General features: G+C 55.6%; 36 protein-coding genes, 1 tRNA gene and 2 pseudogenes. 20 read left to right on the top strand and 19 right to left on the bottom strand.

The features are described 5' to 3' along the window. Positions 1-207 precede the first annotated feature (207 nt). The 6 genes and pseudogenes from PFRI_RS10295 to PFRI_RS10315 form a co-directional block, all read right to left on the bottom strand. The gene (locus PFRI_RS10295; protein WP_072630656.1) at positions 208-2364 is read right to left on the bottom strand and encodes a DNA topoisomerase; all 2157 of its coding nucleotides are present in this window, start codon (positions 2362-2364) and stop codon (positions 208-210) included. Between the two features lie 334 nt (positions 2365-2698). Then, positions 2699-3697 carry a TrbL/VirB6 family protein gene (locus tag PFRI_RS10300; protein ID WP_072630625.1) on the bottom strand — a complete coding sequence of 333 codons (999 nt, stop codon included), beginning with the start codon at positions 3695-3697 and terminating at the stop codon, positions 2699-2701. Positions 3698-3724: 27 nt separating this feature from the next. Further along, on the bottom strand, positions 3725-3901 hold the full coding sequence (gene sp36 / locus PFRI_RS21125) for a Sp36 family protein (RefSeq protein ID WP_139292113.1): 177 nt from the start codon (positions 3899-3901) through the stop codon (positions 3725-3727). Continuing rightward, a pseudogene (locus PFRI_RS10305) lies at positions 3894-4885 on the bottom strand (ATPase, T2SS/T4P/T4SS family). The gene sp36 and the pseudogene PFRI_RS10305 overlap by 8 nt, the downstream one beginning before the upstream one ends. A gap of 3 nt (positions 4886-4888) precedes the next feature. Next, positions 4889-5779, bottom strand: a pseudogene (locus PFRI_RS10310) (TraB/TrbI/VirB10 family type IV secretion system protein); the annotation flags it as partial. A gap of 155 nt (positions 5780-5934) precedes the next feature. Beyond that, a complete protein-coding gene (locus PFRI_RS10315; RefSeq protein WP_072630626.1) occupies positions 5935-6258 on the bottom strand; it encodes a hypothetical protein in 324 nt (107 codons plus the stop codon). Positions 6259-6431: 173 nt separating this feature from the next. On the opposite strand from PFRI_RS10315, the gene PFRI_RS10320 reads away from it, so the two are divergent. After that, a complete protein-coding gene (locus PFRI_RS10320; RefSeq protein WP_072630657.1) occupies positions 6432-6701 on the top strand; it encodes a hypothetical protein in 270 nt (89 codons plus the stop codon). Between the two features lie 13 nt (positions 6702-6714). Here PFRI_RS10320 and PFRI_RS10325 read toward each other — a convergent pair whose 3' ends face one another. Next, positions 6715-7098: a type II toxin-antitoxin system RelB family anti-toxin gene (locus PFRI_RS10325; protein ID WP_072630627.1), complete on the bottom strand. Its 384-nt coding sequence runs from the start codon at positions 7096-7098 to the stop codon at positions 6715-6717. A gap of 380 nt (positions 7099-7478) precedes the next feature. Here PFRI_RS10325 and PFRI_RS21665 point away from each other — a divergent pair, with 380 nt between their 5' ends. Then, a complete protein-coding gene (locus tag PFRI_RS21665; protein WP_245812340.1) occupies positions 7479-7895 on the top strand; it encodes a hypothetical protein in 417 nt (138 codons plus the stop codon). A 2-nt stretch (positions 7896-7897) separates the two neighbouring features. Here PFRI_RS21665 and PFRI_RS10335 read toward each other — a convergent pair whose 3' ends face one another. Continuing rightward, positions 7898-8245, bottom strand: a complete 348-nt coding sequence (locus tag PFRI_RS10335) for a hypothetical protein (RefSeq protein WP_146251918.1) — start codon at positions 8243-8245, stop codon at positions 7898-7900. Between the two features lie 465 nt (positions 8246-8710). On the opposite strand from PFRI_RS10335, the gene PFRI_RS10345 reads away from it, so the two are divergent. Continuing rightward, on the top strand, positions 8711-9751 hold the full coding sequence (locus tag PFRI_RS10345; protein WP_245812342.1) for a tyrosine-type recombinase/integrase: 1041 nt from the start codon (positions 8711-8713) through the stop codon (positions 9749-9751). Positions 9752-9813: 62 nt separating this feature from the next. Here PFRI_RS10345 and PFRI_RS10350 read toward each other — a convergent pair. Next, positions 9814-9887, bottom strand: a tRNA-Cys gene (locus tag PFRI_RS10350). Positions 9888-10051: 164 nt separating this feature from the next. Between PFRI_RS10350 and PFRI_RS10355 the strand changes: the two genes are divergently transcribed. The 3 genes from PFRI_RS10355 to PFRI_RS10365 all read left to right on the top strand — a co-directional run bounded on the left by PFRI_RS10355 (position 10052) and on the right by PFRI_RS10365 (position 13399). Next, positions 10052-10705: a protein-L-isoaspartate O-methyltransferase family protein gene (locus PFRI_RS10355; RefSeq protein ID WP_072630631.1), complete on the top strand. Its 654-nt coding sequence runs from the start codon at positions 10052-10054 to the stop codon at positions 10703-10705. Positions 10706-10801: 96 nt separating this feature from the next. Beyond that, complete coding sequence (locus PFRI_RS10360) at positions 10802-12211, top strand: TolC family outer membrane protein (RefSeq protein WP_072630659.1); 1410 nt, start codon at positions 10802-10804, stop codon at positions 12209-12211. Between the two features lie 123 nt (positions 12212-12334). Next, positions 12335-13399 carry a hypothetical protein gene (locus PFRI_RS10365; protein WP_072630632.1) on the top strand — a complete coding sequence of 355 codons (1065 nt, stop codon included), beginning with the start codon at positions 12335-12337 and terminating at the stop codon, positions 13397-13399. Here the strand turns inward: PFRI_RS10365 and PFRI_RS10370 are convergent. After that, the gene (locus tag PFRI_RS10370) at positions 13396-14847 is read right to left on the bottom strand and encodes a cobyric acid synthase (protein ID WP_072630633.1); all 1452 of its coding nucleotides are present in this window, start codon (positions 14845-14847) and stop codon (positions 13396-13398) included. The two genes, PFRI_RS10365 and PFRI_RS10370, sit on opposite strands and share 4 nt — an antisense overlap. A gap of 58 nt (positions 14848-14905) precedes the next feature. Between PFRI_RS10370 and PFRI_RS10375 the strand changes: the two genes are divergently transcribed. Further along, a complete protein-coding gene (locus tag PFRI_RS10375; RefSeq protein ID WP_072630634.1) occupies positions 14906-15475 on the top strand; it encodes a cobalamin biosynthesis protein CobQ in 570 nt (189 codons plus the stop codon). Positions 15476-15538: 63 nt separating this feature from the next. On the opposite strand, the gene PFRI_RS10380 is transcribed toward PFRI_RS10375, so the two are convergent. Next, positions 15539-15859, bottom strand: coding sequence for a DUF6280 family protein (locus PFRI_RS10380; protein WP_072630635.1), 321 nt, complete (start codon positions 15857-15859; stop codon positions 15539-15541). 217 nt (positions 15860-16076) lie between these two features. Between PFRI_RS10380 and efp the strand changes: the two genes are divergently transcribed. Further along, positions 16077-16640, top strand: a complete 564-nt coding sequence (gene efp, locus PFRI_RS10385; protein WP_072630660.1) for an elongation factor P — start codon at positions 16077-16079, stop codon at positions 16638-16640. Between the two features lie 63 nt (positions 16641-16703). On the opposite strand, the gene ygfZ is transcribed toward efp, so the two are convergent. Further along, on the bottom strand, positions 16704-17450 hold the full coding sequence (gene ygfZ, locus PFRI_RS10390; protein ID WP_072630636.1) for a CAF17-like 4Fe-4S cluster assembly/insertion protein YgfZ: 747 nt from the start codon (positions 17448-17450) through the stop codon (positions 16704-16706). 67 nt (positions 17451-17517) lie between these two features. On the opposite strand from ygfZ, the gene PFRI_RS10395 reads away from it, so the two are divergent. Beyond that, the gene (locus PFRI_RS10395; protein WP_072630637.1) at positions 17518-18198 is read left to right on the top strand and encodes a TIGR04283 family arsenosugar biosynthesis glycosyltransferase; all 681 of its coding nucleotides are present in this window, start codon (positions 17518-17520) and stop codon (positions 18196-18198) included. A gap of 50 nt (positions 18199-18248) precedes the next feature. Here the strand turns inward: PFRI_RS10395 and PFRI_RS10400 are convergent, their stop codons facing one another. Continuing rightward, complete coding sequence (locus tag PFRI_RS10400; protein ID WP_072630638.1) at positions 18249-20006, bottom strand: ABC transporter ATP-binding protein; 1758 nt, start codon at positions 20004-20006, stop codon at positions 18249-18251. Position 20007: 1 nt separating this feature from the next. Continuing rightward, complete coding sequence (locus PFRI_RS10405) at positions 20008-20703, bottom strand: phosphatase domain-containing putative toxin (RefSeq protein ID WP_072630639.1); 696 nt, start codon at positions 20701-20703, stop codon at positions 20008-20010. A gap of 138 nt (positions 20704-20841) precedes the next feature. Here PFRI_RS10405 and PFRI_RS10410 point away from each other — a divergent pair, with 138 nt between their 5' ends. Next, positions 20842-22032 carry a pyridoxal-phosphate-dependent aminotransferase family protein gene (locus PFRI_RS10410; protein WP_072630640.1) on the top strand — a complete coding sequence of 397 codons (1191 nt, stop codon included), beginning with the start codon at positions 20842-20844 and terminating at the stop codon, positions 22030-22032. On the opposite strand, the gene PFRI_RS10415 is transcribed toward PFRI_RS10410, so the two are convergent. Together PFRI_RS10415 and PFRI_RS10420 are read right to left on the bottom strand one after the other, a co-directional pair. After that, complete coding sequence (locus PFRI_RS10415; protein WP_072630641.1) at positions 22029-22217, bottom strand: hypothetical protein; 189 nt, start codon at positions 22215-22217, stop codon at positions 22029-22031. The genes PFRI_RS10410 and PFRI_RS10415 overlap by 4 nt on opposite strands. Positions 22218-22295: 78 nt before the next feature. Beyond that, the gene (locus tag PFRI_RS10420; protein WP_072630642.1) at positions 22296-23405 is read right to left on the bottom strand and encodes a pyridoxal phosphate-dependent aminotransferase; all 1110 of its coding nucleotides are present in this window, start codon (positions 23403-23405) and stop codon (positions 22296-22298) included. Positions 23406-23502: 97 nt separating this feature from the next. Between PFRI_RS10420 and PFRI_RS10425 the strand changes: the two genes are divergently transcribed. Continuing rightward, entirely contained in the window at positions 23503-23664 is a 162-nt protein-coding gene (locus PFRI_RS10425) for a Tat pathway signal protein (protein WP_072630643.1), read from the top strand. Positions 23665-23777: 113 nt separating this feature from the next. Beyond that, positions 23778-24563, top strand: a complete 786-nt coding sequence (locus PFRI_RS10430; RefSeq protein ID WP_072630644.1) for a crotonase/enoyl-CoA hydratase family protein — start codon at positions 23778-23780, stop codon at positions 24561-24563. 66 nt (positions 24564-24629) lie between these two features. On the opposite strand, the gene PFRI_RS10435 is transcribed toward PFRI_RS10430, so the two are convergent. Further along, positions 24630-27707 carry a valine--tRNA ligase gene (locus tag PFRI_RS10435; protein ID WP_072630645.1) on the bottom strand — a complete coding sequence of 1026 codons (3078 nt, stop codon included), beginning with the start codon at positions 27705-27707 and terminating at the stop codon, positions 24630-24632. A gap of 140 nt (positions 27708-27847) precedes the next feature. Here PFRI_RS10435 and PFRI_RS10440 point away from each other — a divergent pair, with 140 nt between their 5' ends. Together PFRI_RS10440 and PFRI_RS10445 are read left to right on the top strand one after the other, a co-directional pair. Next, positions 27848-30148, top strand: a complete 2301-nt coding sequence (locus PFRI_RS10440) for a xanthine dehydrogenase family protein molybdopterin-binding subunit (RefSeq protein ID WP_072630646.1) — start codon at positions 27848-27850, stop codon at positions 30146-30148. Beyond that, complete coding sequence (locus PFRI_RS10445) at positions 30123-31232, top strand: T6SS phospholipase effector Tle1-like catalytic domain-containing protein (protein ID WP_072630647.1); 1110 nt, start codon at positions 30123-30125, stop codon at positions 31230-31232. The genes PFRI_RS10440 and PFRI_RS10445 overlap by 26 nt, the downstream gene beginning before the upstream one ends. On the opposite strand, the gene PFRI_RS10450 is transcribed toward PFRI_RS10445, so the two are convergent. Both PFRI_RS10450 and metF read right to left on the bottom strand, forming a co-directional pair. After that, positions 31229-31705 (bottom strand): PaaI family thioesterase, encoded by a 477-nt coding sequence (locus PFRI_RS10450; protein ID WP_072630648.1) that lies wholly within the window; start codon positions 31703-31705, stop codon positions 31229-31231. The genes PFRI_RS10445 and PFRI_RS10450 overlap by 4 nt on opposite strands. A 60-nt stretch (positions 31706-31765) precedes the next feature. Then, the gene (gene metF / locus PFRI_RS10455) at positions 31766-32659 is read right to left on the bottom strand and encodes a methylenetetrahydrofolate reductase [NAD(P)H] (protein WP_273511031.1); all 894 of its coding nucleotides are present in this window, start codon (positions 32657-32659) and stop codon (positions 31766-31768) included. Between the two features lie 69 nt (positions 32660-32728). Here metF and PFRI_RS10460 point away from each other — a divergent pair, with 69 nt between their 5' ends. The 6 genes from PFRI_RS10460 to murD all read left to right on the top strand — a co-directional run bounded on the left by PFRI_RS10460 (position 32729) and on the right by murD (position 40357). Then, positions 32729-33634 carry a LysR family transcriptional regulator gene (locus PFRI_RS10460; RefSeq protein ID WP_072630650.1) on the top strand — a complete coding sequence of 302 codons (906 nt, stop codon included), beginning with the start codon at positions 32729-32731 and terminating at the stop codon, positions 33632-33634. A 72-nt stretch (positions 33635-33706) separates the two neighbouring features. Next, complete coding sequence (locus PFRI_RS10465; RefSeq protein WP_072630651.1) at positions 33707-34492, top strand: inositol monophosphatase family protein; 786 nt, start codon at positions 33707-33709, stop codon at positions 34490-34492. A gap of 207 nt (positions 34493-34699) precedes the next feature. Next, a complete protein-coding gene (locus PFRI_RS10470) occupies positions 34700-35923 on the top strand; it encodes an MFS transporter (RefSeq protein ID WP_072630652.1) in 1224 nt (407 codons plus the stop codon). Between the two features lie 89 nt (positions 35924-36012). Continuing rightward, a complete protein-coding gene (locus PFRI_RS10475) occupies positions 36013-37071 on the top strand; it encodes a serine hydrolase domain-containing protein (RefSeq protein ID WP_170124862.1) in 1059 nt (352 codons plus the stop codon). Positions 37072-37160: 89 nt separating this feature from the next. Then, a complete protein-coding gene (gene metG / locus PFRI_RS10480) occupies positions 37161-38879 on the top strand; it encodes a methionine--tRNA ligase (protein ID WP_072630654.1) in 1719 nt (572 codons plus the stop codon). A gap of 80 nt (positions 38880-38959) precedes the next feature. Then, positions 38960-40357 (top strand): UDP-N-acetylmuramoyl-L-alanine--D-glutamate ligase, encoded by a 1398-nt coding sequence (murD, locus tag PFRI_RS10485; protein WP_072630655.1) that lies wholly within the window; start codon positions 38960-38962, stop codon positions 40355-40357. Positions 40358-40535: the final 178 nt, after the last annotated feature.

Raw genomic sequence — 40535 nt, forward strand, 5'->3', positions numbered from 1 at the left:
GTCTTCAAGGTTGGATACATCTTAGCACGCTGTCCAGTTTTGCCGGACCACTTCACTCAAGAAACGGGAATGCATGAAGGACGCGTTTTCTGCATTCAGGCGGTATAGGTCCTGGACCAACCCCAGAAGTTGGGCGGAAGAAAACCCCGACAGCACCGGTTTGACGTCTTTCCATGATTTCTTCGCACTGCTCATCGCTGCTCTCTCTTACCGTCGATCATGCTTATCTTTGATACCCTCAGACTTCGCGCCGCGCTTTGGCAACTTCCCTTTGTTCTTTTTGATAAAGGCAGAAAGGGCTGCGCGATCTCCAAGGATTGCGTCCGGCAAGTCGACGTTCGCGTCATTGGCAATCTTGCGCGCAAAGGCCAGCTGGGCATCACTTGGACCGTTTCCTTGCGGTCGCGGCCCGAGGAATTCCGAACAGATCTTGCGGTCAGTTGTTGCGCCATTGGGCAAGCGTGTCCCCATCCGCTTCGCTTTGGCGCGTGCGGCCTGAAGCATCTTTGGGCTTGGTTTGGCAGTAAAATCAATATCGAGCTTGGTGCCTGACTGGCCGCGCTGCTCCATCTTTGCGGCCAAGGCCGCCGCGCGGGCCACAATTGTGTCGACCACAGTGCGTGGATCCTGCTCCCCTTTGAGAATACCATCAAGAGCCAGCTCCATTTCAGCCGTCGCAGCTGGATCAAGGATTTCGGGGGCCTCTTTCAGCAGAACGTCGTAGATCGCCAGTGCGAGGGTGCTTGGCGCTAGATGCTTATCAATGACCTCAAACAGGTTCTGGGTTTTTAGCCCCTCGAGAATGGAGGCGCGCGTCGCTGGCGTTCCGATCCCGGCAGCCCCTTTTAGGCGCTCCGCTGTTTTTGGATCACGGGCATATTTCCACGCTTCCTGCATTGCTTTGATCAAGGTGCCTTCATTGAACCGTGCTGGTGGCTTGGTCGTCTTTTTATCCGCCCCGGCTTTGACGGCATCGACTATCTGGCGGTCTTTCCAGGGCGGCAGGATGGCCGCAGCCTCGGCGTCGCTCTTCTTGCTGGCATCAGGGTCCGCGCCGAGCGCCTCTCGCCAGCCTGGTTGCCGTTCGACAATACCACTTGCGGCAAACTTGCGCTGTCCAGCCATCAACGAGATTTCTGTGCGGTCATAAAGACGGTCCGGCCCAATGGCTGCGGTATAGCTCAGTGCGATCAGTTCAAAAAGACGACGCTCATCGCCGGCCATTGCCCGGAGCACACGCGCCCATTTATCTCGGGTCTTGAAGTTCGGAATAATCGCATGGTGCGAAGCCCCCGCAAGCCCTTCATCAGAAAAGCAGCCTCGCTTGCCCATGCGATATGTTGGTGTCCGGTAGGCCACTTTGACAAACGGCAGCTCCCGCAGGCCATCGAGCATGGCTTGGGCATTTTGCTTTTCGGCTTCCGGCAAATATTTGGTCTCAGCCCGAGGGTACGTCGTAACCTTGTGGGTCTCATAAAGCTTCTGTGCCACATCAAGCGTTTTTTGTGCCGACCAGCCCCAGCGCGCCGCACGTTGCTGCAAGAGCGGCAAATCCATCAGGCGTGGCGGCGGTTGCTTCTTTTTCTCAAAGGTAACCTGCAAAGGGCCTTTCCAAGGATCAAAGGATGCGATGATCCTTTGCGCCAAATCCTGATCAAAAACCCGGGCTTCGTGCGCAGGGAAGTGCTTGAGGCGCAGGACCTCTTTGCCGTCACTGACATCAACCCAAAGATCAAAATAGGGCCTTGGCTCAAAACCTCTGATCTCGCGCTCCCTTGCGCAGACGATCCCCATGGTTGGGGTTTTGACTCGGCCGATGCCAATGGCCCCCTTCATGCCATGCGGCTTGAGGGCAATCGTCACAGCACGTGTGGCTGTCAGGTTGGCAATCTGATCACTCTGCGCGCGCGCCACGGCAGCAGCGTAAAGCGGTCTGAAGTGCTCATTGGGCTTCAAGGTCTCGAATGATTGTCGCAGGGAGGCTGGGTCTTCCGCAGAAAACATTGCCCGGAGCACCTCACCCTTGAATTTGAAGTAGCGAAGGATGTTTTCACCGATGGCCTGACCCTCGCGGTCACAGTCGGTTGCGATAATCACGCGGTCAGCTTCTTTCAGGGCCGCCTTGATTTCTGCAATCAGCTTGTCTTTGCCATGGCTGTTGTCCGGGCGCAGCGGATAAAATCCAGCTTCAGGGCGCAACACCTCATAAGACCACTTCTTCCAAGCGTCGTTGACTTCAGCGGGCTCTGCCAGTTTGAAGATGTGCCCGCGTGCGGACAATATCCGACCATAGCGGTTTCCCAACGCTTCGCGTAGGTTGCGTGCCTGTGAGGGTTTTTCGGCAATAACAATCGATCCGCCCATATCAGTTCCACCCTGCAGGTAGCCCGGCAGTGGCATTGTAGATATGAGGCGGCTGAGTAATCATGCGTCCACGTCCAGCATTTGGAAATAGCCACAGCGCGATACAGTCGGCAAGAATATATGGCCCATTTGAGTATTCGTCATTTCAAGAACCCAGTTTTCCAAACTTGCAGCCACGCACCGATGTCGTTCAACGCATGTTCGCAAGCTTTTACATCTTATCTCTTGCCAGTTTACATTGCATCAGAACAAAATGCGAACACTTTTCGTAGCTGCGATAACAAGACTGGCTTCAGATGGGGGACAGCCCCAACCCAAGGCGTCGCGGGCCAATTCATTCCAACCTTTTTGACCTCTCCGACACCTTCTGAACCAGTGAAGCGGCAGCACTACCGGCCTGCCGCACACCCGTACCCGCGATTTCCCCAGCTGACTGCGTGCCGAACCGCGCCCGTGCGCGCGATCCTCTGGTTCCAGCCACGCCTTTTGCGAACCCGCTGACGCCGGGCATGCTTGGCGGACCTGCCATCATCAAGTTGCCCGAGATTGCGCGGACGATCAGCGGTGTGGCGACGATCATGCCACCGGCGAGGAACATCATCATGAAGAAGGGGATGAGCGCACCGATGTTACTGGCCCCGTCGGGATCACCAAGCTCGGCCAGCAAGGACTGCGACATGCCGACCACGGTGGAAAAAACACCCGCGATGACCAGCGGGTAGAGCGCGTAGGAGACGGTGGAGGACAGCCAGCGCAGGAAATAATCCTTGGTCACGTCGAAGAGCGATAGCGCGATCATGATTGGCGCGATGCCGATCATGAAGGCCAGCATAATTTTGGCAAAGATCAATACCAGCCCGCAGAGCGCGCCGATGATGCCGAGCAGAAACGCGCCTATGGCACCAATGAGTGCCCCGGCCATCCAGTGCATATTGTCGCCCGCGGTATTGAGGTAGTTTCCGAACTCAGCGATGAGATCATCGAAGGCGGCGGCAAAATAGGCGGATCCTGCACCACCGCCGCCAAGGCCCACGATCATACCGCCAGCCAGCTGATCAAGACCATTTGTGATGGCACCCGCAATGGTGTTGAACTGCACCCAGTTGAGCGCAAAGAGCGTGATCAGCATGAGCTTGATGGCAAACCAGAAAGCGGTGCGGCCATCAACCGACCGCACCTGCAGGACCATGTTTACGAAGAGGCCAATGACGGCGAGGGTTGAGCCCACGGCAATGATACCGCCTACCTGGCTGGCGACGGTGCCAAAGGTCGTCTCGGCCGCCCCGTCAAGATAACCGTCTGTGGTCTCTACCATCCAGGTGACAACGCCCATCGGATCCGCCTCGCTCTTTTGCTTCGATCAGTGCGCGGCCTTCAGCGGCCGCTTCAGAAACGCGGTGAGGATATGCTCGCCGTCAAAATCCGGTGTCACGGCAACAAGCTCCCAGCCCTCGCGCCCGAGGGCATTCAGCTCCTCGGCATAAGTTTGCGGTTTCTTGCGGCCTGTATTGATCTGGCGTGTGAGGTATTCAAACATCTGCGGTCTCAGTTTTTTCTGTTTCAACGCTGGGCAAGTAGAACTCGGTGATCCCGCGCGCGCGTGGCGTCCAGCTTGGATGATCACGTCGATCGAGCGGGTGATGTAATGGATCATATCCTGGTAGGTCATGGGGACATCGGTCTTGAGCGCCGCGATTGCGAGGCGCTGGATTGTGAGCTGTGGGGTCTCGGCATGCAGCGTGGTGAGCGATCCGCCATGGCCGGTGTTGATCGCCTCGAGGAAGGTCATGGCCTCCTTGCCGCGGACCTCGCCCAGAACAATCCGGTCGGGTCGCATGCGCAGGGTCGCGGTCAGCAGCTGATCTGCGCTGCGCTCGCGTGCCTCTCGATCGGCCATCAGCGTCACGGTATTGGGCTGTGTGGGCATCAGCTCGGCCGCGTCCTCAATCGTGATCAGGCGCTCGGCCTCGGGAACAAAGGATAGGATCTTGCGTGCGGTGACGGTCTTGCCGGTGGAGGTGCCACCCGAGACGATCATGTTGAGCTTGTGGCTGACGCAGAAGGCGATGGCGGCCTCGATATCGCCTGTGGCGACGACGGTGCGCAACTCTGTGTTGCGCGCGCGACGCGTGGCTTCGGAACTGCGTTCGGATCCAAAGAGATACGTCAGCTGGATCTTGTCGAGCGGCAGGTCGGCAAAAAACCGCAGTGAAATCGCAAAGCCGCCTTCGACGGCGGGTGGCTGGATCACTTGGGCGCGGATCGGCCTGTCCCGGTAGAGGATACTGACGGACACGATGGGTTTTGCCTGGCTGAGCGTGGTGTTGGCAGCGGAGGCAATTTGCGCGCCGAGATCTTGTGCGGCATGGGGCGTAAGGCGCATATCCAGCGCACGCATGAAATGATCACCCTGCATCTCGCCCCAGACCGTGCCGTCAGGGTTGATACACAGCTCGATGAGCTTGGGATCGCGCGCGGCGGGCAGTTGGTCGAGGGAGCTTTGCAGGTAACTGGCACCCATGTCTCAGAAGATCTCCAGATCGCGGTCGACCGTGACGGTGACGCGCGCGCCTTGGTCGACATAGATGACGGGCGCGAGCGCAAGATACTCGCCAATCACACCTTGAGCGCTGTCCTGCAGGCTTTCGGCAGTGCCTTCGAGGGCTTCAGCCGTGCGCTCATCATCGGTGGACTCGGCTGCCACACTTGGGAGAGTCCCAATCAGCGAAATCAGCGCGGCCGATCCAAAGCGCGTGCCAAACCGGCTGTCAACAAAACCGGTGGTGCCGGAGCGGCCCAGTTCGTCGCCGCCAAAGGCGCTGATCTCGAAGCTCTGGTTGTCTGGCAGGATGATCCGGTCCCAGGCGATTGTGATCCGCTGCTGTGCGATATCCACGCCGGATTGATACCGCCCGATCAGTCGCGATCCTCTCGGGATAAGCACGCGGGATCCGTCATAGGCATGGACGTCTTCGGAGACGAGCGCGCGGACGGGACCAGCAAGCTGGCTGTCGATGGCGGTTTCCAGCGCGGCCTGGATCATCGTGCCCTGCACAACCGTGTTGGACGGGTTCACGATCGTCTGGGCCTGGGTAACGGTTGCTGGCTGCGCGCCATTGCGGACGAATTCCGTCTCACCATCGAGGCGGCGCTGCTCAGCCGCGCTTTCATCAGTACCTCCTCCGCTGGAACCGAAGGCGATGATCGGGCTGGCGATGCGGGCCTCGAGAATGGCGCGCTCGGCTTGCCGCCGCGCCTCCAGCTCTTGCAGGCGCAGGTCTTCGGCCGAGGGTCCGGGTTGGCGCGGGGTGGTTGGGGCTTCGAGTTGCGCGAGTTCCAGATCTGTCTGCAGGCGCTGGATTTGCCGCGCGCGCTCATCAAGATCTGCACGCAGAGCGGCCTCCGCCGCCGCTGATGTTTGCCGGTCGACCCGCGACATAGCTTTGTGCAAACCCTACTTGCGGGGATTGTGCTGCCAGTTGACCATCTGAAGCCATAGCGAGCACAAAGCCCTCTGCATCTGCCGGGGAGGAGATCAGTAGGGCAGTACAAGTTAGAAGTGCGAGGGAATTACTTGTCCTTGGAAAGCGTGTGCGATGCGACTTTGCCTTCGACCATCGGAATCGAGACCAGATCAAAGCCAAGGCTGGCCACGAAGCTTGTGAGCCCGTTGATCGTCTTGAACTCGCGCGCGACCATGTTGTTACGGGCCGTAACCAAGAGGCGGCGTTCGCCATCGGGGGCACCGCAATGCACAGTCCAGACGCCAGACCATTGTGCCGACGTGCGCTCGGGCGTGACCCGGCACAGCACATCGCAGCTGTGGCCCTCACCAAGGAATTTACGCAGTCCGTCTTCGCTGACAACATTTGGGGCGTCTTGCATCCAGTTCATGTGATCCGGGCCTCCATAAATTAACGGAGCGCCCGGCTGTCCCTCATGGACAGGCCAAGCACTACAGTATTATAATCTTGCAATCAAGCGTGATATTGCAGCGCAACACGGCCTTCATGCATTCAAAGAATAATACTGCAGCGGATCCAAAAAACCAAGTCATGACGACAGCAATGAGAACATGGAAATTGGCGGTCTGGATAATGGTATCGATCACGCCGGGATTTGCGCAGGGCTGCGTGGCACCCGCTGTGCCGTTTTTGCCTTTTGATCCGGTTGATACCCGCATTTATGCCGACATTCTGCGCGCAGACTTCGAGACCTACTTCGCGGATGCAAACGCTTACTTCCACTGTCTTGATCAAGAGCGAAACCGCGCGTTCTTCGAGGCGCAGCGGGCCACCGAGGCCTATTCGCGGATGCTGGAATTGCTAGGGGAGTGAGTAGTGCGCAGCCTTACATGCCCTCTTTGGGGAAGAACCGCTCTTCGAACTCAGGGCGGACAGACAACTGATGCTCTCCGTTGTCCCAAACATAAACTTCACCCATCTTGACGCCGGTTTTGGGGCAAATCAGCTTCGCGACGGGCTCTGCCTCGAGCCGCTGTTCATGAGAAATTGGCACGTTTACACCTCGCTCGTGATGAAGCGCTTGGACGCTAACACCGAGCGCCTTTGCGATCTGTTCCAGTTTTTTTGCCGTCGGGGACGACTGCCCGTGTTCGATCAGGCTCACATAGCTTCGATCGATGCCAGCCTCAGCCGCAAGGCGTTCCTGGCTCCACTTGCGCGATTGCCTGAGGTTTTGGATATTTAACCCGATGAGTTCGCTTGCATTCATGCGCCGATTTCGACCGAAACAACCCCTGCACTCTACGGAATATATTCAACAAAATGATGGCACCGCAGTCCAACCTCTTGCTCGAACGGTCCTTAGAAGGAAGGCTGAAGAACAATGACGCAATATTATTGTATTGAGTGCGGGAGGGATTTCTTATGGTGAAGGGCTTGATCCACAAATTACTAAGGGCGGCCACGCTTTCGCTGGCGTCCTTGGTAACCACGCAACCCGCCCAGGCCTATCCGGTCGATTGTGCGATCCTCCTTTGCCTCGCAGGCGGCTGGCCAGCCTCGGCCGAATGCACGTATGCGCGCGCTGTGTTCATCCGGCGGATCACGCCGTGGCCAATTGAGCCGCCGTTACAAATTTGGCGCTGTCCGATGGGGGTGGCCGACCGAGGTCCGTTGCAAAGTACGGCACCCAAAGTTTGGAGCGCCAACGACCAAATTGGCCCACCTCTTGGCCGATTTATCTTGGCGCAAGTGGTGGAAGGCAGCGCCGATATCGACATCAGCGGCCTGGAGTTCGAATTCGTACGCTCGATCCGCGTTTGGGATGTTCGGCATTACAGCCATCGAGAACGTGGCCGCGACGACAATTGCTCAGAACGCCACAATATGCGGCTCGGGACCTATGGCGCGCAGGGTGAATTTGGCTGGCAGCGCACGACACCAGCGGCCGCCCCACAGTGGGTTCTGCCATCGCGTCGTTGCACGTCATCGAATTGGCGGCGCGGGGTTGGCGTGGAATGGGAAGATCACGAAGGCAACCACGGATACGAGTGGGTGGCCTACTAGGGTTATTCCCCGATGTCCTTCATGCGTTCCGCGATATCCCCTGCAATACGCTCGTATAGCGCAGCTTGCTTGTCTCTGGGTGAGCCGGGTTTAGGATTTCTTCGGCGAATCCGTTTGGCAAGCCAGAACAGAAGGCGCGCGGCGGGGTCAGACCTCGCATCGGGTTCTCCGGCAGGATATTTCTCTTCTAGTGCGACAACGATTTCTTGAGACATGCTGCGCCGATTGAGCGCGGCATGCGTTTCCAGCCGCTTTTTGAGCGCGGCGGGAAGCAAGAGTTTGAATTGGAGTAACGCTTCATCTTTCATGATTCCAGTATGGACAATATTTGTCCCCAATGATATGGACATTTAATGTCCAGATTCTGAGGTGTAGATATGAAGACAACCCAGTTCAAGCTTAACCTGCCAGCGGACGTCAAAGCCTGGCTTGAAGAGGAAGCGGTGCGGAACCTGCGTTCGCAGGGAGCGCAAGTTGTGACCTGCCTGCGGGCGGCCATGTTGCGACAGGATTCCTCATGTCCGGGGGCTGAGAAATGAGCCCAAGCCAAATTCAGCTAATTCCAACCCCGAAACTGGCACTTTTGTTCGGATACAGTGAGCCGAGCGCGTCCTTCTACGACTTCTGCCGTAGGACGGGCATCGTTCCAGTGCCAGGGCGACGGGGGTGGTATGATCCAAAACTTATTCGGGCGCGATTGGATGCTGTTCAGGGGATAAGCGAGGCTGAGCGCGAGGAGGCTTTGCAGCCGAGCCTAGTCACACAGCGGAGAGCGCGCCGTGCCCAGAAGTAACTTACCCAAAGGGGTTCATCGCGTGAGGCGTAAAGTCGTATCCGGTGTTCGTTATCACTTCTATGCATGGCGGGGTGGTCCAAAATTCTGGGAAGGAACAGAACCAAACCCCAAAGAGCCTGAATTTTTCCATGCTTTTTCACAGTGTGGCATGCCGATCAGTCCAGCTGAATACCTGACGACCCATTTGGTTGACGACTTTCTCTCCAGCGCATCATTACCCAAGGCGGAGCGTTCCAAAGCAGATATTCGCAAGTGGTTGGAATTCTTTCGCCAGGAGTTTGAAGCGGATCCCGTTGCGATGTTCGAAGAACGCGCCTCAAGAGGCGAGGTCAGCTCTTGGCGCAAGAAATGGCTCCACTCGCCCAAACAGCATGACATGGCGGGCACGCATGCGACCCGCCTTTTGAATTGGGCGGTCGAAGAGGGAAAACTTAAGGAGCACCACTGCCACAAGCTCAAGAAACTCTATCAATCGAACCGCACTGAAATCATCTGGACGAACGGGGATATCGCCCTGTTTAACAAGCATGCGCCAAAGTGGGTCAAGAGGATCTTGGCTGCAGGATGTGAAACTGGCTTGCGCGCAGCGGATCTGGTTCAGGTCAAAATGGACCAATTCGAAGACACACCGCACGGCAAACGCCTTCGCTTTCGCACCAGCAAGCGCGGGCAGATCGCCTATATCCCGGCCACTTCAGCGCTTGAGCAGCTGATCTCGGAGACGCCGGAGGAGCAGGAAGTACTGCTAGTTTCTGAGCTCGGTAGGCCTCTGACAGCTCGTTGGGCGTCAAACCAGATCACAAAGTGGCGGCGTGAGGCACAAATTCCGCCATGGATCGATGGTCGCGAGAAGACTTTGTCCGATACCCGTGGGACAGCTGCGACAAGATTGCTGAATGCAGACTTATCTTTGCGCCAAATCGCGGTCCTAATGGGGTGGTCAGTGCGCTATGCGGCGCAGGTTATCGAACATTATGCGCAGGTTAGCCCGGACGAAAGCGATGCAGTTTTGTGCAAGCTCAATCGGGCAAAATCACTGTCTCAAGACAAGAAAATGTAAACGCCCCTGTAAACGGTGGGCCCCAAGCATGGGAAGGAATACTCTAAGTGGTTGATTTTAAATGGAGGCGAGTACCGGAATCGAACCGGTGTACACGGATTTGCAATCCGCTGCATAACCACTCTACCAACTCGCCAGCCAGTGATATCGGGCAGATAGCCGATCTGACAAATCGCTGCAAGTACCAAGAGATGTGAATTCTCTCTATTTCTCGGAAGGTCTAGGCATATCTGACCGTTGTGGAGAGACACTTGATGTGGCACTAAAGATCAAAGGATTCTGAACGAGCGAGTTTAGCCAATGTCTGATTTTGCAGCACGGCGTATTATGATGGTGGACACACAGGTCCGGCCCTCAGATGTCACCAAATTTCCGATCATCGATGCGATGCTAAACGTGGCGCGCGAAAATTTTGTGCCGCGTGAGCGGCGCGAGGCCGCTTATGTGGATGGCAACATCACACTTGGCGCGAACCGTGTTGTGCTAGAGCCGCGCACACTGGCCAAGATGCTGGATGCATTGGACCTGCAGAACGATGAACTCGTGCTCGAGATCGGTTCTGGCTACGGATATTCTGCAGCCGTGATGGCGCATATTGCGCAAGCGGTTGTCGCGGTGGAAAGCGATGAGGATCTCGCAAAAGACGCGCTAACAGCTCTTAACGATGCGGGGGCAGACAATGTGATTGTACAGACTGCCGCTCTCCATGCGGGTGCGCCCGAGCATGGCCCATACGATGTCATCGTACTGCAAGGTGGCGTAGAAAGTGTGCCTGCCAGCATCACCGATCAGCTCAAAGAGGGCGGGCGCATCGGAGCGCTCTTTATGACAGGTGCATTGGGCGAAGTGCGTGTCGCGCGCAAAATTGATGGTCAGCTAAACTGGAGGCTTGCGTTCAACGCAAGCGCGCCCGTGCTACCTGGCTTTGAAAAGGCTGTAGATTTCGCGCTCTAAGCGCAAGTGAACAAACGCGCGACGGAAGCTGCTCTGACGCGCGTAACAAGACAGACGTATCAAAGAAATTGGTGCGAGAAAGTTTCTGGGGGCACGATGTTCGACCTTAAAGCAAAAACCAAACGCTGGGGCGTGGCGCTTGGTGTAACTTTGATGCTGGCGCAACCAAGCAACGCGGAAACGCTCTCGGATGCTCTGGTTGGTGCGTTCAATCACTCTGGTTTGCTAGAACAAAACCGCGCACTGTTACGCGCCGCTGATGAAGACGTCGCAATCGCCATGGCCTCGCTTCGCCCGATTGTGAATTTCACAGGCTCGCTCGGGCGTAGCTTCTCGCGCACGACAAGTTCTTCATTGGGAACGATCAGCGATACGGGTAACACAGCTGCGACCATCGGGATCGCGATGGAGCTTTTGATCTACGATGGTGGCCAGTCCAAGATCGCGATTGAGGCTGCGAAAGAGAATGTGCTCGCTACACGTGCACGCCTGCTGTCGCTGGAGCAGAACGTGCTGCTGCGCGCGATCCAAGCCTATATGAACGTGCGTCGCACGACAGAAACAGTGGTTTTGCGTCAAAGCAATGTTCGTTTGATTTCGCAAGAACTGCGCGCGGCGCGTGATCGCTTTGAAGTGGGTGAAATCACACGCACGGATGTCGCTCTTGCGGAGGCACGTCTCGCGGCAGCGCGCTCAGCACTCGCTGCTGCCGAGGGCGGTTTGATATCTGCGCAAGAAGAGTATCGTGCCGCGGTGGGTCATAAGCCCGGCAATTTGCGTGCACCACGTAGCTTGCCCAAAACGGCCAACTCCGTCGATAAGGCCAAAGCGATTGCAGTACGCAATCATCCAGACATGCAGGCCGTGAAACACGATGTTTCTGCGGCTGATTTGAATGTGATGCGCGCAGAAGCAGCATCGCGCGGCAATCTCAGACTGCGCGGTGGCGTGAACACGTCGCGCAGCTTGTCCGCTAAGACCAAGACCAACAGTGGCTCTGTTTCGCTCGAAGCGACTGTTCCGATTTATCAAGGTGGCAGACTTCCAGCGTTGATCCGTCAAGCCATGGCGCGTCGCGATGCTGCGCGCTCTGGGTTGCATATCACCAAGCACCAGCTTGAACAGGGCGTCGGCAACGCGTTCGCGCAATTGCGTGTGGCCGCAGCCTCTATCGAAGCAAGTCAACGCCAGATAAGAGCAGCGACAGTTGCCTTCAGAGGTGTGCGCGAAGAGGCGAATGTAGGGTCACGCACGACCCTTGATGTGCTCAACGCGGAGCAAGAGCTGCTCAATGCGCGCTCTGCACTGATCGGAGTTCAAACGGATCAATTTATTGCTGCTTATTCCGCGCTCGCCTCGATGGGTTTGCTCACAGCCAAGCACCTGAACTTGCCTGTGCAGCAGTATGATCCCACCGCTTATTACAATCTTGTCAAAGACGCGCCTGCGCGCAGCAAGCAAGGTGATAAGCTCGATCGTGTGATGCGCTCGCTCGGTAAGAAATAGCATTTGGAGCATCTCAGCGCTTAATTGCCATAGCTGGAGGTAAAACTCCGGCTAATTGGTTCTATCTGTTGTGAGAATCCGCACAGGGCGTTATTCTGCGCGTGAGGCGAGAATGGAATAATTATGTCAGATCCGGTAATCAATATCGAAATTGAGGATGTATTGTCCTCTATTCGCCGACTTGTTTCTGATGAAGCACGCGCAAGCGAAAAACTTGATCGCGAGGTCGGTTTCTCTTCAGATGTTCCGCCGCAACCTGTTGAATTAGAACAGGAAAACAGCTGGTCCGATGCGGATAGCACGACGCCTGCCCCAAAAGTCGCGCCACCGGCTTTGGTGCTGACGCCTGCCTTGCGTATCGAGCCTGAGGTTGATGAAAAAACCGCTCAGAACGATGAGCAAACGACGGATTTGTCCTCTGATGGGCAAGACGCAATGCCTGCTTTGATTCTTACGCAGCATGAAGAAAATGCCCAGTTTGATGAAAATCCTTCTGAAGTAGATGTGTCTGACGGAGATAGTGACACGTTATTGCTGTCGCGTGACATTGAAACACAACAAACATCAGCCGAGCAGGCCACGCCTGATGCTGAGTTTGTGGAAGATCAGCCCGCGGATGATGTGGTTGAGGTTGAAGTCGTCACAGAGCAAGTTTCCGATGAAGTTGCGTTAGATGAACCGGAGCAAGTTGAAGCGATTGAAGCGGCTGAAGAGCCTGTTACGATCGAGGACAAGATCGCTGCCCTCGAAGCTTTGATTTCTCGCTCTGACACAGATTTCGAACCCGACGGGGCCGATGATGGCGCGAATGCGGGCCGCCCCGGCAAGTCGCTCCCTTGGGAAGACAGCCAAGAACAACGTGTGAGTGGTTTGCCAACGGGCGATTTGCCCGACCCGAGCAACCCGTCGCAAACTGCAGCCTTTAATGATGGTGCGGCTGCATTTGAACGCGCGCACGCAGAAGCTGTAGACGCCGCTCAAACAGAGATTGCCGAAAACGCCTCCGAAACGCTACTTGCATCGGGTGATGTGACTGGTGTGCTCGATGAAGACATGTTGCGCGATATGGTCGCTGAAATCGTACGCCAAGAACTGCAAGGCCCGCTGGGTGAGCGGATCACACGCAATGTTCGCAAGCTCGTGCGACGTGAAATCTATAGAGCGTTGGCCGCGAATGAACTCGACTAAAGCGTAACCGGCTGCGCAAGCTCCCAGAGTAAATCAAGATCCATGTGCTCTTCTAAATGAGCAGCAAGCGCATCGAGTGTTTGCTCGACAGTTTCGCCGTATTTCATTTCGCTTTTGGCACCACCTTCAAGAAAATCTGCGCGAAACTCATCTGAGGTGAACAGCCCATGCAAGTAGGTGCCGCGCACGCGCCCATCTGCGCTTGACGCGCCTTCATTGCGACCATCCACCTCGAGCCAAGGGCGCGCGCAATCCGCGCCAGTTGTCACGCCAAGATGAATTTCATAGCCTTCAAGCTCCGCACCCGTTTCGAGGTACCGCGCCTGAGTGCGCGCTAGGGTCTTTTTCGGGATCATCACTGTTTCAACGTTCAAAAATCCGAGGCCATCAACCGTTTGCGGTGCACCCTCAATTCCGTCAGGATCGCCAATGGTTTTTCCAAGCATCTGATATCCTGCACAAATCCCTAAAACCTTGCCGCCGCGCCGAACATGAGCGTGTAGATCAACGTCCCAACCTTGCGCGCGAAAATAGGCAAGATCCGCGATGGTCGCCTTGGAACCAGGTATCAAAATAAGGTCCGCGTCGCCGGGTAGGGGACGTCCTTGCTCGATGATTTCGACGCTTACATTCGGTTCTGCCGACAAGGGATCAAGATCGTCGAAATTCATGATCCGACTCAAACGCGGCACGGCAACTTTATAGCTCCCTCCGGTGTGCGAACGGATGTCCATGACGTCCTCTGCTGGCAACCGCCAAGCGTCCGCAAACCAAGGGATGACGCCAAGCGACGGCCAATCCGTATGATCGGAAATTGCTGTCAGCCCTTCGTCAAAGAGCCGCACATCACCGCGAAACTTGTTGATGCAAAAGCCGCTAATCCGGTCTGCGTCATCCTTTGGCAAGATGGTTTTTGTCCCCACCACCTGCGCGATGACGCCGCCGCGATCAATGTCACCTGTCAAGATCACAGGCACGCCTGCGGCTTGTGCAAAACCCATGTTCGCAATGTCGCCTGCGCGCAGGTTCACTTCTGCAGGGCTACCCGCGCCCTCTACGACAACCAGATCAACATCGCGTGCAAGCCGTTGGAAACTCTCTAGCACACGTGGCATCAGCTTGTGTTTGATCTTGCCGTAATCGCGCGCGCGCAGTGTGTTCCAGCGCTGACCCTGCACCACAATTTGAGCGCCTGTATCGCTCTCGGGCTTCAATAAAACGGGGTTCATATCCGTGTGACTGTCTTTACGACAAGCCAATGCCTGCAAGGCCTGCGCGCGACCAATTTCGCCACCATCCACGGTCACGGCTGCGTTGTTGGACATGTTTTGCGGCTTGAAAGGGGCTACAGAAAGACCGCGCAGCGTGAACGCGCGTGCGATGCCAGCCACCAACATGGATTTGCCCACATTCGAGCCCGCGCCTTGGATCATAATCGCTTTGGTCATGGACAGCCCCCTTATGTCACGTCAGACATAATGCGCAGCATCCGTGAGAGAAAGAGCGATGAATACACCAGCGCATTTGATTTTGGGTTTGGCCGCGTTTTCGCGCCGCGATAGTCGCAAAGTGACCGCGGCTTCGGCCTTTGGGGCACTTCTGCCGGATTTATCGCTTTATGTGATGGCAGGCGTGTCGTTGGTGATTCTACAAATTCCACCGAATGTTGTGTTTGGACAGCTCTACTTTTCTGACGCGTGGCAGACAGTGTTTGCGATCGACAATTCGTTTTTACTCTGGGGATTGGTTCTGGCGTTTGCACTTTGGTGGAAAGCACGCGCAGGTATCGCGTTTGCAGGGGCAGGTCTTTTACATATCGCGCTTGATTTCCCACTTCATCATGCCGACGGTCGCCCGCATTTTTGGCCCGCAAGCAATTGGGTGTTTGAGAGCCCGGTAAGTTATTGGGACCGCGCGCATCACGCAGGATGGGTGCAGCCGCTTGAAGTCGCTCTCGTCTTTATATGCGTGGCTGTTTTGTTTCGCCGCTTTCCTGGCTGGCCAATGCGGGTTTTGGCGTTGGCCTTACTTGCGATGGAATTGATGGTGGCGCGAGTTTGGATGTTTGTCTTTTAGACAAATAAAAACGCCCCCGAAAACAGATCGGAGGCGCTTTTGGCTTTCAGGAGAAAGCGGTGTTTATGCGGCTTCTGCCTGCTGTGCGGCGTTGCGGCGCTCTGACTCTTCGCGAGACAGGGCAACAGATGTACGCACACCCTTAGAGACGAAGTCCATGAGGCCTGTAACAACACGCTCGTTTGGGTCGATACCCGCACAAGAGAGGACTTCACGGCCATCGCGTGAGCGTGCCCAGCGAGCGATTTGCTCATGACCGTTTCCATATTTCTTATCGTCGGCAATTGCATCGTCGAGCGCTGCTAGAACGACTGCTGCGAACAACTTGCGGGCACGATTGCCTTGCTCGGAATTGTATGCAGTACCGTCTACGAAATCTCGCATATATCGATCCTTATTCTTGCTCTTGTGTTTCCGGCGTAGAGGCTCTTATGACTCATCCTCTCCGATTCGGATACCCTCTTATTGCATAGCACTTATGCAAAAATTGCATGGCTTGCTGCAGGTGCAGCACGAGATATAGCGTTCTTGCATGGGTGCTACCTCCCAGATATAGGATGCATCAAGATTTCATCAACCTTCTGACATGGTTTTGACACATATGCCCAAGATTAACGGAAACGAGATTCGCCCTGGAAATGTCCTTGAACACAACGGTGGCCTCTGGGCTGCGGTGAAGGTGGATCATGTGAAGCCCGGAAAGGGTGGCGCATTTGCACAGGTCGAAATGCGCAACCTGCGCAACGGCTCTAAACTCAACGAACGCTTCCGCAGTGCCGACAAGGTGGAGCGCGTGCGTCTTGAGCAAAAAGACCAGCAGTTCTTGTATGAGAGCGACGGCATGCTCGTTTTCATGGATTCAGAGACTTATGAGCAGATTGAATTGCCAGCGGAATTGCTCGGCGATCGCCGTCCTTTCTTGCAAGACGGTATGACGATTGTGGTCGAATTCCATGAAGCGGAAGCACTGCACGCGAAGATCCCACAAAAGGTAATCTGCAAGATTGAAGAGACCGAGCCTGTGGTGAAGGGTCAAACAGCGGCGAACAGCTTTAAGCCCGCGATCCTGGACAATGGGGTGAAGGTCATGGTGCCGCCATTCGTGGGACAGGATGAAAGCATCGTGGTGAACACAGACACTATGGAATACTCCGAGCGCGCCTGATCCTATTGAGCGCTACGCGCGCTTGATGAGCGGCTCTTGCCGCGATTGGCACTTCTTTGCGACTTAAGGCGCGTAGGTAATCTGCGCGTCTTTTGCGTTGAGAGGTCCTGTGGCGCGATCAAAGCGCAGATAGGCAAGCGCGTGTGTCGGCGTCTGGCTGAAAAGCGTGCCAGCGGGCTTGCCATCCTCAGTGGTGATGTCTGTACCGATGGGGGCAGAGCCAGTGATTTCCACCTGAGCGAGACCTTTTTTGAGTTTGGTCTTGTGCTTCATCCGCGCGGTGACTTCTTGGCCGACGTAGCAGCCTTTTTTGAAGTCGACACCATTCAGGCGCTCAAGGCCCATTTCGAGGATGTAGCTGTCGGGCGTAAGCTCGATCCCTGCGCTTGGGACTGCGTACTCGACGTTGAGGGCAAGCCAGTCGACGTCAGCATCGCCCGCCTGTCCGTCGTATGCGCGCCAGCCGAGGGCCTTGTTACGTGGGTCAGTGAACGCGCCATTTGGAGGGTCGCCAAGACCACGTGAAACGGCGCGGGGATCAGTCTCAATCGTGACATCTGCACGCAGCTTATACATCGTGAGACGCTTCGCGAGCATATCGGTTTGCGCGTCATCCGTATCGAGGATCAAAGCGTTCCCCTCTTTGGAAACGAAGAAATCCGCAAGGTACTTGCCCTGTGGCGACAGGATCGCAGCGTAAACGAGCCCGTGATCGATTTTGCGTATATCATTGGTGATAAGACCTTGTAGGAAGTCACTGGCATCCGCACCAGTGAGGCGCAGCAAACGGCGGTTGTGAGCGTTGGGCATTTTCGCCTCCCTTTAAGGTCTATGGCTGATATAGGCAGAGCAAGCCGAAGTGAGAAGGGGCAGAACCATGCGCGCGCCAATTTCTGTTGTGATCCCGACGTTGAATGCTCAGACGAGTTTGGCAGGGTGCGCCGCGGCTTTGGTCGAGGGCGTCGAGGCTGGGCTTATCCGTGAGTTAATTGTCAGCGATGGCGGATCAAACGACGACACGCAACAAATCGCTTTGGGCATTGGGGCGGAATGGGTGTCTGGTGAGGCGTCTCGTGGCGGGCAGTTGAAACGTGGATGTTCAGCAGCACAGGGTGTTTGGCTTTTGGTTTTACACGCGGACACACAGTTGGAAGCCGGCTGGAGCAATTTGGCCGCCGCGCATTTGCAACGCCAAGACGCCGGGTATTTTCGATTGAAGTTCGCCTCAGCTGGTTTGCCTGCACGTCTGGTTGCGGGCTGGGCGAATTTGCGCTCGGAGCTTTTTGGCGTGCCTTACGGCGATCAAGGCCTGTTGATTTCGCGTGCGCTTTATGACGAGGTAGGCGGTTTTAGCGATATGCCGTTGATGGAAGATGTCGCAATGGCGCGCGCACTCAAAGGGCGCTTGAGAGCGCTCGACGGGGTCGCGGTCACGAGTGCAGAAAAATATGAACGTGCCGGTTGGCTGCGCAGAGGCGCGCGCAATTTGTGGACTTTGCTGCGGTATTTTGCAGGTACGCCTGTGGATCGTTTGGCATTGCACTACCGCAAGCCCTAGCGCGGTTGGCAGGAACAGATAAGTTTATTTTGAAAGATGAAGCAGATGCGTCAGCTCTCTGATTGGAGCCGGTGCAGAGAGGCATAGGTTTGTTTGAGCGCGACCAATGCGTCGTGCGTACCGCTTTCAACCACCTTGCCGGCATCCATTACGATGATCTGATCCGCGCCGCGAATAGTGGAGAGGCGGTGTGCGATCACCAGCGTGGTGCGACCGATGGAAAGGCGTTCCAGGGCGGATTGGACGACAGCTTCGGATTGTGCGTCGAGTGCTGATGTCGCTTCATCGAGCAACAAGATTGGCGTGTCACGCAGCAGCGCGCGTGCAATCGCGACGCGTTGGCGTTGGCCACCTGATAGTGCAGAGCCTCGCGGGCCGACAGCTGTGTCGAGACCGTTCGGGAGTTGGGCGAGAAAATCCGAGACATGGGCAGCATCGAGTACGTCTTTGAGGCGGGCGTCAGAGACATCTGTTCGGCCAAGCAGGATGTTTTCACGTAAGCTCTCGTCAAAGAGCAGCGCGTCTTGAGAGACGACCGAGAAGAGGTCGCGCAGATCACTAAGGGCCATGTCTGTGACAGGGACGCCACCGATTTTGGCCGTGCCGTGTTGCGGGTCAGTAAGGCGTGTTAAGACGTTGAATATGGTTGATTTTCCAGCGCCAGAGGAGCCAACGAGCGCTGTTGTTTTGCCGGCAGGGACGTTGAACGTGGTGCCGCGCAGCACAGGCGTGTCGCCGTAGCTTAAATGCACGTCACTAAGCGCAATATCTGGCGTGCCTGTAGGGGCTGCAACAGGATTGGCAGGGGTTTTGTGAACAGGTTCAAGTGCGAGCAGTGCCATGACGCGTTCGATCCCGGCGGCTGCGGCTTCCCAAACGCCTGTGATCGTGCCGAGGCGCCGCAGGGGTTCAAAGGCGAAGCCGAGGGCGGTGAAGAAGGCCATGAATTCGCCAACGGTTTTCTCGCCAGAGATGATTTCGCCACCGCCATAGATCAAAACGCCAAGAAAACCGACGCCAGACATGGCATCGATGAGGCCGGGGATGGAGGCGGTGCCGAGAGAAGTCTTTACTTCAATTTCAACGCGTTCACGGTTGAGTTGGCCGTAGTGGCGTTCTTGGTAGGACTCGAGACGGTTGAGTTTTACGGGAACAATGCCGTGGAACACTTCATCAAGCCGCCCTGATTGGCGCGCTGCAATCTGGTGTGCAGTACGACTGTTGCGGCGCACATAACGCTGCGCAACGAGCGACGGAAGCACGAGCAAAGGCACGCCTACGAGCGCAACGGCGGTCCAGCGCCAATCAACGCTCATCGCAACGCCGAAAAGAACCACCACCGCTACAAGATCGCGACCTGCACCCGTAATAATGGCGTTCCACACTTGGGAAACCGCAGACACGTCGCCGATGACACGCTGCATCAATGTGCCGGGCGCGTTGACTTGGTGAAAACTCACATCAAGGCGCATCAGGTGGCTCAGAAGATCGCCGCGCATGTCCGCTTCGGATTGTTGCGAAATACGGGTGAGGATGACTTTTTGAATGACCGACGCACCAGCGCGCACCAAAAAGATTCCGAGGATCACGAGACCCACCCACCAAAGCGCTGATTGATCCCCTGCGAGGAAGACCTGATCGAACATCGGCTTCATCATCCAACTCAGGAACCCCAGCATCGATCCTTCGAGCGCCATGAAGAATGTGGCGATGAGCAACATCACCCAATGACGGTTCAAATAGCTGCGCCAAAGCCAACTTAGAAGAGTGCGGCTGGTTTGGTTTGGTGTTGTGTCGGGCTCTGCCATTTCAGGCAATCTGCACGGGTGGCGTCTTGCTGTCAAAGCCGTTCTGGATCACGTCGTTATCATATTCGGTGCGGATCCAAGTCTCGAAATCAATGTCGGACTTGGCTTGGCGTGCTTCGAACACGTCCAAAATGTAGTCCTGCACGCCTGTTTTGCCCCATTTCAGGTGAATGAACTTCAGCGACAGTTGTTCGCGCGCTTTTTGCACAGGGACGCCGTCAAAAATCATTTGATACATCGCAGCACAAAAGCCAGCACGGTCCGCACCGGATTTGCAGTGGAACATCATCGGCTTTTTCACGGTACGCATCAGGTCAATCACCGCGACGATATTCTCGCGGTTGGCAGCAGAGCGCGCCCAAAGCACTGTGCTGTGCAGCTCGATCCCGAGCATATCGCAGCTCTCTTTCTCGAAAAGATAGTGGCATTGCAAATCAACGCCGCGCAGGTTGATCACAGAGCGAATGCCCATGTCGCGATACTTCATAAACCGCTTGTGCGTAGGTTGGTTCGAGCGCCAAACATCCTTGGAAACGGGATAGAAGTTCGTCCAAACCGCGCGCAAGAACGCGTGATCAAACATGTTATAGTGCCAAACGGATTTGCGCCGCTCAACTGGGTCAGTGATGTTGCGCCCAAAAGAATAGCGCCACTGGCGTTCTTTTTCGTCCAGTGTTTTCGCAAGTTTCTTAAGCATCACGTGGCCTCGTCGCTCTGGTATCTGTGGGCATGTAGCCTTAGGGGGCTGCCCGTGCAAGGTTTGAGCGCTTAGCACTTGGTTGACGGCAGAGGACGTGGGGCTAATGTCACGCGTAACCCTTATCGGAGCTAACTTATGTCCCTTGCACATGGCCGTCCTTATCTTGCTATTCCCGGCCCTTCTGTGGTGCCTGATGCGGTTTTGCGCGCGATGCACCGTGCGTCGCCCAATATCTATGAGGGTGAGCTGATCGAGATGACCGCAGGGATCATCCCTGATTTGCGCCGTGTCGCTCGCACAGAACATCATGTGGCGATCTATATGGGCAATGGTCATGCAGCGTGGGAAGCCGCGTTGAGCAATGTAATTGCGCCGGATGATCTTGTTTTGGTGCCATCAACGGGGCGGTTTTGCGTCGGTTGGGGGGAAATGGCGACAGGGCTTGGCGCAGAAGTTGAGCTGCTCGATTTCGGTATGAAAACCCCGATGGACGCGGATCAGATCGAGGCGCGGTTGCGCGCTGATAAAGAGCACAAGATCAAAGCAGTGCTGGCTGTGCATGTGGACACATCGACGTCTATCAAGAATGATGTTGCCTCCTTGCGTGCCGCTCTGGATGCGGCAGGTCATCCCGCACTGTTGATGGCGGATTGCATTGCCTCTTTGGGGTGTGATCGCTTTGAGATGGACGCGTGGGGCGTCGATATAATGGTCACGGCCAGTCAAAAAGGGCTGATGGTGACCCCGGGTTTGGCGTTCGTATTTTTCAATGACAAAGCAGCGGCAGTGCGGGACGCGATGTCGCGCGTAAGCCGCTATTGGAACTGGGTGCCGCGCGCCAATCCTGCGCATTTCTTTGAATATTTTGGCGGTACGGCACCGACACATCTTCTGTATGGTCTACGCGCTGCTCTCGATATGATCCACGATGAAGGGATGGAAGCGGTTTGGCTGCGCCACGAAACCCTCGCTTTGGCCATTTGGGCTGCATGCGAAGCTTGGGGGCAGGGCGGACCGCTTACACTAAACGTCGCAGAGCGCGCGCATCGTTCGCACGCGGTGACGGCGTTGCGACTAGGGGCACCAGCGGGCAAGGATTTGCGGCGTTGGACAGAACATCAGGCAGGGCTGACGCTTGGCATCGGGCTTGGCATGTCGGAAGAGAGCGACCCTTTGGGGGATGGGTTCTTGCGCATCGGTCATATGGGGCATGTGAATGCGCATATGGTGCTGGGTGGTCTTGCAACAATGCAAGCAGGGTTCGAAGCGCTCGATATTGCGTACGGTGCAGGCGCGCTTGATGCTGCGGCAAAGGCTCTGTCCTAAAGTCGCGTGCGTGCGAGTCGAAGATCGAGCCATTTGATGGCATGATAAACTGTCGCGCTTAACAACAGCGCGGCGACAAATCCTTTCCAAGCCCAAATAGCGATCATAATCCAAAGCAAGTTTACAAACCCCATCACCAAACAGGTATTTGTATAATTCTCAACGGCTTGAGGGTAATGTTGCACGGCTTTGTCCTTTCTGTGGCTCGCTCTCTTTAAAGAAGATACCGCAGAAATTCTAAAAGTCAGATAACTTTTGAGGGATTATGCGCCTCGTGCAGCTTTCAGTGCTACCGGAAGGGCGTGCGCAACCAGATCCATTTCTCGCTCTGGCCCACAACTAATGCGAATACAGCGGTCTTGTGGTGCAACGAACGGCATCCGAACGAAGATGCCTTGGTCAATCATGCTTGCCAATACTGCGCGGGCAAACTCTCCATCCGCGCCGCAATCAATCGCCACAAAATTGGTCGCGGACGGCAAGCCGTGCAAGGAATTGTCAGCCGCAATCTGTGCAAGTCTTTGTTTTGATGTCTCAACCTGTTTCTGGATTTCGCGCAACCCGGCTTGATCTTTGAGCGCTGCCAAAGCGGCGATCTGCGCCAAACGGTTCATGCCGAAATGATTGCGGATTTTCTCGAATGCCGTGATCAATTCAGGCGCACCAAGTGCGTAGCCAACGCGCATTCCCGCAAGACCGTACCCTTTGGAAAAGGTGCGCATACGAATGACGCCGGGATGCTCGATCGCCAAATCAGGGATCGCATCGGCAGGCGCAAGGTCGATGTAGGCTTCATCGAGCAGCAAAAGGCAACCATCAGGGAGCTTTGCGGCCATCTCTTCGAGGGTAGTGCCTTTGTGCCACGTTCCCATAGGGTTATCAGGGTTTGCGAGGTAAATCAGCTTTGCGCCCACTTCGCGCGCTTTAGCGAGCAATGCTTCAGGGTCTTCATGATCCGCGTTGTAGGGCACCTTGTGCAAGGTGCCGCCGAAACCTGCCACATGGTAGTTGAATGTCGGATACGCTCCATCGGAGGTCACAACGTGATCGCCTTGTGTCACCAACAAGCGCACCAGATAGCTGAGCAACCCGTCGATGCCTTCGCCGACGACAATATTGCTTAACGCAATGCCATGATGTGCCGCGATGGCGCTGCGCAGATCATGACTTTCGGGTTCGCCGTACATCCAAGCTTGATCCGCGTTGGTTTTGATTGCTTCTAGAACGCTGGCCGCAGGGCCAAAGCCGTTCTCATTCGCGCCAAGTCGTGCATCGAATACGGCACCGCGCGCGCGTTCTTGCGCTTCGGGGCCAACGAAAGGAACGGAAGCAGGCAAAGTCTGCGCGAGGGCGGTGTATCTGGGATGGCTCATTCTGAAATGGGTAAATCGCACGGCTTAAAGTGGCAAGGTTGAATCTACCGCGATACGTACTTACTTGAGAATTATTCGCAACTACGGAGGGCAGGATATGAAGCTGAGCCGAAGAGGATTCATTGTCAGCGCAGTCGCTGCTGGCGCTGTGCGTACAGTTCCGCAGATTGCGGCTAAAACAGGTGGGCGTCGGATCTTAACGCTGGTTTACGACAAATCGCTTGGCATGATGCGCGCGGTTGAGCGGCTTGTGCCGTAGGCGCGGTGCTGGGCCTGTGCCGTAGGAGTAGCACTGAACCTGTGCCCTAACGTTCCGCTTTTCTTTGGCCTGCGCTTGCGGCTAGCTGGTTCTAGCTAAAAAGGGAGCCAGCCATGTCACGCGTCACAACCACCATCACAGATCATGTCGCTCACGTAGAGCTTTCGCGTCCAGACAAGATGAACGCGGTTGACCCAGCCATGATGGAGGGGGTTATCGCGGCTGGCGAAGCTTTGCGCGGCAACACAGATGTGCGCGCTGTGGTTTTGTCCGGGCAGGGCAATGCGTTCTGCGCTGGACTTGATGTTGCGAGCTTTGCGGCCCTGGCAGGCGGTGATCCGGCCGAAATAATGATGCCGCGCACGCACGGTCCTTCGAACGACTATCAACATGTCTCGCTTGTCTGGAAGCAACTCGAAGTACCTGTGATTGCTGCGCTTCAAGGCGTGTGTTTCGGGGCGGGTATGCAGATCGCGTCTGGCGCAGATATGCGGATCGCAGCACCTGATACGCGGATGTCGATCTTGGAAATGAAGTGGGGTTTGGTGCCCGATATGGGCGGGATGGTGCTTTGGCCTGCATTGATGCGCGCGGATGTGTTGCGTCGTTTGACCTATACGGGCGAAGAGTTTTCGGGCCTCGATGGCAAAGAGTATGGGCTCGTGACAGAGATTAACGACGATCCGGTCGCGCGTGCATTGGAATTGGCGCAGTTGATTGCGTCGAAAAGCCCGTCAGCGGTGCGTGCCGGGAAGGCGTTGGTCTCTTACGCGTATGAGAATGATGCGGAGGCGGTCTTGCTCGAAGAATCGCGTGCGCAGTCTTCGCTGGTAGGGACCCCGCATCAAATGGAAGCGGTGATAGCGAATATGCAAAAACGAGCGCCGGTTTTTAAGTAAAAAAGTGCTTTTGCAAAAGCACTTGCCAAGCCTTTTCGCAAAAAGGCTTGGTCTAAGCGTTTTGAGTTAGCCGAGTTCTGCCAAACGCGCGAAAGCGTCTTTCAGTTTAGCTTCTTCCGCTTCGCGCAGGCTCAAGTTCTTCTTCGTTTCTTCCAAAACTTCAGCAGGCGCGCTTTCAGCGAATTTGGGATTGTTCAAGCGACCCTTTAGGCCACCCAACTCTTTCGCAAGCTTGCCGAGCGTTTTCTCAAGCCGCGCCTTTTCGGCGGCCACATCAATGACGCCTTCCAAAGGCAGACCAAACGTGCCGCCAGAGATTGCCAAAGCTACGGTGCCTTTGGGGAGGTCGTCCACATGCGCAATGCTCTCGATCCGCGCAAACCGCATGATCAACGCTTCGTTCTGATCCCAAGCCGCCTTGGCTGCCGCGTCCATGTCTTTGACGACCAATGGAATAAACGCCCCCGCAGGAACATTCATTTGCGCACGCGCTGAACGGATGGCTTCAATCATCGTGACTGTCCAACTCAGGTCAGCGTCGGCTTGCGTGTCCACCAAGTCATTCGCCGTGTAGGTCGGCCAATGAGCGTGGACCAACAAAGAGGGCCGTGCTTTTTGGCCCCAGATTTCCTCGGTCACGAACGGCATGATCGGATGGAGCATGATCAGGATTTGATCCAGCGCCCATGCGTAGGTTGCCTTGGTCTCGGACGCTTCTTCGGCTCTGCCTTCGTCCATGACGGGCTTTGTAAACTCAAGGTACTGCGAGCAGAAGGTATTCCATGTGAACGCATAGAGCGCATTGGCCGCATCGTTGAAGCGATAGCTCTCAAGGGCGGCGTCCACGGTTTCGCGGGTCTTGGCGATTTCGCCTTTGATCCATTTGTTCAGCGGGAGCGTGGTCTCAGGGACCGCATCGGAATGCGGGACATCGAACGTGCCTTTGAAATCGCCATAGGTTGCGGCGTTCCAGAGTTTGGTGACGAAGTTGCGGTAGCCCTCGATCCGTTTCGTGTCGAGCTTCAGCACACCACCTAAAGACGCCATCGACGCATTGGTAAAGCGCAGCGCATCTGCGCCGTATTCGTCAATTATTTCAAGTGGATCCACCACATTGCCTGTGGATTTGGACATCTTCTTGCCCTTCGCATCACGTACAAGGCCATGCAGGTAGACCGTATCGAAGGGCACTTCATCCACGACCGCCAGTTGCATCATCATCATCCGCGCGACCCAGAAGAACAGGATGTCTTGGCCTGTGATCAGGGTGGAGGTCGGGAAGTATTTGCTCAGCTCTTCCGTCTGCTCAGGCCAGCCGAGCGTACCGATGGGCCAAAGGCCAGAGGAGAACCATGTGTCGAGGACGTCAGGGTCGCGCGAAAGCAATACAGTATGTTTGTTTTGCTTATCCACAAAAAAACTTGGTTCGCCATCTGATTTACCGAGTGCACCGTGCTTTTCTTTATCCATTTCAAGCACTTCGATGTCGTTTCCATAATAAAATTGAGCATTTCGAAGGACTTCGGCGAAGCTGGCACCACAAAATGCCACTTTTGGTAACTTTGTTCGTTCTTGGTTGTCCTTACTAAATGCAGAAATCCAATTTAGTTGATCTACATCTGCCTTATCTGGCCCATACCAAACCGGAACCTGATGCCCCCACCACAGCTGACGCGAGATGCACCATGGCTCGATATTCTCTAGCCAGTGGAAATACACCTTCTTGTCGCTCTCTGGTATGATCTTGGTCTTGCCAGAGCGGACAGCTTCCAAAGCAGGTTCAACAATCTTAGAGGTCTCAACGAACCACTGATCGGTCAGCATCGGCTCGATCACCACCTTAGAGCGATCGCCAAACGGCTGCATGATCGGCTTCGCCTCAACGAAAGGAATCTGCGTGACGGTCTCGTTGCCGTCTTCATCCGTTGCAACCTGATCGACCATCACAGCCAGACCTTCGGCGGAAATATCCGCCACAACCTTTTTGCGCGCTTCAAATCGGTCCATGCCGCGATATTCATCGGGCACAAGGTTCATCGCGGCGATCATCGCCTCGTCGAATTCTTGCTCGCCATTGGCTATGGCCTGCGCTACCGCTGCTTCCTCGGCGTAGGGCTTGCCGTCCGAACGCATCGCCGCCTTCGTGTCCATGAGGTTATACATGGGAATGCCGCCACGCTTGGCGACTTGGTAGTCGTTGAAATCATGCGCGCCAGTAATTTTCACCGCACCAGAGCCGAAATCCTTGTCAGGATATTCATCCGTGATGATCGGGATCAGGCGGCGCAACTCTTTCGGGCCAACCGGAATTTCGCAGAGCTGACCGACGATAGGGGCATAGCGTTCGTCCGATGGATGCACCGCAACTGCGCCATCACCCAGCATCGTTTCAGGACGCGTAGTGGCAATGGAGATATAGTCGCGCGTTTCGCGCAGCGTCTCAACACCGTCTTCGTCTTTCTCGACATACTCATAGGTCGCACCACCCGCGAGAGGGTACTTGAAGTGCCACATGTGGCCAGCCACTTCGATATTCTCGACCTCAAGATCGGAAATCGCTGTTTCAAAATGCGGATCCCAGTTCACCAAACGCTTGCCGCGATAGATGAGACCTTTGTTATACATCTCCACGAAGACCTTGATCACGGCATCATGGAAGTTGCCCTGTGCATCCGCGGGCGCACCGGGGGCTCCGGACATGGTGAAGGCTTCGCGTGACCAATCGCAAGACGCGCCAAGACGCTTGAGCTGATCGCGGATCGTGCCGCCGCTCTCGCCTTTCCATTCCCACACTTTTTCAAGGAATGCTTCGCGGCCCATTTCAACCCGTGTGGGCTGCTGGGTCTCTGCCAGTTTACGCTCTACGACCATTTGCGTGGCGATGCCCGCGTGATCTGTGCCCGGCTGCCAGAGTGTGTCAAACCCCTGCATGCGCTTCCACCGGATCAGGATATCCTGAAGCGTGTTGTTGAACGCGTGCCCGATATGAAGGACGCCTGTGACATTGGGCGGTGGGATCATGATGCAAAAGGTGGACGCCTCTGGCTTGGCGTTGGCACCTGCCTTGAAACAGCCCGCCTTTTCCCAAGCGTCATAAAGACGGGTTTCAGCGGTGCTCGCGTCGAAATTTTTTTCCATTGCCATGCGCTCGGCGTCCTCAAATACATATGATGCGTTAAAGGTCTGATAAACAAAGCGCACGCAAAGGAAAAGGCAATCTGGACATCTGAGTTGCGTGGCTTAGGGTTATCTCTCAAAGCGTCGTATACCGCAGGGAGCACACCATGGAAAAGTTCGGCAAAAGTCAGGCAGTGAAACGCACAGAAGATATTCGCTTTCTCACTGGAGAAGGGCGTTATGTGGATGATATCACGCCTGAAAATGCTTTGTTTGGGTATGTACTACGCTCATCCGTGGCGCATGGCGACATGACCGAACTGAACGTGGACGATGCGCGCGAAGCGGAGGGTGTGCATCTGGTGCTGACGGCGGATGACTTGTTGGCCGATGGCAATGTGTTGCCGATGGCAGCGAGTTTACTCAAGAACCGCGATGGGGCCAGCTCTGCTGCGCCGGAACGGCCTTTGTTGGCTCAAGGCCGTGTGCGCTTTGTAGGTGAGCCGATTGCGATGATTTTCGCTGAGACTATGCAGCAGGCCAAGGATGCCGCGGAACTTATCGAGGTGGATATTGACGATCTGCCCGTGCATTTGGCTCTTTCGACGGGTGGGGACGCTATTCACAGTGAAGCGCCGGACAATTGTGCGTTCGATTGGGGGCTGGGGAACGAAGATGCGTTCTCCGATGCTTTCGCGAATGCCACTCACAAGGTCACCTGCGAAATCGAAGACAACCGCGTCATCGTGAATTCCATGGAGCCGCGTGGTTGCTATGCGGAATGGGAAGACGGCCGTGTGCATGTGGCGATTAACGGGCAAGGGGTTTGGGCCCCAAAAGGTCAGATCGCCAAGCATATGGGTCTTGATCCTGAGAACGTGCGCGTGACCAACCCCGACACAGGCGGTGGTTTTGGCATGAAAGCGATGATGTATCCCGAATATGCGATTTGCGGCATGGCGGCGCGCAAGCTGGGCAAACCTGTGCGTTGGATGTCCGAGCGTACCGAGGCGATGCTAAGCGACAACGCAGGGCGCGACTTGGTCAGCCATGTTGAGATGGGCTTTGACGCCGATCACAAGCTGGTTGCTTACAAGGTCCACTCAATTGCGAATATGGGCGCGTATAATTCACAATTCGCGCAGCCGATCCAGACGGTGCTTTTTTCTAAGGTTCTAACGGGCTGTTATGACGTGCAGGCGGTTTATTTGCATGTGGAGGGCGTTTACACCAACACGACCCAAGTCGATGCGTATCGCGGCGCTGGGCGTCCTGAGGCGATCTATGTGCTGGAACGTTCAATGGATTATGCCGCACGCGCGCTGGGCGCTGATCCTTGGGAGTTGCGTCGCCGCAATTTCATCAAGCCCGAGAGCTTCCCTTACAAGACGGCCTCAGAGGTTACGTACGATATCGGCGACTTCAACCGTGTGCTCACCGTTGCGCAAAGCAAAAGCGATCATGCGGGCTATCAGAGCCGTCGCAACGCGAGTGCAGCCAAGGGTATGCTGCGTGGCATGGGGCTTTGTTACTATATCGAAAGTATTTTGGGTGATCCTTCTGAAACCGCCAAAGTGGTGTTTTTTGAAGAGGAGGGCCGCGTGAGCATTTATGTCGGCACACAAAGCAACGGTCAGGGCCATGAAACAGTTTACGCTCAGTTCTTGTCGGATCAATCCGGTATACCCGTTGAGAGGATCGATGTGATCCAAGGTGACAGTGATCGCATCGCGACAGGTGGCGGTACAGGTGGGTCGCGTTCTGTGACGGTGCAGAACACCGCAACACTGGCCAGTGTTGAGAAAATGATCGCCCAATTTACGCCACTCTTAGCTGAGAAGATGGGCGTGAGTGAGGACGAGGTCATGTTTGACGATGAAGCGTTCCGCAGCGATGGCTCTAACTTGAGTTTCACGATGATCGAGGCGGCAGAATTGGCGAAGAAAGAGGGGCAAGAGCAATTGCTCACCTCTGAAGCACGTATCACTCTTTCGGCACAGAGCTTTCCAAATGGCGCGCACCTCGCAGAGGTAGAGATCGACCCTGACACAGGTGTTGTAACCGTTGACCGCTACACTGTCGTTGACGATTTTGGCAATCTTATCAATCCGATGCTGGTTGCTGGCCAAGTACACGGCGGCATTGCCCAAGGCCTTGGGCAAGCGCTGACAGAGCGTGCAGTGTTTGATGAGGACGGCCAATTGCTCACGGCAAGTTTTATGGACTACGCGATGCCGCGAGCGGATGATGTGCCTATGATATCATTTTCGACAGAAGCCGTGCCCACATCGACCAATCCCATGGGTATGAAAGGTTGCGGCGAGGCGGGAACCGTTGGGTCTATGGCTGCGATTGCCAATGCTGTGCAGGATGCGGTCGCGCCTTTGGGGATTGATCGCGTTGATATGCCCTTCACGCCACATCGCATGTGGCAAATGCTGAATGATCGACAAATTGCGGCTGAGTAAACGCATATCCCTTTGGCTGAGCGGCGCATTGCGTCGCCGCCGTCAAAGCCCGCGCAGTGCGGCGCATGAGCCGCAAACTCATGTGGTTATTTTGGATGGCACGATGTCCTCTCTCGATGAGGGCGAAGAGACGAATGCAGGGCGCACCTACAAGATATTGCGCGAATCAAACCCTGATCTGTCGCTCTATTATGAGGCGGGCGTGCAGTGGCGCGGGCTTCGTTCCGCCCCCGATGTGATGATGGGGCGCGGAATAAACCGTCAAATTCGACGGGCTTATGGGTTTCTCGCGTCGCGTTATCGCGCTGGGGATCGCATTTTTCTTCTGGGTTACTCCCGCGGGGCCTATGCTGCGCGTTCGCTCGCGGGGGTGATTGACCGTGTTGGATTGCTCACGTCCGAGCACGCGATCGAGCGTAACATCCGTTCGATCTACCGCATTTATGAAAGCGGGGATGAATTTGGTGATGCCGAGGCGTTCGTGCAAACCCATTGTCATCCCGAAGCCCCGATTGAGATGGTTGGCGTGTGGGACACGGTGAAAGCGCTGGGCATTGGCTTGCCTATTTTGTGGCGTTGGAGCGCTCCGAAACATGCGTTTCACAACCATGAGCTTGGTCGCTCTATTCTGCACGGTTTTCACGCCCTCGCACGGGATGAGACGCGTAACAGTTATGAGCCTGTTTTGTGGACGTGCCCAGATGATTGGCAGGGGCGGATTGAACAAGTCTGGTTCCCCGGCACGCATGGTGATGTGGGTGGCCAGCTCCTTGGCTTTGAGGAGGCGCGGCCTTTGGCGAATATCCCGCTGGTGTGGATGCTAGAGCGGATTGAAAGCTGTGGTTTAGAACTGCCAGACAATTGGCGCGCAAGGTTTGCGCAAAACGCTATGGCCCCCTCTGCGAGCACATGGCGCGGGTTTGGAAAACTGTTTTTGTCGCGTAGTCGCCGCTTGGCTGACGCAGATCGTTGCGAGCGTTTGCATCATTCGGTCTTTACCCGTGAGCGCCGTGAACCACCGCAGAGCGATCAAACTTTCGCTGCACGTGTGTTACGTCGCTGGCGTGGACCCAGCAGTGTTTAAGGATTGAGAATGATGCAGGTGGTTGAGCCCGTCGCGTAGAGCTTGCCATTTTCGACACCTCGGATTTCACCATGTGAAATGCCAGTGGAGCGCCCCGCGTGATCGGTCTCTGCGATGCAATCTACCTCCATCCTTAAGGGGATAGAGCGCAGGATATTTACCTTATATTCCAGTGTCGTATAGCCGCTACCTTGGGGCACTTTTGTCATCACTGCACAGGCCATCGCACTATCAAGAAGTGTGCCGTACCAACCGCCATGCACTGTACCCATGGGGTTGCAATGATCAAACAATGGCGCGCCGCGAAACACGATACGACCGTCGCCGACCTCGTGGAGCTTGTAATTCAGCGTTCGGCCAATCGGTGGGGCAGGGTGTTTACCATCCAAGATGCCTTGCATGAAGTCGCGTCCCGACATGGCAAGCGCCTCAGCCGCAGTGAGTAGATCGTCCGGTCCTTGAGCGTAAAACATGCGGGTGCCTCCATTTGTTGTTCAGAGGCTAGAAGCAGCGCGCCGCAGCTGCAATCGCTGTTACGCGACGTTTTGCAATTCTACACGTGGAACAACCCCAAGGGCGTGGCACACATCCCGCGTTAATTCCGGCCGGTTGAGTGTGTAAAAATGCAGTGCATCGACGCCCTCAGCCATCAAATCAGAGCAAAGTTCGGTGCAAATCGCCGTGGCGAGCAGATCGCTGCGCCCATCGCGTTCTGCCTTCTCGAATGCATCTTCCAGCCATGTAGGCACCTTGGTGCCACAGCGCTTGGCAAAATTACGCGTACCTTTCCAGTTCTCGATGGGCAAGATACCGGGGATGATCAGCGCATCAATGCCCGCTCTTACACAGTCATCACGAAACCGAAGGAAGGTGTCGGCCTCAAAGAAAAATTGCGTAATCGCTTCAGACGCGCCTGCGTCGATCTTGGCTTTGAGCCAATCGATATCCGCCCGCGCGCTTGGCGCTTCGGGGTGACGGTCTGGGTAAGCGCCGACGCGGATTTTGAAATCACCTGTTGCACTCAGTGCCTCGATCAACTCAACCGAATTTTCAAATCCGTCCTTGCAAGGTGTGAACTTCGCTTCGCCCTTTGGCGCATCGCCGCGCAAGGCGACGATCTCTTTCACACCCGCTTTTGCGAAATCTGCGGCAATAGCGAGGGTTTCTTCCTTGGTGGCGTTCACGCACGTTAAATGGGCCGCCACGTTCAAGCCGCTCGATTTGTGCAAGGTTGCCACCGCGTCGCGGGTCAGATCCCGCGTTGTGCCGCCTGCGCCGTATGTGACAGAGACAAATGACGGATCAAGCGGTGCCAGCGTTTGCACAGTCTCCCAAAGCCGGAACGACGCCTCGAGGTTTTGGGGCGGGAAGAACTCAAACGAAACTGTTGGCGTGCTCATGTTGATTGCTCTCTTTATGAATTTCATTCTTGTTGCACGCGGTCTTACGTGAGACAACTTCATAACTTTCAGGATAATCATGAGGCATGCTCACATATGCATATTGAGTTCAGACATTTAAGAACCATCAAGGCGATCTACGAAAATGGCGGTTTAGCAAAAGCTGCGGATCAACTGCACATTACTCAAAGTGCGCTGAGCCATCAGATAAAGGGGCTCGAGGATCAAGCAGGTGTGGAGCTGTTCGTGCGCCGCTCCAAACCTATGAAGCTGTCTGCTGCGGGAATGCGCCTGCTGCGTTTGGCGGAAAGGATCCTTCCCGAAATTGATGCGATGCAAGCGGAATTCAGTGGGTTGCGCGACGGTAAATCAGGACGTTTGCACATTGCGATCGAGTGTCACGCCTGTTTCGAGTGGTTATTTCCGGTGCTTGAGGGCTTTCGCAAGCTTTGGCCAGATGTGGACGTGGACATTAAGCCGGGTCTCGCTTTTGACGCGCTCCCTGCGTTGCAAAAGGAAGAGGTTGATCTGGTGGTAAGCTCTGATCCAGAGAGTCTTGCAGGGGTGGAATTCACGCATCTGTTTGATTATGCGCCTGTTTTTGTTGCTAGTGCGCAGCATCCATTGGCACAGAAACGCTTTGTAGATGCGCAAGACTTTCGCGGGCAAACGCTGATCACCTATCCTGTGGAGCGATCACGACTAGATATTTTCAGCCAGCTTTTGATCCCTGCCAAGGTGGAGCCTGCTGCAATTCGTCAGGTGGAATTGACCGCTGTTATTTTGCTGCTTGTTGCCTCCAATCGCGGGATTTCGGTTTTGCCTGATTGGGTTGTGCGCGAAGTGAAGTATTCATCTGATTATGTAACACGCCCACTCACTGAAAAGGGGCTGACCCGTCAACTCTATGCCGCGACGCGCAGTGATGAAGTGAGCAAACCCTATATGATTGATCTGATCCGCCTCGCAAAAGAAGAAAGTGCCAAGCTGCAAAACGCTTAATCGCTTGGCAAAGCGCGCGGGCCTGCCTATACGCGCGCTAAACCTCGAAATTATGCTAAGGACCGAGATGCTATGCAAGGCAGCGCAAATCTAAATGTGATGATCAAAGCCGCTCGTCGCGCGGGTCGTAGCTTGACAAAAGACTTCCGTGAGGTGGAAAATTTGCAAGTCTCTCGTAAAGGCGCGGGCGATTTCGTCAGCAAAGCTGATTTGGCAGCCGAAAAGATCATCAAAGAAGATTTGATGGAAGCGCGCCCGACCTATGGCTGGTTGGCAGAAGAAGGCGGTGCGGAAGAGGGCAGTGACCCGACCCGCCGCTGGATCGTCGACCCGCTGGATGGCACCACAAATTTTCTGCACGGATTGCCACATTGGGCGATTTCCATTGCTTTGGAGCATAAAGGTCAAATCGTTGCGGGTGTGATTTTTGATGCGGCGAAGGACGAGATGTATTTCGCTGAAAAAGGCAAAGGTGCTTGGATGAATGACCAGCGTTTGCGGGTTTCTTCGCGCCACTCGATGATAGAGAGCGTGTTTGCGACTGGCATTCCGTTTGGCGGCCGTTCTGATTTGCCTGAGACCATCAAAGAGATTGCCAAAGTCGCGCCTGCGGTTGCGGGCATTCGACGTTGGGGGTCTGCCGCGCTCGACATGGCTTATGTCGCAGCGGGTCGTTACGAGGGCTATTGGGAGCGTCGGTTGAACGCTTGGGATCTCGCAGCTGGCGTTGTTTTGGTGCGCGAAGCGGGCGGTTTCATTGAACCTTTGACACCGGGTCGTGACATTCTGGGCGATGGCGAAGTGATTTGCTCTAACGAGGCGATCTTTAGCACTTTTGCGAAAGCTGTGCGAGCGTAAGGTTTCGAATTGCTTGCGCAATCCGATGTGGGCGAGGGGCCAGCCCCTCGTGCTCGCGCTGTTGATACGAGGGGCCAGCCCCTCGTGCTCCCCGGGATATTTATAAAGAGAGGAAGACCAAAAGGTTTTCTTTGAGATGTCCGAAACAGACCGGTGTCTGTCGAAAATGTCTTAGTTGTGTGATGACACCAATCTAGGCTCGGACTTATGCGTTTACTCATTTCTTTTGCTGCATTGTTTCTGTCGGTTGCTTTATTGCAGTTATCCTCGGGTGGTTTGGGGCCGCTTGATGCTTTGTCTGGCATCGCTTTGGGATTCAGCACAACGCAGATCGGACTGCTAGGATCAGCGCATTTTGTCGGCTTTTTTATAGGGTGTTGGTGGGCACCGCGGCTTATGGGAAGCGTCGGGCACAGTCGCGCCTTTGCGGCGTTCACCTCAGCGGGCGCGATTGGTTTGCTTGCGCATATGTTGATCATTGATCCCTACGCATGGGCGTTGATGCGCATCGCTTCGGGGCTTTGCGTGGCCGGATGCTACACAGTCATTGAGGCGTGGTTGCAAGCCAAGGTTACCAATGAAACGCGTGGGCGCGCGATGGGCGTATACCGCCTTGCGGATATGGGTGCATCTTTGGTGGCGCAGTTGATGATCGGTGTCTTAGAGCCAGCGTCCTACGTTTCATATAATTTGCTAGCCTTGTTGTGTTGCGCGGCACTGCTGCCGCTGACGCTGACGAAAGTGAGCCAGCCCAAGACACCCAGCGCGCCCAGATTGCGTCCGATGTTGGCTGTGACGCGCTCGCCATTGGCCGCCGCAGGGGTGATCGTGGCAGCATTATCAAGCGCCTCGTTTCGTATGGTGGGCCCAATTTATGGGCAGGAAGTCGGGCTTCGCGCGGATCAGATCGCGTATTTCCTCGCGGCTTTTGTATTTGGCGGCGCTTTGGCGCAATATCCCATCGGCTGGTTAGCGGACAAGTTCGACCGCCGCTGGGTTTTGATTTGGCTGTCTGTGGCAGCGATCATCAGTTGCATGGTGACTAACGTGATCGTCGATGCGGGGACGACGGCGATTATGATTGGGGCTGCGTTCTTTGGCCTGACGACGTTTCCGATTTACTCCGTTGCTGCTGCGCACGCGCATGACTTTGCGTCTGATGACGAGCGGGTCGAACTATCCGCCGCTTTGATGTTCTTTTTCGCGCTTGGTGCGATTGCGTCGCCGCTGTTGTCCTCAAGTTTGATCAACTGGTACGGACCATCCGCGCTTTTCATTATGATCGCGTGCGGGCACGCGGTCTTGGTCGTGTTCGGCCTTTTGCGCATGCGCGCGCGTGATACCGTGTCTGAGCGCACACCCTATGTTTACGCGCCGCGCACGTCCTTTGTGATCGGGCGTCTCTCAAAAGGGTTGCGTCGCAAGAAGTGACCACGATCACGATAATTCCTAATTCTTGACCCGAAATGGGCGCGACGCTCAGGCATCAAAGCAGCGATAAAAGCCAAAAGGTGCCGTTCGTGTATAAGAAAATCGTATTTTTGATGATGGTGGCTGGTGCGTTTGCGATTGGTCAAGCGTTGGCATTAGGTGTGAGGGTAGGCCCGTCCAAACCAGTGCTCAAAGCAACGCCAGTTGCGCTGCGTGCAGAGCCCAAACCTGTCGCGCTGGATGATATTGAGAGTGCGTGGCGCGAATGGATGGTTCTTTTTGAGGTTAGATCTGCAAGCCTTGCGGTTGGTCGGGCAGGGAAAATCCTGCGTTCGCGTGGCGAGAAACGCAGCCCATCCACAAGCTTTCCGATGGCGAGCCTGTCCAAATCTATCACAGCGCATTGCTTGAACACGTTTCTTGAACAAAGCCCTTATGATTGGAACAGCACGCTTGCTGATATGAAACCGGTCTTGTCAAAATTGAACCTTTCGCCCGGCGCGCCGATGCTGTCAAAAACCTTGACCCAATTTGCAACCCACACCAGCGGTTTGCCCACGCACTTGGTGCAAGGCAAAACATCTCTGAGCAAAAAACACTTGGACAGTCAGGCATCAATGACGCGCACTGCTTTGAAGGTGTCAGCAAACTTCAACGCCGAGAGCGGATACGCCTATTCCAACGCAAATTATGCAGTGCTTGGAAGTTTGATTACTGCCATGTCAGGCGGCTCTTACGGCGAAGTCTGCAAAGAGCGGGTTATGACGCCAGCGGGTGCGGATAATGCGAATGTTTCGGGGCGAATGGCGAAAACGGCAGGATATGGTGGCTGGCTGGTCTCTGTTGAGGATTACGCGCGTTATGCGATGCATTGGTTTGCCGCTGATGCGCCTTGGGTGACGTCGCCATCAAGCTATGCATATGATCCTAATACAGGATATGGCATGGGGGTCTGGGTCCGCAAATCTGACGCAGGTCTGTCGTTCAATCATAGTGGCTCATGGAAGCACGCGGACCGTCGACGTGCGAATCTGGGCTCTTTCGTGATTGTTGCAGCAGACGGAACCGCAATCGTTGTGAGTTGGGACAAAAAACTCCCACCCGAGGCCTATGGGCACCTGTTCACAGAATTTTCCGAGCATCTTTAAGCGCTTCGCGTTAACCATGCTGAATGGCAGTTTGAACTGCCTGCGGTGTGGGGGTATTGGTACGTAACCCCAACGCAGGACGACTCAGCATGGCTCGGCATCTCATCACCTCCGCGATTCCTTATATCAACGGGATCAAGCACCTCGGCAATCTTGTGGGCAGCCAATTGCCTGCGGATCTTTACGCCCGTTTCCAACGTGCGCGCGGCCATGAGGTGCTGTTTCTCTGTGCCACCGATGAGCATGGCACGCCTGCGGAATTGGCAGCGGCCAAAGCGGGTAAACCGGTTGAGGAATACTGCGCGGAAATGTGGGCGGTGCAGGATGAGATCGCCAAAGGGTTCCGTATGTCGTTCGATCATTTCGGACGGTCATCCTCGCTACAAAATCGAGAGTTGACGCAGCATTTTGCCGCTCGTTTGGCGGATGCCGGGCTGATCGAAGAAGTCGCAGACCAGCAGATTTATTCCAAGACCGACGGTCGTTTTTTGCCGGATCGCTACGTTGAGGGCACTTGTCCGAATTGCGGCTTTGATAGCGCGCGGGGGGATCAGTGTGACAACTGCACCAAGCAGCTTGATCCCGTTGATCTGATCAACCCGTATTCCACAATTTCCGGCTCAACCGATTTGGAAATGCGCGAGACCAAGCATCTCTATCTGCGCCAAAGCCAAATGAAAGATCAGCTGTCTGAGTGGATCGAAAGCAAAGACGATTGGCCTGTGCTCACAACCTCGATCGCGAAGAAATGGTTGAACGATGGTGATGGCCTGCAAGACCGTGGCATCACGCGCGACCTCAGCTGGGGTGTTCCCGTGAAACGCGGCTCTGAGGACTGGCCGGGCATGGAGGGCAAAGTCTTTTACGTGTGGTTCGACGCACCGATTGAATACATCGCCTGCGCCAAAGAATGGGCCGACGCACATGGCAAACCCGATACGGAATGGCAACGCTGGTGGCGCACGGACCTAGGCGCTGACGATGTGCGCTACACGCAGTTTATGGGCAAAGATAACGTGCCTTTTCATACGCTTAGCTTCCCTGTAACCATTCTGGGCTCCGGTGAGCCGTGGAAGCTGGTCGATTATATCAAAGGTCTGAACTATCTCAATTACGATGGTGGTCAATTCTCGACATCGCGCGGACGCGGCGTGTTTATGGATCAAGCGCTTGAAATCTTGCCAGCCGATTATTGGCGCTGGTGGCTGCTCAGCCACGCGCCTGAGAGCAGCGATAGCGAATTTACTTGGGAGAATTTCCAAGCCTCTGTGAACAAAGATCTCGCCGACGTTCTGGGCAATTTCGTCTCTCGCGTCACCAAATTCTGCCGCTCCAAATTCGGCGAAGTTGTGCCAGAGGGCGGCACATGGGGCGAGCGCGAACAGGCGTTGATCGCGGAACTCACCACGCGCATTCGCGCTTACGAGGGCTTCATGGATGCGATGGATGTTCGCAAGTCGGCGTCCGAGTTGCGCGCAATTTGGGTCGCGGGCAACGAGTATTTGCAGGCCGCGGCCCCTTGGGTGACGTTCAAAGAAGACCCCGCGCAGGCCGCTGCGCAAATCCGCCTCGCGCTGAACCTGATCCGCCTCTACGCGGTCCTTTCGGGCCCCTTCATCCCCGATGCCGCTGAGACGTTGATGTCCGCGATGCAATGCTCCGATGACACATGGCCCGATGACGTCGAAGCCGCCCTGTCTGCGCTACCCGTTGGCGCCGCGTTCACCGTGCCAGAAGTGACGTTCCGCAAGATCACCGATGACGAGCGGATCGGTTGGCAAGAGCGCTTTGCAGGTGCGCGCGAGTAATATTGTTCGCCTTTGCACTTATTCCATCAGACGGCCTTTGACGGGTTAGAACAAAGTTATGCAAGCATGAGGATCTCCCCATGATACCAGTACAAGGTTACACAGGTGCGCGTGTTGGCGTGCTCGGGCTAGGTCGTTCAGGGCTGTCCGCAGCTAGAGCGCTCAAAGAGGGCGGGGCGGTGCCGGTCTGTTGGGACGACAACGACGCGGCGCGCGCGAAGGCCGAAGCCGAGGGTTTCGAGACGGCCAAGCTGACGGGGGCCACACTCAAAGACCTCGCGTTGCTCATCACATCGCCGGGCATCCCGCATCTTTACCCGACCCCGAACCCCGTTATCAAAGAAGCGCTCCAAATGGGCGTGCCTGTGGATAACGACATCTCGCTCTTTTTCCGCTCTTTCGCGACGTCGGAGTGGGACAACCTAGATGTCACCCCGCGTGTCGTGGCGGTGACGGGATCGAACGGGAAATCCACGACCTCTGCCCTGATCCACCATGTGCTGGAACACACAGGTCGCGCGACGCAGCTTGCGGGCAATATCGGACGCGGCGTGCTCGACATCGACCCTGCGATTGACGGCGAAGTGGTGGTGTTGGAGCTGTCGTCCTACCAAACAGACCTCGCGCGCGCGTTAACGCCTGACATTGCTGTGTTCACCAACCTCTCGCCAGACCACTTGGATCGCCATCATGGGATGGGCGGTTATTTCGCCGCCAAACGCCGCCTGTTTTCCGAGGGCGGACCAGAGCGAGCGATCATTGGTGTGGACGAGGATGAGGGTCTGTATTTGGCCGGACAAATGGCCGAAGGGCCGCAGGATGATCGGGTGATCCGTGTCTCGGTCGAGCGCAAATTGACAGACTTTGGCTGGACGGTTTTTGCTAAGAAAGGCTTCTTGTCGGAGTATCGCAAAGGGCGACAGATCGGTTCTATCGACTTGCGCGCGATCAAGGGCTTGCCCGGTTCGCACAACCATCAGAACGCCTGCTGTGCCTACGCTGTGTGCCGCACTTTGGGACTGGCTCCGCGCGTGATTGAAGCGGGCTTTGCGAGTTATCCAGGTCTACCGCACCGTTCGCAAATCGTCGCCGAAGCAGGGGGCGTGACTTATGTGAATGATAGCAAAGCGACCAATGTGGACAGCGCGGTGAAGGCTTTGGGAGCATTCAAGAAAATCCGCTGGATTTGTGGCGGATTGGAGAAAGAGGGCGGTGTTTCCGCGCTCTCGGACGCGGCTAGTGAGGTGCTGAAAGCCTATGTGATCGGGCGCGAGGCGTCTGGTTTCGCGATGCAATTGGCGGGTGTTGAGACAGAGGTCTGCACGTCGATGGAGGTCGCCGTTGCCCGCGCGATGGAAGATGCGGGAGAGGGCGAAACGGTTCTGCTGGCCCCTGCAGCGGCGAGTTTCGATCAGTATGATAGCTTTGAGAAGCGCGGTGATCATTTCGCGGACTTGGTGAAGGCGGGGCTCGGATAAGTAGTCGTGGGATGTTTCGCGCGCGAAACAATTTTCGTTTGTTAATAAAGGGTTAATGGATGTGTGCGGTGCGTGGTTATCTGGGTGAATTTCTAATCTATACACAGAGTCCTCGAGCACCCGACTTTTGACGGGTTGACGTCTGACCGTAGAACGATTCAGCTAACCGCATGATCCG

This window comes from Planktotalea frisia, assembly GCF_001890925.1.
In the GTDB taxonomy this organism is placed as follows: domain Bacteria; phylum Pseudomonadota; class Alphaproteobacteria; order Rhodobacterales; family Rhodobacteraceae; genus Planktotalea; species Planktotalea frisia.

Coding starts and splice junctions, on each gene's coding strand:
- PFRI_RS10295 (WP_072630656.1), bottom strand. CDS start 2,364: ATGGGCGGATCGATTGTTATTGCCGAAAAACCCTCACAGGCACGCAAC.
- PFRI_RS10300 (WP_072630625.1), bottom strand. CDS start 3,697: ATGGGCGTTGTCACCTGGATGGTAGAGACCACAGACGGTTATCTTGAC.
- sp36 (WP_139292113.1), bottom strand. CDS start 3,901: ATGTTTGAATACCTCACACGCCAGATCAATACAGGCCGCAAGAAACCG.
- PFRI_RS10315 (WP_072630626.1), bottom strand. CDS start 6,258: ATGAACTGGATGCAAGACGCCCCAAATGTTGTCAGCGAAGACGGACTG.
- PFRI_RS10320 (WP_072630657.1), top strand. CDS start 6,432: ATGAGAACATGGAAATTGGCGGTCTGGATAATGGTATCGATCACGCCG.
- PFRI_RS10325 (WP_072630627.1), bottom strand. CDS start 7,098: ATGAATGCAAGCGAACTCATCGGGTTAAATATCCAAAACCTCAGGCAA.
- PFRI_RS21665 (WP_245812340.1), top strand. CDS start 7,479: ATGGGGGTGGCCGACCGAGGTCCGTTGCAAAGTACGGCACCCAAAGTT.
- PFRI_RS10335 (WP_146251918.1), bottom strand. CDS start 8,245: ATGTCCATATCATTGGGGACAAATATTGTCCATACTGGAATCATGAAA.
- PFRI_RS10355 (WP_072630631.1), top strand. CDS start 10,052: ATGTCTGATTTTGCAGCACGGCGTATTATGATGGTGGACACACAGGTC.
- PFRI_RS10360 (WP_072630659.1), top strand. CDS start 10,802: ATGTTCGACCTTAAAGCAAAAACCAAACGCTGGGGCGTGGCGCTTGGT.
- PFRI_RS10365 (WP_072630632.1), top strand. CDS start 12,335: ATGTCAGATCCGGTAATCAATATCGAAATTGAGGATGTATTGTCCTCT.
- PFRI_RS10370 (WP_072630633.1), bottom strand. CDS start 14,847: ATGACCAAAGCGATTATGATCCAAGGCGCGGGCTCGAATGTGGGCAAA.
- PFRI_RS10375 (WP_072630634.1), top strand. CDS start 14,906: ATGAATACACCAGCGCATTTGATTTTGGGTTTGGCCGCGTTTTCGCGC.
- PFRI_RS10380 (WP_072630635.1), bottom strand. CDS start 15,859: ATGCGAGATTTCGTAGACGGTACTGCATACAATTCCGAGCAAGGCAAT.
- efp (WP_072630660.1), top strand. CDS start 16,077: ATGCCCAAGATTAACGGAAACGAGATTCGCCCTGGAAATGTCCTTGAA.
- ygfZ (WP_072630636.1), bottom strand. CDS start 17,450: ATGCCCAACGCTCACAACCGCCGTTTGCTGCGCCTCACTGGTGCGGAT.
- PFRI_RS10395 (WP_072630637.1), top strand. CDS start 17,518: ATGCGCGCGCCAATTTCTGTTGTGATCCCGACGTTGAATGCTCAGACG.
- PFRI_RS10400 (WP_072630638.1), bottom strand. CDS start 20,006: ATGGCAGAGCCCGACACAACACCAAACCAAACCAGCCGCACTCTTCTA.
- PFRI_RS10405 (WP_072630639.1), bottom strand. CDS start 20,703: ATGCTTAAGAAACTTGCGAAAACACTGGACGAAAAAGAACGCCAGTGG.
- PFRI_RS10410 (WP_072630640.1), top strand. CDS start 20,842: ATGTCCCTTGCACATGGCCGTCCTTATCTTGCTATTCCCGGCCCTTCT.
- PFRI_RS10420 (WP_072630642.1), bottom strand. CDS start 23,405: ATGAGCCATCCCAGATACACCGCCCTCGCGCAGACTTTGCCTGCTTCC.
- PFRI_RS10425 (WP_072630643.1), top strand. CDS start 23,503: ATGAAGCTGAGCCGAAGAGGATTCATTGTCAGCGCAGTCGCTGCTGGC.
- PFRI_RS10430 (WP_072630644.1), top strand. CDS start 23,778: ATGTCACGCGTCACAACCACCATCACAGATCATGTCGCTCACGTAGAG.
- PFRI_RS10435 (WP_072630645.1), bottom strand. CDS start 27,707: ATGGCAATGGAAAAAAATTTCGACGCGAGCACCGCTGAAACCCGTCTT.
- PFRI_RS10440 (WP_072630646.1), top strand. CDS start 27,848: ATGGAAAAGTTCGGCAAAAGTCAGGCAGTGAAACGCACAGAAGATATT.
- PFRI_RS10445 (WP_072630647.1), top strand. CDS start 30,123: ATGATCGACAAATTGCGGCTGAGTAAACGCATATCCCTTTGGCTGAGC.
- PFRI_RS10450 (WP_072630648.1), bottom strand. CDS start 31,705: ATGTTTTACGCTCAAGGACCGGACGATCTACTCACTGCGGCTGAGGCG.
- metF (WP_273511031.1), bottom strand. CDS start 32,659: ATGAAATTCATAAAGAGAGCAATCAACATGAGCACGCCAACAGTTTCG.
- PFRI_RS10460 (WP_072630650.1), top strand. CDS start 32,729: ATGCATATTGAGTTCAGACATTTAAGAACCATCAAGGCGATCTACGAA.
- PFRI_RS10465 (WP_072630651.1), top strand. CDS start 33,707: ATGCAAGGCAGCGCAAATCTAAATGTGATGATCAAAGCCGCTCGTCGC.
- PFRI_RS10470 (WP_072630652.1), top strand. CDS start 34,700: ATGCGTTTACTCATTTCTTTTGCTGCATTGTTTCTGTCGGTTGCTTTA.
- metG (WP_072630654.1), top strand. CDS start 37,161: ATGGCTCGGCATCTCATCACCTCCGCGATTCCTTATATCAACGGGATC.
- murD (WP_072630655.1), top strand. CDS start 38,960: ATGATACCAGTACAAGGTTACACAGGTGCGCGTGTTGGCGTGCTCGGG.